The organism is Pseudomonas sp., assembly GCF_030150285.1.
GTDB lineage: Bacteria > Pseudomonadota > Gammaproteobacteria > Pseudomonadales > Pseudomonadaceae > Aquipseudomonas.
Map to the genome: position 1 here is coordinate 57672 of NZ_JASLGE010000053.1, position 57671 is coordinate 115342.

The following is a 57671-nucleotide window of genomic DNA, read 5'->3' on the forward strand; positions in this document are numbered from 1 at the left end:
TGCCCGCCGCGCTTCGGCCTCAAGCTTGGCAAACACCACCTCTTCCTTGCCCTCCAGCAACTCTTTGAGGTCAGGGCGAGTCTTGATCGAACGCAGCGACGCCACGCGTGGCCACAGGTGGTGCTCAGTCAGGTTTTTTTCGTAAAGAGGAAACCACTCATCCCACATGGTGATGACACTGAATTTCTTGCCAAGCATGCAGGCCATATGAAACGACGCAATGCCCGGTGCGATCACGGGAATGTCCAGGCGCGAACGCAGCGCGGCCAGGCCTGAATCGCTGACCGTGTCGATGCACACGGCGCTGTACCCTTCCTCCTGAGCCCGCAGGCCCGCCTGCACAACGGAGAAATCCATCAGTAGCACGTCGTAAGCGCTATCGGCGAGCGATGCGCCCTTGGCAACCGGCACAAACTCGGGGGAAAAACCGGGAAGAATGACACTGGCCGGCAACTGCGCCGCACGGTTGTCGGCACCGGCCTGATCCATGGGAATCGGAATAATGATCTTGATGCGGTGGTTCATGCGTAACCCCCAGAGAAAGTGTTCGTCATCAAAAACGAACGTTGTTGTTTCCTCCTTCATAGCAAGACCGATGCCACAACACGAAAAAAATATAAGACGCTGATTAACATGATGTTTTAACGATAACAAACGGCAGCGATAACGGGCTGGCGTTCAATTTGAAACGAATTTCAGCAACCTGAAACCTCACGATCGGTGTTGTAACCGACCGGTTTCGTACGCCTACAGCGGCTTGCTGATGAGCATTAAAAGCAGCTCGCGCTCGATCTGTTCAATGCTGGGCAGGCTGGTTTGCAGCTCTGCCGGCAGGGACTCCACCCATTGGTATTCGGCCACTACCTTGTTCTTACTTTTGCACAGCAACAGGCCGATGGCGGGACCGTCCTGTGACGAGCGTCGCTTCTAGTGTGTACAGCAGAGGGATCAACGGGATTTTGCCGAATACCTGAGCTGCCAGCCGCCCAGATTGAGGTACTTGTTCGACAATGTTCCTATCACACGAATTTTCCAGCCGCCTGACCCCCAAGTTGATTGGAAAGTGGCAACTGGAAAAAATGGGGGATGAGCAGTAGAAATGAATAGTGGAATCGAAAACCAAAAAGCCCCGTAATTCATTGAATTACAGGGCTTTTCAAATAATGGCGGAGAAGGGGGGATTCGAACCCCCGACACCCTTTTGAGGTGTACTCCCTTAGCAGGGGAGCGCCTTCGGCCACTCGGCCACCTCTCCGCGAAACGCCGCGTATGATAACCAGCCTTGCGTCAGTTGCCCATAAAAATGTGAAACCCGAAATGCACCTTGTCGGTCACGGCAGGAGCGGTGAGTTTGAGGTATGCCGTGAAGAACGACGGCGGTGTCTCAAGCCCAAGGTTTGGCCTTCAGGTGAGTACACTGGCAGGCGGGTGTTGAGGTTTGGCTGGGGGTGCGCTGTCCGTTTGACCCGCACTGTGCGCTTGGGCGTTTAATTCCTGTAAGCGTTGGTTCAGCGCGCGGTGGATATTTTTGTAAGCGTCGCTGCCCAAGATCAATCTGAGGGGCGGTTGTGGGTTATCGGCGCATTGAATAATGGCCGTGGCCATATTTTCAACACTGCCCGGGCTTGGGAACTTACCCATCGCCAGCAACCGCCTATAGTTACCCACTGTGCTGCCCTGATAAGCGGGAATCAGTTGGCGAGGCGTAACGATGTTCTCGTCAAACCGCGTTGAGACTCGCCCTGGGACAACCAAGGTGACTTCAATACCCAAACATTGCACTTCCTTGCGCAGACCTTCGCAAAAGCCCTCAATGCCCCATTTGCTTGCCTGGTACAAGGCAAGGGCCGGAAAGCTCATTTCGCCACATTCGCTCGACAGTTGCATTAAGTGGCCATGGCCTTGCTTGCGCAAAAAGGGTAAGCACGCTTGAAGCAGCAAAATAGAACCCAGCAAATTCGTGCGCAGTTGGGCTTCAATTTGGTTGCGGTCGAGTTCTTCCACCGCCCCAAACAAACCGTAGCCGGCGCTGCTAAGCACGACATCAATGTGATCGCCCCCTGCAAAGGCTTGCTCGATCACGCGGCTAATAGCGTCGGCGTCATCCAGGTCCAAGTGGATGCAGTGCAACTGGGCACCGTACTGCTGTTGCAACGCTTCCAGGCGATCAAGACGCCGTGCGCAGGCGATCACCCGATCGCCACGGGCCAGTGCCTGCGCGCACGTTGCATAACCGATACCACTGCTGGCACCGGTGATTAACCAAGTTTTCATATTCAGGTTCCAGAGTTAGTGGCGCAGGCTGACGTGCACGGGTTGACCACCGTCGCGCAGCATCAGCGTCTTCCAATAAAAGCTCGGCGTTTGATCGTGATTAAGGCTGAACTCGGCTTTGTGCAAGAACACCGCGATAAACGTCGCCAGCTCTATCAGGGCGAACTTTTTGCCACCGCACACCCGAGGGCCGAAGATAAACCCCACATTGGCACCGGAACTGGCGTTGTTACGATAGCGCTCAAGATGCGGTCTCCACGGATCAGGATGGTTCTGGGCATCATGCTGGATACCCACGATTGATATTGAAACATTGGCCCCGGGCTCGATCTTGTGCTCACCCACCTCATCCTGACCATAAGCCAGGCGTGTGACGATGGGCGTGGGTGGGTACAGGCGAAGGGTTTCCGATACAAAGGCTTCGAGCAGTTCAACTTGGCTCAGTTGCTTCCAGCTAATGTCAGGCGATGCCCAAAACGGGGCGAGCGCCTCACGCAACTGCTGTTGTAAATCGGGGTAGCGCGCCAGTAAATAACACGCCCAGCCTACGGCTGCCGCCGTTGTATCGGCACCAATGGTGAAAAACGTCAGCAGCTCATGCTCTAACTGGATGTTATTGGCGGGGTCTTGATCGGCGGCTAACAGGCTGTCCAGCATCGGTGACGGGGGCAATGTGTTGTCACGAAAGCGCCGAAAATCTTCGAAAATTTGCCGACGCAAAGTGGGTAGCAAACTCAGCCGCTGGTGGTTAAGAAGGTTGCCCGCCGTGGGCACAAACACATACTCGGAGACAAAATCCATGATGTTGGCCAGGTGGTCTAAATCGACACCGGTCTCGCTCAGAGGGACGTCGAAGAAGTTTTCTACCAGCACTGACAATACCAAGCGCCGTAATTTTGATTCGCTTAAATGCTCAACACCGCTGGCGCTGTCATCAGCCAACTCACGTACCGTGGTTTGAGCCTGTTGCAAGGCCAGCGTAAAAGTCTGTTCCCGGTCAAACTTGGCCAAATAGCGCTGTGTGAGCTCGCGGCGAATTTCCCACGCGTGGCCGTCTTCACTGAAACGTGAAGGGCCGAGCATATGGCGAAACCAATGCATGTTTTTTTGGTAGTTGGCCGCATTTAAGCGCAACACCTGGTCGGCTTCCTGCAAGCGCTGCACTAACAACATTGGGCTGCCTTTGATATCGACCCACAGGTTTTCACCATTATGTTCACGGGCTAATTCGTACAGCCAGTTGGCGACCTCATGGTAAGCACCCTCAAAGTGAGGGGTGCTCATCGTGAACCGCTTTCAAGAATATTCGCCAGGTCGCGCACGGTACGCATTTCAAGCAGTTCCATGGGGTCGACTTCAGCTTTCAGGAACTCCTCGATTTCGACCACAATCAGCGCGAAATTAATGCTGTCGATCTCATGTGCCGCGTTTATGTCGGCGTCATCATCGATCTTTTCGATGGGCACGAATAAACTGCCGGATAAGATTTTTTTCGCTTCAAACATATAGTCCATGGCATTCCATTCCAATAATTCATAAATTCAGCTGACTGTATATTCGCCACGCAGATAAGCGTCGCGCGCTTTAAGACGCGACAGTTTCCCTGAACTGGTCAGCGGCAAACTACGTGGAGACAGCAGATGCAGTTTTGCATTTATACCGAAATGCTGGCTGAGCGTACTGCTCAACTGGCCAAGTAAGGTTTGGCTGCGCTGTAGGTCGTGGTGCAGACGCGATTGAATCAGTACAACCAAGTGTTCTTCATCATCCTGAACGATGGCAAAGGCTGCTACATCACCAGGCGTTAACGGTTCCACTCGCTCCAGAGCCCATTCAATGTCCTGGGGCCACACATTACGCCCGCGTAGTTGAATCAATTCTTTGCTGCGACCACTGATGACCAACTGGTCCTGGTGCCAGTAACCCAAGTCGCCAGTGTCCATAAAACCGTGTTCATCGAATACTGAACGGTCTAGCTGAGCACCGTGTAGATACCCCTGCATGAGGCTGCTGCTGCGTAGCCAGATATGACCAATTTGACCGTGAGATAGCGCGTGCCCCTGATTGTTCAAGATGCGTATTTCGCTGCCTGGCAACGGTCTCCCGCAGCACATGAGTACCCTGCCAGACGGTTGCCCTGAGGGGTCATGACTGAGTTCAAGCCCTTGGCCCGGCTGGCCGATGCATACCGCCAAACAGTTTTCCGCCAGGCCATAACTCGGTAGCCATGCATGGCGTTGAAAGCCATGTTTCTCCAGACCTTTACTGCATTCCTCAAGCACGCTGGGGCGAATCAACTCCCCCCCAATACCGGCAATGCGCACATTCGAGAGGTCCAGTTCGGCGGCATCTTTAAGCCTGTGCAGTGCCAGCCGGTAAGCGAACGCTGGGGCATACGTGATGCTGCTGCGGTTGTCCGACATCAGTTGCAGCCACAGGCTCGGGCGTTTGGCAAAACTGATCGGGCTTAGGTAATCGACGCTGCATTGAGCACTCAGCGCCGCCAGGAAAAAACCTACCAGGCCCATATCGTGGTACATCGGCAGCCAAGAGAATGCACGATCAGCGCTGTGCAGGTTCATGCCGTCATGAAGAATCGCATCGATGTTGTCACACACCGCCCTTTGGCTAATGAGCACGCCTTTAGGGTCCGACGTTGAGCCGGATGAGAACTGAACATAGGCGCTTTCATCAGGCGATAAAAACAACGACTCAACCTCGAGCGCCAAGTCATTTAGCTGTGATTCACCAAGCACCTGCAGGCCTTCGGTTAATTGGGTATCAACCAGCCACTCGGCTAACGAATCGGGGGCAATTAATAGCTGTGCACCGCAGGCACTGAGCATGTGCCGCAGTTGCTCTGCATAGGCCAACTTACCCCCAGGATGGGTGTTGTAAGGCAATACGCACGGCACCAGACCCGAGTATTGGCAGGCAAAAAACAAACTGAAGAATGCGCCGCTGGTTTCACCTATTAGCGCGACATAACTGCCACGAGGCAGCTTTAAGCTATTGAGGTGGCGTGCACTCAGCGTGGCCTGCGTGCGCAAGGTTGTAAAACTCAGGCATAACTGTAACTGGCCCAGGCTTGAGTAGATATTAAGCCCCGTTTCTCCTTGAGCGGCGTAGTCCAGTGCCGCGGACAAACTGCTGAAGCCGCCGATGCGCGCAGCCAGTTGTCGGTTGCGGGTAGGTGTTGGCCGCAGCGCCTCCATTAGGGGGCCTTGTGCGAGGCGAAAATTAAAACATCCAAGCGCTTACCATCGGGCCCCAGGCATTCACGGCTTAACTTTGCTTCGAATTTAAAGCGCAGATTGCTTCGGAAGTTAAACAGCATGCCCAAGTTACGAGCAAGGACACGCGCGGTGATCTTTTCGACGCCGCGGTACAGGTAAAAGTGGTCCAACAAGGCATCAATGGTTGCCCACAGTACACCTTTGCCTTGATAGTCTTTTTCACCCAGGCCTGTGGTGATGTTACCGGCACGGTGGACATGATTAATATCAAGGGTGTAGAAGCCGATTAACAAGCCATTGCCAGGGTCGAATATACCAATCATAAAACTGTTGACGTTATCGAAGCGGGTAACAAATGCTTTAAGTTGTTCCAGGTTGAGGTTCAGCGAAGCGAGGTTCAATCCCCTGAGCATTTCTGAATTATTCAACCACTCAACAAAACGTGGTGTGACATCCTGCGCCGTCAGGCTGCGCAGCAGGTAGCCATTGGTTTCTATGTGCACCGGTGCACCCTGGGACGCGAGGGGACGTACAGGTTCGGCCACGAGCTGCTCCTTCTTATAATTAACTAAAGGCGTAGTTTCAGCGCCGATGGCTATGAGCGTAGACGCTGTTGCCCAAGTGCATCATTTATTTATTGGCAGGTGGCCAGACACCTCATCATTCGTACTGCATGGGTAGATTAAGCATCACGGTTTAATTCAGCAGGGTGTTTTAACCCTCACTTTATTACGCGTAAAGGTGGACGAAAAAAGTATCATCCACCTCCCCTCTACCCGTTAAAAGTCAAATTGAATACCCACGTTCAGCGCTGTGCCCTTGGCGTCGCCACCAAAGGACTGACGGTAGCGGGCATCGCCAAACACGGTGGTATTTTTGCTCAAGGTCATGCGCCCGCCGACGCCTAGTTCTCCTGCGGTGGAGTCATAGTCGTCACGCACACGCGTGTCGCCGAAGCTGACCTTGGTGGGCTTGATAAGGTCATGCAGCACGTTGGCAATCACATACACCTGGCCTGGCTTTTCCTGCTCCGTCAGGTCATTGAACAAACGTACGCCCACCCGCCCGCGCAGGCTATTAACGTGATAGCTGTCGACCTTGCTGACATCGTCCTCAAAGCTGTTGTAGCGGGTGTACTGGTAGCTCAGTTGCGCTTGTGGTTCGAGCTTCCAGCTCTGGCCAACGCTGGCAACAGGCTTGCCCACCTCGGCAGAGAGGCCCGCACGCCACGCTTTTTGAGTGCCTGTGCCGTTATAGATGTCTTCAAAGCCGTTGCGCAGGTGTGAAACCATCGCAATGGTGTCCAGGTAGCTGCCATCCTCACGGGAGAGTGTGTAGTAACCCCCGAGGCTCACCGCGTTGGTGTCCATAGTGCCGGTATGCTTGCGCCCCAGGTTCTCGCGACCACGAATTTGGTCAGCCAGGTCGGCATTGGCGTTGGTGTAGTCAACACTCACCCCGGCCCGCTGAGTCACGCCCTGCCCATTGTGGCTCACCCACAGGTCATGGCCGAGCTGCATGCCCGTAATACGCTGGTTATAGTTGAAGCGGTCGCCCTCGGTACGATCATCGGTGTTGTACAAGCGGCTCCAGGCCAGCAGTTCGTCATCCTGCAGGTTGTAAGTACCGCCAATGCGCTGGTGCAGGCTGGCGAGCATGGTCATGCCTTGCTCCATGTTGGCACTCTGGCCCGCGACCACGTTAGCCACACCTGGACGGTAGTACGGTTGTGCATCCGGGTCGGCGCAAGGCCCCGTACTGCCGTCCGGGCAAAGGCCGGGTATTCGTGATTCTGAGGACAGGTACCAATTACCGTTGGCCGCGTTTTGTGCATCGCCTTTTATCAGGCGGTACTCAAAGGCTTCCGTTTGCACGGGGCCGGCCAAGGCGAAAGTGCCCGTAGAGGTCCCCCCCACCTGCACCACCTCGATGCCTTTATCCGTTTGAGCCCCTGCACCACCGGCGTTACTGATCTGCAAATAGCTTGTCCCGGTGCTATTGCCGTTAATCACCAGTTTGTCCGTGAGCGAGTTATCGCCACCCAACTGGGTGGTGAGGTGTACTAACCCGCCAGAGCCGATGTATGTGTTGGCACCGGTGACGGTCAATGTGGTGGGACGAAAGACCGAATTTTCCACCCAAGGCGTGTTGAATATCACAAAGCCGGCATTGTTCAGGGTATTCACACGCTGATCAAAGCCATTGAGCAGCAAGGCACCGCCCGCGTCGACGGTGTAACTCGCATTCGGGCTCAAGGTATTTTGGGCCATGGCGCTTAACGCCCCGCCATTGCCGATGGTGGACGTCCCTTGGTAGGTATTGGCACCGCTTAGTTGCTGGATACCACCGCTGACGTTGAAGCCGCCGGCCCCGCTGATCACGCCACTGAACAGGCCGCTGCCCTCGCCATTGCCGCCACCGGCGGTAATGTTCAGGGCATTGCTGCCCAGAGTGACCGCGCCGCTGCCGGCAAGGGTTCTAATGGCACTGTCCGTTTCCAGCTCGCTAATATCCAGCACGCCAGTGGCCGTGACACCGGCTGAGCGGGCCAGGCTGGAGTCGTCTCGCAACGCCAATACGCCTTCGGCTATGTGTGTGTTGCCGGTGAAGGTGTTGGTACCGCTGAGGTTCAGGGTACCGGTGCCGACTTTATTCAAGTTACCGCCGCCGCTGATGTCACCTGCTTGTGTGGCGCTGTCGCTGTTGTCCACACGCAAGCTGAGGTGGGCACCGGCCTGCAACTGCATGTCATTGGTCAGGTTAATGGTGTTGGCGTAACCGAGCGTACCGCCCTCTGGAATAGCCGCATGGTAGCGGCTGCGGATGACCGAAGTACCCAAGGCTTCTGGGACATCAGCAAACAAGGTGCCACCGTAGATATCCGCGAAGCCATTGAGTTGCGCCAGTGCGGTGTCTAAATGAGTAGTACCGGCATAGCTGGCAATATTGAGCGTGCCATTGCCTTGCACACTGTTATCAAAAAATGGGCTGGCGGCAGCTCGATCGGGAATGGTTGAAGGAGGAACGGCATACTCTGGAAGTAAGGAGCTGTAGTTCAGGGTTTCATCGAAATTGAAGTTTATCCAGGTTTCGCCCTCGCCTAGAATGATTTTCTCTGCGAAAAGCTTGCCAGCCGCCGCGCCGCCGATGTTTTTATCAGGGTCACTACCAAAGTTGATGATCCCGATCGAGGACTGAGTGCTGGCTGAATAAATAGAACCCCGTTGATCATAGACGGGTTGGGTGCCTGATTTTACTCTATCAATACCCCCTATATCATTGTCATACACCTGTTCAGTCTTCGTCGCCCCTACAAATAGCTCTCCGCCATTTGAAAGCGTTATAACCCCTTTGCCGTTTGAGCCAAGATTAAGATTACCAATGGTGGAGGACTCACTGTATACAGCGCCCTCCCCCGTCACCATCCAAATAGAACCAGCCCCATCAATAGTGACCTTCCCGGTTCCTTGATCTACTCCGACGGAGGCTACATTGATAGCGCTATTTGAGTGCTCGGAGGAAGAATCATAGCTGGTTAGTTTCCCGCCACCCAGTATGTTAACGGTACCATTGCTTCCGCTGCCGCGACCCACTGAAAGGCCTTGATAGATTGATGCAATATTACGGTCCAAGCCCGTGCCAGCGCCTATATTTAAACTCCCAGTTCCGCCTTCGTCGCCAATGACCAAGCCAAGGTTTTGACCTTGACTAGAATACGTATTGGCCACAAATTTTCCGCCGGCGATAATATTCATCGACCCCATCGAGCCGATACCATGACCTAAAATGGTGGTTAAGCCGCCGCTTGTGGAAAGCGAACCACCTTCGATATTGATGATGCCTTGCCCCTGATCGGCACCCGCATACAGCATGCCGCCCTCAGAGGAAGGGTCATCCAGCCAGAGCCTGAGTGAGGCCTCTTTAAAGTCACTCGACTTGCCATTACCGAGGGCATTTATGGTTCCGGTGCTACCCAACCCTGAACCCAGATTTAAACCATCAGTAAAATGCAAATAATAAGTACTGGACTCAGTATTGGTTGCGTCCAATGTGCCTGTACCGCCATTAACACCTATAGCAATTGCGCCATTTAAATCGCCGGACCACGATTGATTATCAGTGGATAACGTTACCTGGCCTTCGCTGCCCTGGGCAGATCCAATATTGAGAGAGCCCGCGGCTATCGAGTCTTGCAGCACCGCGCCAGGCAACACATTAAAGTAGAGGTTATCACCACTATCAGGTACTGAGCCCGATGCCCAGTTGTTAGCGTCGTAGAAATCTCCGGCGATACCGGATCCATTCCAATTTGAATCCGCCGCATGAACGTTCCCTCCTGCACTCATCAATACCGCAGTGCTGATGCCAAGTGCCAACTTGCAGAGGTTAAAGTACCGCGTTTTACTTCCCATCATTAATGCATTGTGGGAAGCCTTGTTTTCTTTGCTGTAGGGGGCGACGGAGGCTGTACATGTACTACAGATTATTGTTTTTTCTATTTTTCGCTCAACCATGTGCATATATAACTCCTATAGCCCCACGTAGGAACCCATCGCTAATCGAGACTAGCGCTGAAGCAAATTCCGTTCGCTTAACCAGGCTCACCAAAGAACTAATGCTTTATGATTACCTACGTGTTGCGATACTCGTGGTACCTTAGTCAGCCAATTAACTATCAGCCAATCGGGTCTTATACGAACCGATAGACGGTATTTATTTAATAAGCTTTTAAAAAAGCACGCATAAAGAACAGGGTTTTCTGCCGACTTGATCAAGGACTCTTTCGTAAACACATCGCTTTTTTTCAGACCATCAAAGCCATGACAAAAGGGGGAATGCACGCTCGGCGACGATACCTGGCGCTGGCGGCCTAATGGCTAGTCGCGGCGTGTAGAGGCCGGTCAGCGATCGGAAATGCCCCACGGGGGTATTCTTTCGAATTTGGACTCAATCCAGGCCTTAAAGGCGAGCACAGTGGCCTTGGGGAATTTAGAGGACGGCCTGACCAGAAACACCCCGCCTACGGCGTCGAGCCGCCAATGGGGCAACACCCGGACAAGATCACCTGAGGCGATATGCCGGCTCATCAGCCACTCCCCGGCACCCAAAATGCCATGGCCCGCCAAAGCGGCAGACAGTAAGGTTTCACTGTCATTCGAGGTGAGCGAGCCTTGGGTCATCACCACTTCCTGATGAGCCGCCTGATGCAGTCTCCACTCGGGGAAAGAGGCCAGCCCGCTAAAGCGCAGACAATTGTGGCGCTTCAGGTCTGCGGGCGTCAGCGGGGCCCCGCAGCGCGCCAGGTAGCTGGGTGACGCACACAAGATACGGCCATGGTCACTGAGCTTATTGGCGATCAGCCTGCTGTCCTCCAGCTGACCTATTCGCAAAGCGACGTCGTATCCTTGTTCGATGATATCGACCACATGCTCACTGTAGTCAGCAACGATTGAGACACCGGGGTGTTGGCTCAAAAACTCAGGCAGCATAGGGCCAATCCATAGGCGCCCCATGGCTGCGGGTAACGCCAGCCGTAAAACGCCCCGCACTTCAGCAGCACCAGAAATGGCCTGTTGCTGCGCCTCTGCAATCAGCTCCAGAGCAGACCTCAATCGCTGCTCCAGAATGGCACCCACCGGGGTAATTTTGACCTGGCGGGTCGAGCGTTCCATCAGGCGAACACCCAGCCGTTTTTCCATCGCGCCAAGGCGCTTGGAAATCACTGTCGGGTGGCGCTGGAGCAGTTTGCCCGCAGCCACGAACGAGCCCTGCCCGGCAACGGCCAAAAAAGCAGCAATTTCGTCACTGTGCCGGCTGTCTAAAACGTCGAAATTCATGGCTTAAGGATGATCGCTCCAGATGACATGCCTGACTCAAGGGCTTCGTGTGCCAGCGCGGCATCAGCCAGCGGGTACGTCTTCCAAATTCGGGGCGAAATGATTCCCGCCTCAACGGCGGCCAGAACATCAGCCGCACGTTCTTGATACTCCTCGACGGACAACGTATGCGCGGCAATCGAAGGGCGCGTTAAAAACAGCGAACCCTTGGTGTTCAGAACGGACAGTTCGACCGCCGGTGGAACCCCCGATGATGCCCCAAAGGACACCATCAGTCCCCTTGGTCGCAGGCTGTCGAGAGAAGCCTCAAATGAGATTCGCCCTATAGGATCATAGACAACGTCCACTTTGCGGCCTTGGGTTATCTGCGAGACTTGCGAGGCAAGCGTGTGCGGGTTGAAGACCAGCACGTGGTCGCACCCTGCCGATCGTGCACGTTCAATGCTTTCGGCCTTCGAGACAACACCGATAACGAACGCCCCCAAATGCTTCGCCCACTGCACCATGATTTGGCCAAGGCCACCCGCTACGCCATACAGCAACATCGTTGTGCCTGGGCCTACCGGATAGGTGGACTTGAGAAGGTACTGAGCCGTAATTCCCTTGAACATGACGGCAGCGGCCTGTTCAGCCGTGACCCCCTGCCCAAGTTTGACCAGCCGCGGTGCCGGGTAAATACGGTGCGTGGCGTACCCCCCGAGCGGGCCCGTGGCATAGGCCACGCGGTCGCCAGGGCGGACGTTGGTAACGTGCGCGCCAATCGAAACGACAACCCCCGCCCCTTCGAGGCCCAGCCCGGAAGGAAGCGCTACCTTCACAGCACCATTACGCTGCGTGACATCGAGGTAGTTGACCCCGATAGCGTCTTGTTTAAGCAAGACCTCACCCGCTCCAGGCGTTAACGGGCCCAGCGGTTCAAGTGAAAGGACAGCGGGCTCACCCGGTTGGTTGAAACGGATCACTTCGGCCATGTTATTGCTCCAGTTGGTCAAGGTTCCGTCTCAGTATGAAAACTCACTCAGCCACGAACAAGATAGCCTGAATGCAGTACATAGCTGCACCCAATGCTGCAATCAACCTGTAGGCTGCCGGTAAGGGTCGAATAAAGCAGGCCTTGCGCCACGCACACCTCACCCCTCACTTCCCAACGCCAAAAGGCTCCGAGTGGCGTCGTTGGTGCGTTTGGCGTAGTCGAGGATCCAGTCTTTGAACACCCTGTGGGCGCGCGATTGCTCCAGTGCCTTGCCGTACACAAGGTGTTCAACGTGCCCCGTCTTGACCACGTGCGGCACCGGACGCAAAAGGGTGCCGCTGGTGAAGTCGGCCACGGGCGCGACGTACGCCCACATCAGGACCACGCCTTGCCCGGCCAGGGCCGCGCGGCAGGCAAGGTCGTAGTTGGACACTGAGAGGGTGTAGTTGATGCCGCCGGTTTCACACCCCGCGCGGCTGAACCAGTCCGGCCAGCCTTTGACCGTGCGCAGGTGTTTAACCTCAAAGTCGATGAGTTTTTCCCGCGAGAGTGCTTCAAGGCTGTCGATGCTGCGGCCTCTCAGGTACGCCGGGGTACAAACGGGAAAGATCACTTCTTCAAACAGGCCTGTGGACACATAACCGCCCCGCTGCCCCTGGTCATAGAGGATGGTGAAGTCGGTTTCATTGCCATGAAGCGCCGCGTAATCCTCGCCGTCACCCGCAATGACGCGAACGCGGATGTCCGGGTGCAGGTCTTTGAATTCAGCGATGCCGGGCAGCAGCCAGAAGCTGGCGATCGCCATGCTGGCACTGATGGTGACGGTGGGGCTTCGGTCGTTTTCGAGGGTGTCCAGGGTGCGGCGCAGTTCCGCCAGGCTGCGCTCGATGCCGCCCAGCAAGGTTCGGCCGGCCTTGGTCAGGCTGAGGGTTTTGTGGGTACGGGTGAACAGTTGCACGTCCATGCACGCTTCAAGGTGTTTGATTTGACGACTGACCGCACTTTGCGACAGGTTGATCTCCTGCGCCGCCTTGGTAAAACTCAGGTGCCTGGCGGCACATTCGAACGCTTCAAGGTTGTGCAACGGTGGAAGTCGTTTTCGTGTCGTGCTCATGGCCACCCTGGGCAATCACGCCTGGTTAGTACTCTTGCCTCCCGACCCAGCGTTCTTTGGCCAGATAGGATTTCACGCCAATATCCAGGAACGGTCGGGGCGGTAATTTGCGCGGCTCGCCCAGTTCCCGCATATCGGCGATCAGGTCATTCTCCACACCGCAGGCCAAATCGGCCAGCGTCACGCCTGCAATGGTCTGTTTGGCAATGCCGACCCCGTTGCAACCCACCGCTGCGTAGCGGTTAGAGTCAATCTGGCCCCAGCGTGGCGCGCCATTGCGCGTGATACTAAAAAAGCCCATCCAAAAATGTTCCATGGCCACCTCCGCGAGTTGCGGGAAGCGTGCCAGGAACACCGCCTTGTGCTGTTCGCGTACCCGCGCGCGGGTGCTTTCGGTCACCTGCAAGGTCGGTGTGAAGTCGAACTGTTGACGAATCAGGATGCGATGGTCGCGGGTGTAGCGCAAGGTCGCACCGCTGACGGCGTTGGCGGGTGTCACACCCCACTCTTCGACATCGCCCAGGCGCGCGCGCTGCTCGGGCGTCAATGGTCGGGTCAGCGAACCATAAGACGCGACGTTGAACAGTTGCCGCTCGAAACCGGGCAGTTGTAACGCACTGCCATTGCTGGCAATGATCAACTGGCCCGCGCTGACTGCCCCTTGTGCGGTGCGGGCGCGTATCAGCCGGCCGCATTCCAGGTGGGTCACGGCACTGTTTTCGAACAGCGAGACGTTCTCCGGCAGGGAGTCTGCCAGCCCACGGGTCAGCGCCGCCGGGTTGAGCAGAATGCAACCCGGCGTGTAGATGCCGCCCTGGAAGAAGGAGGTGCCCAGGCGTTTAGCCAGCTCGGCCGGGCCCAACCATTCGTAAGGCTCGCCCAGAACCTGTAATTCGTGGGCATGCTGGCGCAGCAATGTCTCGACCAGATGCGGCGCGGCAGCACAGTGATATTTGCCCTTTTCGCTCCAATCGCACGGGATCTGGTGCGCCTTGACGATGCCATCAAGGTGAGCGATGCCCGCTTTCATCAGGCGCTTGTAGTTGCCCGCTTTTTCCAGCTCGGCGGTGGAACTGCCAACGTTATGTGGCACATCAATAGCGAACCCGGAATTGCGCCCGGAGGCGTTGTCCCCGGCCTCGCCCGCTTCGAGCACCACGATCCGTTCATTCGGCCGGTTGTGCGCCAGCCGCCGGGCAGCGGCGAGCCCGGCGTAGCCCGCGCCAATGATCAGCCAGTCGGCGTTTATCGGCTGGCACAGGCTCGCCTGCGCACGCCGCGCCGGAAGAATCGCCGACCAGCCGTTGGTGCGGTCATCGTGAGGTTTGAGTGTGATGTCCATCTGCGCAGCCTCCTGGGCCCGTCACTCGCCGGGCGGGGTAATGACGAAAAAGACGTTGGCCTTCGAACCGAAATATTTCACCGCCGTGTGTTTGGGGATGCGCAGGGTGGTGCCCGGCCCGCCTTCGAAACGCTCGCCGCTGGCCAATTCAAAACCGAACGTGCCCTCCAGCACGAGCAACACTTCGTCGTAGTTGAGCGTCTTGAACGGCGACTCATCACCGTCCCATTTCGCAAACCCGGCCAGTAACGCCCCGTCATCTTGCGGGGTAATGGACCAGCCCATGTCGACCTGCGAATCGCCGGAAAGCGATCGCGGGCTGTAGATCACGTTCGCTGCGTGGACACTCAGTGGCGCGGTCATAGCGATTCCTTTTTCATCAGTCGGGCACAGGCCCAATAGTGGTAAGCAGCCCACAGGCCGGTAAAGGCGCAGCCCAGCAGCACATAACGCAGTGATTCGGCCGGGTTGCTGATACGGGGGGCGACGACATCAGACAGCAGGCCCACCAGTTGGGGGGCGATCGCGAGGTTGGCGATGTTGGCGGTGAACAGCAGGATGGCCGAGCCTTTGGCGCGCATGCCTGCCGGGTAGAGGTTCTGCAGCAGCCCGATGGAGGGGCCGATGTAGATGTAGGTGATCGGGATGAAAAGCCACAGCAGGACATGCACCACGTCCAGCCGGTTGGTCGCGAACACGCCAATGGACAGCAGCGTGCCAAGCAGCGTCGTCCAGAACACGAAGCTCGATTGCGCGTGCATCGGTCGGCTGCGCAATTGCAGCATCACCAGCACCGTGATCACCATCATCGCGGTGCCGGCAATGCCATGGATCGGCCCGAGCAGGGTCCCCGCCTCGCCCACGGTCAGTGAGTAGGTGCGCACCAGGAAAGACGTCATCCACCACAGAATCCCCCAGCCCCAGAACGTGATGACTGTGGCCCCGGCAATCAGGTGGAACAGCGCGCGGTTCTGACGCGTGTAACGCAGTGTCTCCCTGAAGCCGATAGTGTCGCTGTCGATATCATGGCGGGTGCCGGCGTCGTGAACCCGTTTCGGCTCGCGGATGCCCAGCCATACCAACAGCGCAAACGGTAGCCCGCACAGCCCGAAGACCAGCAACGCGGTGCGCCAGCCATAGGCATCGTTCAGGTAGCCCGCGCCCGATGCACCGAGCCAGGCACCCACACTGGCACCAATGCCGTACACCGACAGGGCAAAGGCGCGCAGTTTGGGGCGAAACTTGTCGGCAATAATCGAATGGCTCGGGGGCGTGCCGCCTGCCTCGCCAATGCCGACACCGATACGGGCCAGCAAGAGTTGCCAAAAGCTGCTGCTCAAGCCGCAGAACACGGTCATGGCCGACCAGACCGCCACCGCCGCGCCGATCATGCGTTTACGGTTGGTCCGATCTGCCAGCGCGCCCAGCGGCAGGCCCGCCGCCACATAGAAGATCGCCAACGCCACGCCGGTGAGAAAGCCGACCGACGAATCACTGAGCTGAAACTCGTTTTTGATTGGCTCGATCAACGTCGACAACACAAAGCGGTCAGCGATATTGATCGCGTACACCGCCGTCAGAATGAAAAGCGTGGTCCAGGCACCCGAGCTGGCGGCCACGGACGACGCATCGGGCGACAAAGTGCCGCTGATGCTTTTAGACGGTATAGACATGCTTACCTCCAGCCGCTCGGTGCGTAGGGGGGAACGCTACGAGCTTTTTTATTGTTGTTCAGGGCAAATGGGGTAGTTGTGCAGGTGCTGGCGTCAGCCGGATCGTTTGCGGCAGGCGGGCGCGACCGGGTCGTCAAAACGGCGTATTTTCATGGCTGTCCCTCGGGCATTTTTTTTGTGGGAAGGGCTGGACCCCAGGGTCCGTGTGCAGGCTCAAACTACCCGCGGCGAGCGATTGGCAAAAGCGTATATTCCGTGTGCACTGCATGCGTCAGGCGCATGCACCGGCAGCACGGACGCGGTCGTTTTCGACACCTGCTCAAGCGCGTGACTTGCTGCAATCAGCCGATAAAAGTCGACAAAAAACCCGCATTGCGCGGGTTTTGTGTGGGTTGTGGTTCAGAAAAAAAGGCGGGCATTCGGATCATTGCCGCTTAAAAACGCCCGCTAATCCCCAGCAATGGGCCTTTCTGGACGATGTCGTAAACGAAGCCGTCGTGGCGGTAATTCACGGCCATCGCTCGATACCCGGCCACCGCCGAAAAACCGGGCCAAAACTCCCACCCCGCCAGCGCGGCCAAGTCCCAGTCTTTTCGCGATTGCCCGGCACCCGCCATGCCCCAGGATGATAACCAGAACCGGTCATTCACAGCATAGTGCCCGCGTACACCCGCCATGGCGTCTGCCCACGTGGCGCTGTCCGACCCCGACAAGCCGCCGGCCGGCCCGCCATGAAAGCTGATCGTGGTGCTGCTGTACCAGACACGCATACCGCCAGTGACGTCCAGGCGGCGGTTATCGTCGCCCAACACCGTGTAGCCGCCGCCCAGAAACCCGGAGGCTGTTTTACTCTCGACCTCGAGTTTGTTCGCCAGGGCATTGGCGGGTAGCCGGTTGCGGGTATCGGTTTCGATGTACATCAGGTCGGCGACTACGCTGTACGGCCCCCGGCGAGCCTCGCCCATCAGCATCAGCGACATGTCGACGGTGCGGGCAATATCAGAAAAATCAGACTGAATAAACTGAGTCCCGGTGCTGCGATGGCCCACGTTGCCGCGAATGCCTGCGCCCCACACATAGGGCCCGCCGTTGAAGGTCCAGCCATCGTTATCCGCCGCAAGGGCCACTGTCGGCAAGCTATAGCCGACGGTTATCAGGGCGCTCATCAGCAGCGCCTGACGCGAGCGCGAGGTATCACGGTGCATGGGGGTGTTTCTCCGATCAATGCTGGGTCAACGAGAGGGCAACCGCTTGCGCCGCGCAATCTTCTGAAGGCTTTAGGCCCGCCTTTTCTGCGGCCTGAACCTCTGCCTTCGCCGCCGCCAGGTCCGCCAGAAAGGCCGGGTTACTGTGCAGGCTCGCCACAGTGGCCGCGCCCATCAGGCGGCCGGCGTCGACATCGCTCTGCCAGTGCGCATCGCAGATAACGCGGCTTTGGCCGAATGCCAACCCGCGGGTCATCACTTCGGTCGCCCGCGTCGGCTGCACCTCGGCCAGCAACAGCCCCCAGGCCCAACCAGCCGCTGAGTGGCCGGACGGCCAAGAACCATCGGTACGCAACAACGGCTCCATGTCTTTGCGGCACGTGCCTTCGTCATGCACGACGAAGGGCCGGGTTCGGTTGTAGGCATTCTTCCCGGCATAGGTAGAACCGCCCGCATCCGACAAGGTGCGCTGCATCAAGGTGTACAGATGCGGCGTGGTTTTCTCGGAGATCGGGACACCCAGTGCGCAGGAAAAAGTGTTCGCCGGTGCTGGAAAGGCCAGCTCAGCGTCCGCTGCCGCGAGTTTCTCCCGGGCCGTACCACGCAGCGACAGTGCCGCGCGGCGGGCTTCTTCATCCCGCTCTAGTGCTGCAGAACCGGGCTTTGGTGGCGCGCCAAGCAACGCCAGGCGCAGCGGCAAGTCAGCTGGGGCAAGGTAGCCTGGGGCCAGTTTGAAGTGCGGGTCCGTCACCGTCGTCGCGGCTTCGTCCGCCAGCGCCCACCCTGAGCCGAGCAGGCCGGCCACCACCGCCGCCCACCGCTTATGTACGTTTTCCATCGAGCGTTCCCTTATTGGTCCCTGCGTCTGCTGACGTCGGTATCACCCGGCGATCAAAAACTGTACAGCGCGTTCAGATACGCGCCTGCACCCACTTTCTCACCCGTCAGCGGGCTGTTACGGGCATCGCCGGCCAGGGCGTAAGCCTTGATGCCGCCTTCCAGGGCCAACTGCGGTTGCCACTGCCAGGTAAGGCCCATTTTCAAGGTCACGTCGCGCAGCCCGCCGCCCGGGCGGTACTCATCAAATCGGGTGCGGGCCGCTTGCTGGGACGTAACACCGAAGCGCGCCATCATGTCTTTGTCATTGCTCCAGGTGCCGTACAGCGTCGAGTCCAGGGTCAGTGTCGACGACAGTGAATAGGCCGTCGCCGCACCGGCTTCCAGGTAGGCCGTGCGCCCGACGCTTTCGCCCCCATAATTGCGGCTCTGGCTGGCTTGCAAACCGCGAACAAACAAGCGGCCGGCGGGTAACACCCAGTAGGCTTCGGCACCGACCAGTGCCGTGCTGTCCAGGTTGCCCATGCCTCGCAGGTAGTCATCACGACCGTCCAGCGTGTGGATTCTTTCTTTGCGGCCTTGGTCATAACCGATCAGCAGCGCCACCCCAAAAGGAGACAGCCCCGGTAAATCCCAGCGCAGGCCTTCCGGAAAAGACGCGCTAAACGTGCCCCACGCATCGGTGGGCGCAATGGCCCGCACTTTCAGCGAGGGAAACGCCGCGTACCGCGAAGCGCCTTGGTACAGGGGCCCCACCGCCAGCCCCCCACCCACCGTCACCGATGGCGAGCGGGCGGGTGCGTCTGGGGCTGCATTCGCGGACGATACCAGCACACACGCAAAGGTTGCGCCCACCGCCCACGTCACGCGATTGCGGAATAAGCTTGAAGTGCCAAGCGCTGTCATGACTGCTTTCCTTTAGGTAAAAACGCTTTAGTTCAGAGCCGTTGAAGGTGCGATGCGCGCACCGTGTGCCTGGACAAATACGTTTTCGACCAGGCGCGCCATGGCCTGGGCGGACTCTATAAGAAGGCGTCGGGGGGGCGCTTGCCATTTGGTGCCAAAAGCGCAGTGATCCGGTGCAGAGCACCCGGGCATCAGCGCCCCGAAAGGCCTTTCGCCGCCTGCGCCAACCGCTGTATCGCCTGATGGATCTCATCGCGATTGAGCGAAGCAAAGCCCATGCGCAAGGCATTTTCCGGTTGGTCTTCAGGTGAAAACAGTCGGCCCTTGCGCACGACCAGGTTATGGCCCCAGGCGTTTTCGACCAGTTGATCGACGTTGATGCTGTCGTCAAACCGCACCCACAGCGCCAGGCCCCCTTCCGGCTCCTGCCAGGATGCCCGTTCGCCAAAGGCCTCAGCCAGGCAGTGCTGCAGGGTTTCGCGCCGGCCCAGGTATTCTTTGGACGCACGCCGCAGGTGCTTTTTCAATTCGCCGTTATGGATCAACGCCGCCAGCATTTGCTGCATCACGGCATCACTTTGGCCCAGCATCAGCGTGGCGTTGCGCGTCAGCACGTCGATCACCGGCGCAGGTGCAACCACATAGCTGCAACGGAACGTCGCCCCCAGCGATTTGGACAGCGAACCGATATAGATCACATGCCGTTGCGTGCGGTCGCTGGCCAGGGGCAAGTAGGGCCGGCCGTCGAAGTGATACTCGTGGTCGTAGTCTTCTTCGATCACACAAAAATCATGGCGCTTGGCCAATGCCAATAATTGCTGGCGGCGGCCCGCGCGCAGGCTGACGGTGGTGGGAAACTGGTGATGGGGGGTGACAAACACCATACGCACTTTGTGCAACCGGCACAGCGCGTCGATTTGATCGACCCGGCAGCCTTCGCTGTCCAGGTCGACCGTCACGATGGTCGCGCCCAACTGGCGGAATATTTCCCAGGCCGGCGGGTAACTCAAGCGCTCTACCAGCACCACATCGCCTGGTACCAGCAGCGCGCTGGCGGCCAGGTACAGCGACATCTGTGTTCCTTGGGTGAGGCAAATATGCTCGGCCCCGACAGCCAGGCCGCGATTGTTTCGCAGCATCTCGGCCAGCGCGCTGCGCAGGTGATAACTGCTTTCTTCACTGCCAAAGCGCATGTTATTGGTCGTAAAACTGTGGCGCAGCGCATGGCGGTAGTAGCGGTGCAGCACGGCCTGGGGCAGTAAGCGGTGGTCGCAGCCGCCATTGTCGATAAACAGCGAATCAGGCCGCAGGTGCAGTGCCTTGACCTGCTCACTTGGGGTGAAATACGCCACGCGGGGATGTTCCTGCAGCGCCAGGGCAAAGGCCGGGGGCTCGCTGCGAGACGGGGGCATGGACGGCAGTTGCGTATTGACGAACGTGCCCCGGCGCGGCTCGCTGATCAGCCACCCCTTGGTCACGGCCTCTTCATACGCCAGGATCACGGTCTTGCGGTTAAGGTCGAGCAACTGCGCCATTTCCCGCGTTCCGGGCAACAGCGTCCCGGGGGTGAGGCGGCCGTCCCTGATCGCCGTCACCAGGCCCTCTACGATCTTGCGATAAGAGGCTTGGGCCTCAGGCCCGTCGAGGTTGAGCAACGGGCGCCACTTACGTAACTGGACCATCTAAACTTTCCAAAACTGGAGGTTTTAATGGGCCTAGTCTAGCGCAACAATTGGGCCTCATTCACCCGAGGTTGCTATGAATACACGCCATGTCATTGAACTATCGCCCTCGGGAAAAACCTTTGAGGCCGGTGATGAGTTACTGCTCGACGCCATGCTTGCCAGCGGCCTGCCGGTACCGTTTTCGTGCCGCCGCGGGGCATGCGGGTCCTGCAAAGTCACGGTAATGGCCGGGCACTACCGCAGCAAACACCTGGCCCCGGGCGTGGTGGCCCCGTCTTACCCGCTCGGGCCCCATGAAATGCTGCTGTGCCAAAGCCATGCCTGCGCAGACATGCGCCTGGAAATCCCCGGCTGGTCACTGGAGACCCCGGCCCTGGCCATCAGCACCCGGGTCTTGAGCAAACGCGCACTGAGCCGCGACATCATCGAGCTGGTACTGATGCCGGACTTACAAAAACCGTTGGAGATTCGCCCCGGGCAATACGTCAAATTGCGCTTCGGCGATGATCAAAGCCGCTGTTTCTCCGTGGCCAACCTGCCCGCGCAGGACCACGGCCAACTGGTTTTTCATATTCGCCAAGTGCCAGGCGGGGCGTTTTCCGAGGCGGCGCTGGGTGAACTGCAGACCGGCCATGCGCTGACACTGGAAGGCCCGTTCGGAGCCTGCACCTGGCAGCATGCTGACGAACGCCCAATCGTTCTGTTTGCCACGGGCACCGGCTACGCGGGCGTCAAGCCCATGCTGCTGACCGCCCTGGCCCGCCAGGCCGAAGTCACGTTGTACTGGGGCGGTGCCCACCCAGCCGATTTTTACGACCGCGCGTTTCTGGACCAGGTGAGCGCCGAACATCCCACCGTACGCTGGCACCCGGTGCTGTCGACAGAGGCGTCAGTGCAACAGGTTGCCATGGCTCAGCCCCATCGTTGGGCCGACACGCAGGTGTATGCCTGCGGTAACAGCGCGATGATTCGCCAGACCCGCGAACATTGCCTCGCGGCGGGGGTGCCGCCGCACGGCTTTGTCGCGGAAGCCTTTGTGCCCAGCGGCCAGCCCGCTTGCGAGCCGGCCCTCAAACCGCTGGACCCGGTGTGGGAAAAAGTCGGCCCGCGCTATTCACTCGATGGCATGCTCGCGGCCCGTGAGCAATCGGTCCGCGCCTTGGCGCTGATTAAAAGCCAACTGCGGATCGGCATGACCACCGCCGAAGCCATCGAAATGGCCAACCTACAATTGCAGGCCATGGGCGCGTCTCATACGTGGCACCCGACCTATATCCGTTTTGGTGATGACACGGCTCACACCCCCAGCGAAGGCATCGACCCGCAGCGCCGGTTACGTGCAACCGATATCGCCGTGGTGGATCTTGGTCCGGTGTGGGACGGGTATGAAGGTGACTATGGCGACACGTTCGTGTTCGGCGAGCAGCCGTTATATCAAGCCTGCGTCACCGCCTTGCACGAGGTCTTTGACGAAACCCGCGAAGCCTGGAACCGAGGGCTGAGCGGTCGTGAGCTGTATGATTTTGCCGAACGCAGCGCCGGGGCAAAAGGCTGGATGCTGGAGCGCAACCTGGCCGGGCACCGCATTGCCGACTTTCCCCATGCCTTGTTCGGCCCTGCCACATTGGCCGAACTCGACATCGTGCCCAGCGAGATGGTGTGGGTACTGGAGATTCAACTCCGCCACCCGACCGAAGCCGTGGGCGCGTTCTTCGAAGACATCCTGGTCCAAACACATTGAGCCACAACAGCCTGTGGGAACGAGCTTGCTCGTGATCTTTTGATCTGGTTTTTGAACTAAAGCCCCCCGTACACCCGTCAACCCTGTGTCCGGTCTGTACAAGATCAAAAGATCGCGAGCAATCGAGCGTCGACCGGCTGCTCCTACGGATCACGGATGGCAGCGTTTGTAGGAACGAGCTTGCTCGTGATCTTTTGATCTGGCTTTTGATCTAAAAGCCCCCCATCAATCACGCCGGCCATGCACCGGCTAACCCTGCGAGAGAAACTCGACGTGAAGACCGGAGATATCCGGTAATTGCGCCAGCAAATGATCCCGCAGCTCCACGATCTGCCCGCGTTTCAGGCTGTTTTTTAACCACACCAGGTAATACGCGTCGCCCGAAGCGACGGCCGAGGTGTACGGCAGCGAGACATAGCCCTCACGCACATCATCGGCCACCAGCGCCAAATCCCCGATGGACACGCCATGCCCACGCACGGCGGCCGTGATGCCTTGATCCAGCGTGTCGAACACTTTGCCTGTGTTCAGCGAGACCTGGTCACTGAGGTTCAGGGCGGCCAACCAGCGGCGCCAGTCACGGCGGTCGGCCGAGGGGTGAATCAGGGCGGCCGCCTGAAGCTGCTCCAGGCTCCACGGCGTTTGCCCCGCCACTTGCGGCGAGCAGATGGGAATCAACCATTCATCCAGCAGCTTGCAGTGCTCGACCCCCGCGTCAAAGTGGCCGTCACTCAGCAGGATCGCGCAGTCATAAGGCTCAGCGTGAAAGTCCACGGTGTCGACGTCCATCCACACACTGGACAATTGCACCGGCAGTTGCGCGGCACGTTGATCGGGCATTTCCAGCGTTTGCAGCAGCCAGCGCATGGTCAGCGTTGAAGGGGCTTTAAGCCTCAGTTTGGCACTCTGAGCACGGAACGGCTGGCACGCCTGCTCAATCACCCGAAAACCGACCTTCAGTTGCGCCGACAAACGCTGGCCCTCCTCGCTCAGTGAAATTCGCGGGCCGTTGCGCGTGAACAAGCGGCACCCCAGCGCGTGCTCCAAGGTGCGCACATGCCGGCTGATCGCGCTTTGGGTAATCGACAGTTCTTCGGCGGCGCGCGTGAAGGAGCCGGTGCGCGCTGCCACTTCAAAAGCCCTGAGCGCATAAAGGGGCGGAATTCGTTCAACCACGACAAACCCTTACTCTGATTAATACTCATAGTAAGCCGTGGTTTTATCCGTTTTTCAACGGCCGCCGATCCCTTCAGAATCACGACTTATCGAGGTCTGTGCAGGTGGCCTGGCCCGCACAGCACGTAAACATCCCCTTTCAATAATGAGTCAAACCCATCATGGAACTGCCCTTGCTGCTGGTTTACGCCCTCAGTGTTTTTATGTTGATCATCACCCCGGGGCCGGTGGTGGCGCTGGTCATCAACACCACGCTGACCGCCGGGCCGCAACGCGCCCTGCTGACGGCACTCGGGACCAACTGGGCGGCGCTGGTGCTCATCCTGTTGGCCGCACTGATTCTGGCGGGCACGGTGTCGCTCAACCCGCTGCTGCTTAATGGCGTGAGCCTGGTGGGCTGCCTGTTTATTGGCTACCTGGCGCTGCACGGGCTCAAGGATGCGCTGAGTACGCGCGCCCTCGATCAACCTTTTGGCCCGCCGCCCACCGCACCGACACGCAACGCGCTGCTAACGGGTTTCTGGGTGGGCATTTCAAACCCCAAGGACATCATTTTCTTCGTGTCGTTTTTCCCGCAATTCATTCACGTCACGCCCTCATTCAAAGGCAGCATTACACTGCTGTCCCTCGTCTGGATCGTGATCGACTTATCCATTCTGGCCGCGTACATCGTTCTTATGCGCCGCCCCTTCGCCCTCAAATACCGCAAAGGCATCAGCGTGGCCTCCAGCCTGACCTTGCTCGCCGTGGCGCTGGGCGGGCTGTTTTATTCCGTGCGGGCACTGCTGAACGCCTGATGGGCCTGCGCTTTTCACACGCCCACAAAAAAGGCCGCTGATTGCTCAGCGGCCTTGGGTGGAGCTTACTGCGGGCCTTGCTTATGGATCAGGGCCGCCAGTGCTTCGTATTCCTCTGGCAACAGTTCGGTCAGCGGCGTGCGCACAGGGCCTGCGCTGTGACCGGAGATGGTGGCACCTGCCTTGACGATACTGACCGCATAACCGGCCTTGCGGTTACGGATGTCCAGGTACGGCAGGAAGAATTCATCAATGATTTTGTTGACGGTTTCGTGGTCTTCACGGGAAATCGCGCGGTAGAAGTCCATCGCGGTTTTCGGGATGAAGTTGAACACGGCCGACGAGTAAACCGGCACGCCCAGCGCTCTGTAGGCAGCGGCGTACACTTCAGCGGTCGGCAAGCCGCCCAGGTAGCTGAAACGGTCACCCAGACGGCGGCGGATCGAAACCATCAGTTCGATATCGCCCAGGCCATCTTTGTAGCCGATCAGGTTCGGGCAACGCTCAGCCAGACGCTCCAGCAGCGGTGCAGTCAGGCGGCAGACGTTACGGTTGTAAACAACCACACCGATCTTGACCGAGTTGCACACGGCTTCCACGTGGGCAGCGACACCGTCCTGGCTGGCTTCAGTCAGGTAGTGCGGCAGCAGCAACAGACCTTTGGCACCCAGGCGCTCGGCTTCTTGTGCGTATTCAATGGCCTGGCGAGTGGAACCGCCCACACCGGCCAGGATAGGCACGCTTTTGGCGCACGTATCAACGGCTGTTTTGATCACTTGCGAATATTCGCTGGCCGCCAGGGAGAAGAACTCGCCCGTACCGCCCGCCGCGAACAAGGCGGAGGCACCGTACGGGGCCAGCCATTCCAGTCGCTTGATGTAGCCCTCTTGGTGGAAGTCACCTTGGGCATCGAAATCGGTTAACGGGAAAGACAGCAGACCGGAAGAGAGGATGGACTTCAGTTCTTGTGGATTCATTATTCGAACACCCTGGGGGCTTGTTGTGATGAAAAAGTAGCAGCACTTGGCTGTGTCGTAAGTCATCGTACAACTTAATAAATTAACGTCAATCTCATTTCTTCAAATCCACGACAAAACGGTTCGCGTTTCTCTCTATAAAAACCATAAAAGCCTTTAAATATATATAGTTAGACAAGCAATCCGAGAAGCGAATTATTTTTCCGACAGATATACGTTGTCTGAGCACACGCCTTACAGGCGAGACTGATCACTCCCCTCGCGTTCTCCGTGACGACACGACCTACCGAAATGAAGCCCTTTTCCATAGACCCGCTGACATAACGTGTCACCGACCTACGACACACCCGGACACATCCCCCAAACACCCCCTCTGCGTCCGATACGCATTCATTGGCCGAGTCGCCACCCTATCCGCCCCCCTCATCAGCCAAAGGATCCCAGAGGATGCTGAACCCCAAACAACGCAGCCACTCGCCCCACCCCGGCCTGCTCCACGCCTCGCACTGGCGGCTCACCGTCAGCCTGTTGGCGGGCTTGTCATTACCGGCACAGGCCTACCACGAACAGGGCCGCCTGCTCGATGCGTCGAGCTGGCACAGCCCTGAGTTCAAGCGCGTTTGGGGCTTGGAGGCGATCGGGGCCGACTTTGCCTACGCTCGGGGGCTAAGCGGCAGTGGCGTGCGTTTGGGGGTGGCCGACAGCGGCGTCGATACTCGCCACCCCGAATTTGCCGCCAAGGATGTGCAGGCCCTGCGCCTGGCCGACGAGGGCTGCGCGCGCGAAAGGCTCGCCACGGCCACCGACAACGGGTGCTTCCATACCGATGGCGACAGGGCCAGCGTTCACGTTAACGAAGCCGATGAGCACTATCTGGCGACCCTTAAATCACTCACCGCACAGGGCGCACTGCCCGAAAAATACCTGACTGACTACCTCGCCAGCCTGGGGGCGAGGTATGAAGACCACGGCACCCATGTCGCTGGCACGGTGCTGGCCGCTCGCAATGGCCAGGGCACCCACGGCGTCGCTTATGCAGCGGCCCTGAACACGGTGCGTATTGCCAGCCACTCCCTGGACACCCCTACGCCCTTAACATCAGATGCTCCCCGCGCGGTAGAGCCGGTCGACCCACACACAGCGGCCACCCTTTATGCCCGGTTACGCGAGCAGAACGTGCGGGTCGTCAATCACAGCTGGGGGTTGAACGAAGACCTGAAGACCGTCGATGAACTGGACGAGGTGCTGCATGATCAGCGTTCAGGCGTGGGCGCATTGCTGGCTCAGGGCTCGTTCGACACAGGGGTCTTGCAAGTGTTTGCCGCTGGTAACGCTCCTGACGATGAGGTGAACCTGTCACCTGAGACCGCGCCGTTTGCCGACCCCATCGCCACTTTGCCACGCGCATTCCCGGCACTGGAACCGTACTGGTTGAGCGTGGTGAACCTGGACAACAGCCTGAAGCTTTCCACCGGTTCAGCGCGTTGCGGCTACAGCAAGAACTGGTGCGTGGCCGCACCGGGCAGCGACATTGACGCCCCTACCCTCAGCGGGGAAATCGACTACGGCCTGCTCCATAACGCCCAAGGCGAAGTCGATGGTGTGCAGGTCACGGGAGACCGCCCGGTCTTTGATTATGCCCGCCACAGCGGCACATCCATGGCCGCCCCCCATGTGACCGGCGCACTGGGCCTGTTGATGGAACGCTTCCCTTACCTCGACAACCCTCAGGTACGCGATGTGCTGCTGACCACCGCACGCGACCTGGGCGCACCCGGCGTTGATGACGTGTACGGCTGGGGCCTGGTGGACTTGAAAAAAGCCATCGACGGCCCCGGCCAGTTACGGGTCGACACGCAGGTAGTGATGGACCGCCGGGCGGGCGGCGCGACCGTGTGGCAAGGCGGTGCCTGGGACGATTGGCGCAACGATATCAGCGGGCCGGGACGCCTCGAAAAATCCGCTGACGGCTGGCTGCGGCTCAGCGGTGACAACAGCTTTGGGGGCGCAACCGTCAACGGCGGCATCCTGGAATTTGACGGCTTCAATCGCCTCTCCCGCGACGTGACGGTCGAAGGCGGCCTGTTGCGGCTGAACGGCACCTTGCAGGGCAGTCACCTCGACATCAATGGCGGTATGGCCCACATCACCGGGCAACAGCTCGATGCCGACACTCGCGTGGGTAAAAACGGCTGGCTCAGCGGTGATGGCCAACTGTCCAATACCACCGTGTCCGGCACGCTAATGCCCGGCAGTGAACACCGCCCGATGACCATCACCGGCGATTATCAACAACACCCTGAAGCCACCCTGATCGCACGCCTTGGGCAGGCCCCCGGCTTGCCGGCGCTGCATGTCACCGGGCACGCGACGCTGGCGGGCGGCACGCTGCACCTGACGCCCCAAGCCAATGTGTACCCGCTGGGGCAACGCTTCCAGATCCTGCAAGCCGACGGCGCACTCACGGGCGAGTTCAGCGCGCTGGATGCTCAGCAGTTCTCACCCTTTCTGGCGTTCACCCCCACCCAGGATGCCCACGGCGCGTGGGTCGAGGTGAAGCGCGGCCTGCCGCTGGCCTCAGCCGCTCATACGGCCAATCAGCGCGCCACTGCACGGGCCGCCGACACGCTGGAGATGTCCCGACCTCTGGCGCAGCGCCTGACCTCATTGGCCCCGAACGAAGCGCCCCGGGCGCTGGACCAATTGAGCGGCGAGTTACACGCCAGCACCCAATGGGCGCTGTTTGAAAACAGCCGGCTGATACGTGATGCAGCATTGGGTAGGGCACGGGGCGACCTCAACAACCTGGCCCTTCAGGCCGACGGCGCGCGCCAGACTGTTTGGGTGCAGGCCCTGCATCAAAACGGCCGCCGCGAGGCCGATGCAAACGCTTCGCAGGTCAATCACAACAGCACCGGCGTGTTGATCGGGGCCGACCATGTGTTCGAACAAGGCACCCGCGCCGGTGTGCTGCTCGCCAGCAGCCAGGGCCACATCAAAAGTACGGGCGGTGCCAAGGCGTCGTTCGACACGCAGCAGATCGGCCTGCATATCGGCCACACCTGGAGTGCTTTCAGCCTGTCCGCCGGGGTGGCCTACGCCCGTACCCCGATTCAGACCAAGCGCCGCGTCAGCCTTAAAGGCCTCGATGAAGGCCTGTCCAGCGACTACCTGAGCCATACCCGGCAACTGTTTGTCGAAGGCAACTACGCGCTGCGCCACGGGGCCTGGGATGTTCAGCCCTATGTGCAACTGGCGAGCGTTCGCACCACCCACGACAGTTTCAGTGAACGGGGCGGTCACAGCGCGCTGAAGGGCCAAGGGGCCAGCAACACCGTCAACCTGGTGACCAGCGGCGTGCGGGCCCAGTGGGACCTGAGCAAAACGTCGTTCGGGCCGTCATGGCTGAGCCTGACGGGCGGCGTGGGCTACACCCACGCCAGTGGCGACCTGCGCCCGACCGCTGACCTCGCCTTGGACGGTGCCAGCCGCCAGCGCATCACCGGCGCGGCACTGGACAAACAGGCCTTGCAACTGGACCTGGGGGCTGTCGCACGGCTGTCCCGTGACAGCGCCTTGAGCCTGAGCCTGAACCACCAACACGGCGAGCATACGCAGGAGCACAGCGTGAACGCGCAGTACCGCTTCACCTTCTGACCCACCTGCACCGCCAGCCCCTCCGCGCCGATCTCCCGATTCGCCGCGGGGGGCGCTACATCATTCTGTAAGAACATCTCGCTATACAGGTGCGCTCGGTTATCCCCTAAAAGGTCGTTTGTCATGCCCTCTTCACCCCAACGCCTTGCATTCGCCATCGCGCTTATCAGTGCGTCCAGCGGTTTTACGTCGTTGGCGCAGGCCAAAGACACCGTGCTGAACAACGACAGCACCAGCGCACTGAACCTCAATGCCAGCGACACGCTGACGGTGAAACCCGGTGCCAGCCTCACCACCCCAAAAGTCGCCGTCACCCTCAAGGGCACGACCACGGGCACGGGCGTGGTGATCGATAACGCGGGCCAGTTGGTGTCCACCGGCGGGCGCGCCATCGACAGCTCCGGCAGTGCCGACGGCGAGCGTATCTATCGCATTTACAACCGCGCTGGCGCGACGATCCAGGGCAGCAACGATGCGCTGCGCATCGACACCGACTTCAGCAGCGGCAGCCTGCTGATCGACAACAGCGGCACCCTTCGCTCCACCGACGGCGGCCAGGCCATCGACCTGGATTCCGTGCGCAGCGAGGGCGTCACCACGACGCTGATCAACCGTGAAGGCGGGCTGATTCGCGGCGAGCTCAGCGACGGCATGAAGACCGGCTCCAATGCCAGCATTACCAACCTGGGCGAGATCTCCACGGGGGATGCGAAGTCCGACGACAACAAATTCGACGGCATCGATATTGACTCCGCCACCGGCGTCACCGTGACCAACTACGGCACTATTTCAGGTGGCCGTCACGGCATCACCACCGACCTGGGGGCCACGCTGCACAACTTTGGCGAAGTCACTGGCCGCAACGGCTCGGGCTTTGGCTCGGACGGTAATGGCACCGTGATCAACCACGGCATCATCACCGGCGCTTATTCCGGGCTCAAGGCCAACGGAGATGGCGATGGCGTCGACATCGACCTCATTGCCCATATCGAAAACTATGGCGTGATCCAGGGCACCGGGGCGGGCGGCGTCGACAAGAACGGTTTCGCCAACGGCAGCGAGGGCGTCGCCATGGGCGGCGGCTATCTGCTTAACGCCCAAGGTGCGCGCATCAGCGGTGCCAACAATGCCGTGCTGGTGGATGACGGCAGCGATGGCGCGGGCGTCGCCGCCTCCACCCTGATCAACTACGGCACGATTGAAGGGCTGAACGGCTTTGGCGTGACGTTTGTGGGCGAGTTCGATGACACGGTCTACAACAACGGCCTGATCAGCGCCAGCAACGGGCTGGCGCTGGACATGGGCGGCGGCAACGACACCCTGATACTGGGCAGCGCCAGCCGTTTCGTTGGCGTAGTGGACGGCGGCAGTGGCATTGACCGGGTCGTGATGGATGACGCGGCAGGCGGCAGCTTCGGCAATAGCCGTAACTTTGAAGGGTTGGACGTGAAATCAGGCAACTGGACCCTCACCAGTCAGGGCGACTTTAGCGAGGGGGCCAGGGTGTTCGACGGCGCACGCCTGATCAATCAGGGCGCTATCAGCGGCACCGTCACCGTCGATGCCGGCGGTGTCTACGCGGGCGGTGGCAGCGCGGGCCACATGCAGGTCAACGGCACGCTGCAAACCAGCACATCCCTGGGCAGCGCGACCATCACCCATGACCTGACCCTGAGCAACGGCGCAACCCTGGCGTATGGCGTCAACCCCGACGGCAGCAGCGCACCGGTGCATGTGGGCGGCACCGCCACCCTCAATGGCGCAACCCTGGCGGTGCAGGCCGGTAGCGGCACTTACCCCTGGTTGAGCCGCTACACCGTACTGAATGCCGGGGCGATCAACGGCACCTTTGGCACCGTCACCAGCGACTATGCCTTCCTCACCCCGACGCTGGCGTACAACCCTACCCGCGTCGACCTCACTTATGCGCGCAATGACGTGGCGTTTAGCCAATACGCCAGCAGCACCAATGGCCGCCACGCCGCTCAGGGTTTGGCCACACTGGCGGCCGGTAACGCGCTGTACAACGCCTTGCTGAACACCAGCACGCACACCGCCGGTGCCGCCATCGAACAACTGGCGGGCAGCAGCACTGCCAGCCTGAGCAGCGCCACGTTGATCGCCAGCCAGCACGTGAGCAGCAGCATGTTGACCGCCCTGCACTCGCTGGGGTCAGGAGCTGGCCTAAACATGGCCGTCACGGCCCAGGACACCCCGGCCCTTGCGGCCACTGGCGTGCCCGCCGGGTTACGCAACCTCAATGACCCTAACGCCCAAGGGCGGCTGTGGCTGCAAGGCTTGGGCAGTTACGGACGGCTGGATGGCGAACACGGTAGCAGCGACCTGACCCAGCGTACCCAGGGCGGCTTGCTGGGTGCGGATTGGGCACTGACGCCGGACTGGCGTGTGGGCGTGGTGGGCGGCTACTCAAAAACCGACATCGACACCCACGGCCTGGACGGCACCGTCAACAGCTGGCATGCCGGTGCTTACGCCATGCGCCAAAGCGGCGCGCTGGCGCTAAGGTTGGGGGCGGCTTACAGCGGCCATAAGGGTGACAGTCAACGCACCGTGGCTTTTAACGGCTTCGCCGACCGGCCAAAGGGCGACTACCACGCCAACAGCCAACAGGCATTTGCTGAACTGGGTTACGCCCTGGGCAGCGGTCGCTTGAGCGCAGAGCCTTTTGTCAACCTGGCCTATCAGCGCTATCACCGTGACGGTTACACCGAAAAAGGCGGTGCGGCGGCCCTGAAGGTCAATGCACACACCCAAAACAACGTCAGCAGCACGGCGGGCCTGCGCCTGGCGCACCTCAGCCAGTTGGACAATGGCATGAGCCTCACCCCTCGCCTGAGCGCTGGCTGGAAGCACAGCTATGGCGACGTCAACCCTTCAACCCGACAAGCCTATGTGCTCGGCGGCTCAGCCTTTCAGGTCGAGGGCAGCGCGTTGGCCCGCGACAGCCTGGTGCTGGAAGCCGGCCTGGACATTGGCCTCTCGGCCCGGCAAACACTGGGGGTGGGCTACACCGGTGATATCGGCAATAACAGCCGCAATCACGGCCTGATGGGGCAATGGCAAATGAGTTTCTAACCCCCTGCGCTGCCGGCTCCCCGGGTGCATACCCGGGGTGTCTCGGCGCGGCCACCGGCTGCAATCAAGCGAAGAACTGTCACGCTCAGCGCCGGCGGTGATTACACGTGGGTGTCGTTTTTCGCGTCGCCCGGCTTGGGTTCCTTCGCAGGAAAAATGACACTGGCCGCGATGCCGATGGCCAGCACCACCAGCACCACCATCAGGCTGGTAGTGGGATCGATCTCGTAACCGTGACCAAACAAATGGTCCGTTGCATTCAGCGCCAGCTTGCCGGCGATAAAGAACAGCAAGGCAATCACCGCTTTTTCCAGGTGCACCAAATAGCGTTTCAGCGCCTCCAACACAAAGTACATGGTGCGCAGGCCCAAAATGGCGAACATCATGGCCGAGTACACGATCAACGGTTCACGGCTCACGGCAATCACCGCTGGCACGGAGTCGAAAGCGAACAGAATGTCCGACACTTCCACCACCACCACACACAGAAACAACGGCGTCGCAAACAGCGCGCCCTTGCCCGCCAGGGTCATGCCCTGGTTCTGCGGCTTGGTCAGTTCCTTTTCCAGCTCGGTGCGCGACACAAAAAAGTGATGGCCATGCAACTTGGGCCACACGGGAAACAGCTTCTTCGCAAAGCGGTAAGCAATGTGCCGGGAATAATCCTCTTCTTCGTCTTCTTCCTTGCTGCGCAGCATCATGACCGCCGTCCAGCCCACGATCACCGCGAACAGCACTTCGACCCAGGGCCCCAACGCCAACAGGCCCGTGCCGATGGCAACGAAGATCAAGCGGAACACAATGGCCCCGATAATGCCCCAGTACAGAACGCGGTGACGCAGCGCATCGGGCACTTTGAACCAGGCAAAGATCGCCATAAACACAAACAGGTTATCAACGCTGAGCACCTTCTCCAGCGCATAACCGGTCACGAACAGGCTGGCCACGGTGGGCCCATGTTCAACGTACAAGTAGCCTGCGAAGGCCAGTGAGATCAGCACCCAAAACACCGACCAGAGGGCCGCGTTGGTCAGCGTGATCGGCTTGTCGCTCTTGTGGGTGAACAGGTCGACTGCCAAGGCAAAGACCGCCAGCGCCACAAAAACAGCGATGGTCGTTGGCGGAAAGCCAATTGCCGTATTTTCCATAATGTCCTCGAAGATCAAAAACGTCAGGGCTCAGCCCGACTCATTGCCCAGGGTGCGTTGCACCGCCCATGTCACTTTTGCTCAGAACACGATAGGCCAATGCCCCTGTTGACGCGGTGTGTTTACGCCAGGCCTACAACTCTTCACGCAAGCACACATCGAGCGGGCGCTTGCGCCGCCACAGTGCATGAAATTCCCGCCAGTGCGGCTCTTGCGCGGCCCCCAGCATCTGTTCGTCGCCCCGGGTATCGCCCCAGGCGCGCAACGTGTAGCCGTCCAAAGGCCCGTATTGCGCCTCCAGCCGAATCACTTTTTGTTCGCAGCGGCAGTTGGTGCCCTCAATCTCCCCCGTCAGCACGCCATCCACAGCCACTAGCCGGGTACCGATCAAACCCACCCCCAACTTTTTCGCAAACGGCGACAGCACCAGCTCGGGGGACGCTGAACAGAGCGTCACCGTTGCCTCTTGCGCCAGTTGGTCAGCAACAGTGACCAGGCCCGTCGGCCGCATAAGCTGCGACCATGAAGCCTCACAGAACGCTTCGGCGCGCTCTTTTACCCAGGCTTCCTTAGCCCCGGTCAGGTAGACCGTTATCAGTTTCTCTTTCAAATCGTTACGCGATATCCGGCCCAGCACGTAACACGCTGTGGATGGGATCATTCGCAGCAGCCGCATGAAAAACAAACGATTGCCAAACGCAAAGCGCAAAAACGGCACAAATGAATCGTGATACGTCAGCGTGCCGTCGAAATCGAATGCGGCCAGTGCCGGCTTTTCTGTAACGCGAGCGTTCAAAGTGTCGTTCAACCTACTGATTCAGCCAATCGCAGGCTGCCTCCAAAAGTGTCTGACGCATGCACGCTTTAAGGGTTAACCCCTTGCCCATGCGCCCGTACGATAATGATGTGTGCCCGTGTGTGATGCGTCTCGGGCGTAGGCATGGCGTGAATACCGCCCATGCCGACTCATTGACGATGTGGCGTGCACTGCCGAGATCTTCAAGGCTGGCTGGCAATGTCGAGCCCCTCGCCGCCTCCGTCCGCGATGCAACGCCATGATCCGTCCGGGCAATTGTGCCAGCATTGTGCTGCGCAGTCCGGCCATTGCGTTCGACCAAGTACGGCAAGGCCCCCAACGGTGAGCGCGGGGCAAGCCCCTCACAGGCTAGCTGTTCGGCCGCCAGCGTATTAAAGCTTTCACATTTTGTTAAGAATTACCCTCTTATACTGCGGCACACCCTTCACTTGCCCCCCTGCCCGGTAGCCCAATGCGCCTGACTCGCCCTTTTCTGCTGTTAACACTGCTGACCGGTTTGTTGATGTTCTTCATGCTGGGCAATCACCAATTACAGGGCTCGACCGAATCACGCGTGGCGGGGATCGCCATGCAAATGCACCTGAGCGACGACTGGGTCACGCCCTCCTTGCTCAACGTACCCTTCCTGGAAAAACCGCCGCTGAGCCTGTGGCTGGACGCCGGCGCGATACGCGTGTTCGGGGGTGAAGTGTTTGCCGTGCGCCTGGCGGCGGCCTTTGCCGGCTTTTTTTGCGTGTTGTTGCTGTACGCCATGTTGCGCACGCTCGGCCGCCCAACGGCACTGGCCTGGGTGGCAGCCGCGATGCTGGCAACCATGGGCAGCTTTTGGGCCAACTCACGCATGGTGGGTGAGGATGCGCTGCTGACGCTGGGCATCACCATGGCGTTGCTGGCGTTTTATCACGCCAGCCGCCAGGCCCATTTCGCCCGCGGCACCTGGCTGCTGTTTACCGCCGGGATTGTCATTGCGACCCTGAGCAAGGGCGTGCTGGGGCTGGCCATGCCGGGCGTGGTGATTTTTGTCTTTCTTGTGTGCGAAAGCCTGATGACCCGCCGTGTTGTCGTGCGCAATTGGTTGCGCCCCGCGCTGATGACGCTGCTCGGGCTGATTCCGTTGTTCATCTGGTTGTGCATGCTGTATCAGCGCGGCGGGATGCAAGCGGTCGGTGAGGTGTTATGGACCAACAGCGTCGGGCGCTTCAGCGGATCGTTTGTCGAAGCCGGGCATTACGAACCGTTTTACTACTACCTGCGAAAACTGCCCGAGACCTTCTTGCCCTGGAACCTGCTGACCTTTCTGGGTTTGTGGCACTTTCGCAAGCAGGTGCGCGACAACCCCTACCTGTTGTTTTTCTGCGTGTGGGTGCTGGCGCAATTTGTGCTGTTGAACCTCGCCTCCAGCAAACGCGCGGTGTACCTGATGTCGCTGGCACCTGCCGCCGCGGTGATCAGCGCCGAATACGCGTTTGTCGTGCTGCAGTGGCTGCGTGAAAAGAGCGCGACCTCGCCACTGGCCAGGTGCCTGAGCGTTTATCACCGTCCACTGGCGGCCACGCTGTTGGCCGGTGTGGTGGTGGCTTTTCTGATGGCAGCGCTGGCGGCCCCGCGCGCCGACAAAACCGATTCGTTCCAACCCATGGCGGCCCATGCACAAACCCTTGAGGCTCAAGGTAAACGCATCGCCCTGCTGCAACCCGACGAGCGCCTGGGGGCGATGGTGTTTTACCGGCAGCAGCTACAAACGACGCTGGCGTCCCCCGCCGAGTTGCAAGCATTCCTCAGTGCATCACCCGATAACATCGCCATTGTCGAGTACCCTGACGTGCTGGGCGTGCCCCTGAACATCCTGGACACGGTCAGCGTCGGGCGGCACCACTACTACTTTGTCAGCCTGCCCCCGGTATCGCCCGACCATTGATCTCGAGCAAGGGAGCGTCACTTGGCGTGGCCGATTACCCAGCATTGGCTACGCTCCAAGGCATTTCCAGCCAAGGAGCCTGTCATGGCCATCCGTATTACCAGCAAAACCTTGAGCGATTACGACGCGCAACGGGCCTTCAACACGGCCACGGCGTACCTGCGCACATCGGACCTCGCCCTTTACCTGATCAAGAACCTTGAGCACAGCAAAAAAGTCACGCTCAACGTGGAGGTCTGCGCTGACCCCTCGCCCGCCAATGCCGACACGTGCGACGCGGGCAACCTCGTGTGGAACCTGCACGGTGCCGCGCTGGCAGGTCAGCCTGAAGTGATCGCCAACGCCTCTGCCGAACAACAGGCCTACCTCGCCAGCCAGTGGCGCTTGATGCACCTGTTGGCCCAGGCCTGCGAGCAACTGAATGCTGACCTCAACTTCCGCGATGCCGATGCCACCTGGCCGTGGCTGGATGAGGACACACTCAGTGCCCGCGATATCGAAACGGCCGTGGCCCGTGAACTCAACACACAACCCCTGCCTGACGGGCAAAGCTGGAACCGCGTGCTCAAGGCCTGAAACGACAACGCCCGGCACAAGGGCCGGGCGTTTCGCGGTACACGTTACAGCGGCGGGGCATCACGTGCGGGGCTATTGAAGGCCAGCGGCTGGGCTAAAATACGCCCCCAGTCGGCAGGCTCGATATAGCCCAGCATTTGCGGATGAGCGCCGGCATGGGCGACGCTGACAAACATCGTTGAACCAAAGGCCACCGGTGTATCCGTCGGCACCTGCATGTCCGTTTCCAGTTGATCCATGCATTCGCTATGGGTCACCAGCACCAGGTTGCGACCGGGCACCTTGTGCTCCAGAACATCACGCAACATCGTGCCCCGACAGTTGAACAGCCAGTCTTGGGCTTCTACCGGGCGGACGAACATCGCATCTGCCGTTTGCCGGGCCCGCGTCAGCAGGCTGCTGAACACATCGGCATTGTTCAGCCCCAGTTGCCTGAAATCTGCCCCCAAGCCCTGCGCAACCGCCTCACCCCGCACCGTGACACCATCGGCCGGGCCCAGGCACGGGGTGGTCGAACGGTCACAGCGCTCCACATGGCGCACCAGCGCAACCACATCGCCTTGCGCCCAACGCTGGGCCAGGGCCTCGACGCGCCGGGCATTCTCAGGCTCGGCCAGGTTCGGTGCCGCACCGGGGGCCATCAGGTGCAGCGTCAGTGCTGTGGCCAGCACACCCGCACCGATCACCACACATGCATTTCGATAACGCCCCACCCATGAGCGCAGCATTGCGCGCTTGGCCCCCGCCAAACGTAGACTCAGTATCACAGTGCAACTACTCCCACATGAATGGTGCTGGCCATCACCCTAAAGCGCGAAGATGACAAGAGGTGCATGGCCGACGGGTCAGTGACGAAAACACAGTGCCTGACGGTGCTGGCCGTAGATTAAAAAAACAGACATTGGAGGCAGGTGAAAGGAATGTGAAAAAAATGCGATGAGGCCCCGACAGACCGGGAAGGGTCGGTTTATTTTTTATATAAAAACGTTTCAGCTCTGAGTTTTACCGCCGATAAAGCCCGACACACTGACTCGACTGGGCGAAAAAATATAAACCTCCAGCGAGCCCGGATCTTGCGTGCACCGCTCCTGGAGATTGTTATGAACACCTGGCTGAACAACATCAGCGTTAATTTAAAACTGGCCTTGGGCTTTGGCCTGGTCTTGGCCCTGACGTGCCTGATGGCCATCGGTAGCTGGTTTAGCCTGGACACGCTGATTGATCGCAGTAACTGGATGAGCGATATCACCCGCCTCAACACAGCGCTGACCAATATGCGGGTGGCGCGCCTGCAATACATGCTGACCAACGGCGACGAAACCGCGGCGCAGAATGTGCAAAAGACCCTGCGGGCCTTCATGGACCAACAGGACGCGCTGATCGCTCGCTTCACCAGCCCGCAAAACCTCACGTTACTCACAGAACAGCGTGCCATCAGCAACCAGTACGAAAGCGCTCTGGCCACCATGCGCAAGGCCTACGTGGAATCTGCCAGCGCCCGCGACACCCTGGACCGCAGCGCCAAAACCGCCCTGGCCGCGATTGATGCCCTCGAAACCCGCGTACTGCAACGCGACGCCGGTGACGCCGGTCGCTTTGAGCAATACCAGGCCGAAACCCGCGTGCGCGAGCAGTTCTTGCAGGCCCGAGACGTTGCCCGCGCCTATACCGCGTCACCGTCACCGGCCGCCGAGCGCGCAGCGCAGGCTCAACTGAGTGCGGCCAAGGCCAGCCTTGACGCCCTGACGCGTCACTTCGGCGACACGGCCCCCGACACCTTGCGCACCCTGAGCGAAGCGATTGCCCAATACACCTCGGCGCTAAAAGTATTTGCCAGCACCGACACCACCATTGCCGACGTGCGCAAAGACATGACCGATTACGGCTACGGCATTCTTGAGCGCAGCGACAAGCTCTACGCCCTCCAACTGGAGCGCCGTGATATCGAAAGCGCCCAGGCCAACACACTGCAACTGATCACCACCTTGCTGGTGCTGCTGTTCGGCGCGGGTGCCGCAATCATCATTACCCGCCAGATCACCCGCCCGCTGCGCGAAACGCTGGCCGTCGTAGAGCGTATTGCCGGAGGCGATCTGAGCCAGGACCTGCACGTCACACGCCGCGACGAACTGGGCATGTTGCAGCAGGGCATTGCCCACATGGGGGTGACCTTGCGCGACTTGATCGGCGGCATTCGCGACGGCGTCACCCAAATCGCCAGCGCCGCCGAAGAACTGTCGGCCGTAACCGAACAGACCAGTGCCGGGGTGAACAGCCAAAAGGTCGAGACCGATCAAGTGGCCACGGCCATGCACGAAATGACCGCCACCGTGCAAGAAGTCGCGCGCAATGCCGAACAGGCGTCGCAAGCCGCGGCGGCTGCCGACACACAAGCGCGCCAAGGCGACGATGTGGTGAACCAGGCGATTGATCAAATCGAGCGCCTGGCCGTCGAAGTGGGCCGTTCAACGCAAGCCATGACAATGTTGCAGGCCGAAAGTGACAAGATCGGCAGCGTGATGGACGTAATCAAGGCCGTCGCGGAGCAAACCAACCTGCTGGCCCTGAACGCCGCCATCGAAGCCGCCCGTGCGGGTGAAGCCGGGCGCGGGTTTGCCGTGGTCGCGGATGAAGTACGCGGGTTGGCGCAACGCACACAGAAGTCCACCGAAGAGATTCAAACCCTGGTCGGTGCCCTGCACAGCGGCACACAACACGTGGCCAGCGTAATGAACACCAGCCGCGCCCTGACCGACAGCAGCGTCCTCCTGACCCGCCAGGCGGGGACCGCCTTGCAGGGCATCACCCACACCGTGTCGAACATTCAACTGATGAACCAGCAAATCGCCGCCGCCGCCGAACAACAGAGCAGCGTGGCCGAAGAGATCAGCCGCAGCATCATCAACGTACGCGACGTCTCGGAACAAACCGCAGCGGCCAGCGACGAGACCGCCAAATCCAGTGTCGAACTGGCCCGCCTGGGCACCCAACTGCAAGAAATGGTCAGCCACTTCAAGGTGTGACGGCCGGTTGAAAAGATCGCGAGCAAGCTCGCTCCTACGCGCGCCCCTTGAACCACGCGGGTCTCGCACCGGTTTTACGCAGCGGGACCTGTAGGAACGAGCTTGCTCGTGATCTGTTGATCTGGTTTTTGATCCAAGGGCCCCCTTGAACCACGCGGGTCTCGCGCCGGTTTTGCGCAGCGGGACCTGTAGGAACGAGCTTGCTCGTGATCTGTTGATCTGGTTTTTGATCCTAGGGCCCCCTTAAACCACGCGGGTTTCGCGCCGGGTTATTCGGGGTGAACGCGGGCGCGGCGCAGCAGTTTTTTGCTGCGCTCCGACAGGTGCAGTACGCGCAGGTGCTTGCCAGCCTTGCGGTAGCGTTCACGCACCGTGTCCAGAGCCGCAAGGGCCGAATAATCGACAAGGCTCAGGTGGCTGCAATCGAGCGTCACTTGCGCCGGGTCATTGGCCGGGTCGAACTGTTTGATAAAGGCCGTGGTGGACGCAAAAAACAGCGTGCCGTGCATCCGGTACACCTTACTGCCGTCCGCTTCCAGGTGAGTGTCTGCGTACAGTTGGCGGGCCTGCTGCCAGGCAAAGTTCAGCGCCGCTATGATGATGCCGCAGAACACGGCAAACGCCAGGTCGGTGAATACGGTGACCACCGTGACCGCCACAATCACCAGCACATCGTTGAGCGGCACTTTGTTCAGCACCCGCAGCGAAGCCCAGGCAAACGTCTGCTGCGACACCACAAACATTACCCCCACCAGTGCCGCCAGCGGGATGCGCTCGATATACGGCGACAGAAACAGCACAAACAACAGGATCATGACCCCGGCCGTGACGCCGGACAGCCGCCCGCGCCCACCGGAACTGAGGTTGACCACGGTTTGCCCGATCATCGCGCAACCGCCCATGCCGCCAAACACTCCCGAGACCATGTTGGCCGCCCCCAGCGCCACGCATTCGCGGTCCGGGAAGCCGCGGCTTTCAGTGACTTCATCTGTCAGGTTGAGGGTGAGCAGGGTTTCCAGCAGCCCCACCATGGCCATCAAAAACGCATAAGGCGCAATGATTTGCAGGGTGCTCCACGTCCAGGCAATGTCCGGTAGGCTAAACGTCGGCAGGCCACCCGCGATTTGCGCCATATCCCCCAAGGTGCGGGTGGGCAGGCCCAGCGCATACACCGCCAGCCCCACGCTCAAAATGGCCACCAGCGCCGGCGGCGCGGCGCGGGTCAAGCGCGGCAGTAGATAAACAATCGCCATGGTCAGCGCCACCAGCCCAACCATCACGTACAACGGTGTGCCCGTGAGCCAATGGTCGCCGTCCTTGAAGTGGTCCAGTTGCGCCAGCGCAATCACAATCGCCAAACCGTTCACAAACCCCAACATCACCGGGTGCGGCACCATGCGTACCAGCTTGCCCAGCTTGAGCAAACCAAATGCCAGCATGATCAACCCGCTCAACAGCACGGTGGCCAGCAGGTACTGCACGCCGTGTTGCACCACCAGTGCAACGATCACCACCGCCATGGAGCCGGCCGCGCCAGACACCATGCCCGGCCGACCGCCGAATAGCGCCGTCAGCGTGCAAATAAAGAAGGCCCCATACAAACCCATCAGCGGGTTGAGATGAGCCACCAGCGCAAACGCGATGCACTCGGGCAGCAAAGCAAACGACGTCGTGAGTCCGGCCAGGACATCCGCGCGCAGACGGGAAAATTTCATGGTGTACCTAACATTCAGGGCGGGAACAGCAGAGGGAGACACAGGAAACGGATGGTAACAAACTGACGGCGATAGTTAAAAACCGCCGAGCCTCTGCCCAGCAGCCGTACTTGAGCAGAGGCAGCAGCGTGCTGTCAGGTGACCTATGGGTGCGCGTAGCTCGCCAGCTTGGCCTGAATGAAATCCAGAAAGCACTGAATCCGCAGGGCCAACTGGGAGTTGCGGTAGTACACCGCGTGGATCGGTTGGCGATAGCCGCTGTTGAACTCACTGAGCACCGTCTGCAAGCGCCCCGTAGCGATGTCTTCGTGGGTCATGAAATGCGACAGGCACGCGATGCCCTGCCCTTGTAACGCCAGTTGACGCACGGTCTCACCGCTGGACGCACTGATGGCGGGCTGGATTGGCCAGCGGTCCCCTTGGGCAAAACGCAGCGGCCAGTGGTTCAGGCCGTCGTTTTGGGCAAAACCGATCAACGAATGGTCAGCCAGGTCAGCGACGCTGGCCGGGGTGCCGTGCCGGGCAATGTAGTCGGGGCTTGCCAGAATATTCAGCGGGCTGCACCCCAATGAGCGGGCATGCAGGGTGGAATCCGCCAGGGTGCCTATGCGGATGGCGATGTCGGTGCTTTGCTCCAGCAGGTCGATGATCAGGTCGTTGCTGTTGAGTTCCAGTTGAATCTCGGGGTACCGCTCACGGAACTCACTGATATACGGCACGATGGCGTGCAACATGAACGGCGAGGCGGCGTTGATGCGCAAACGCCCGGACGGGGTACGCCGATGGGAAACCAGACGCTCTTCAAGGTCATCCATTTGCTCAAGAATCCGCTTGGCCTGCTCGAAAAAAAACTTGCCCTCTTCGGTCAGGTCCATGCGCCGCGTGGTGCGGTTAATCAACGTGGTCTCGAGCTTGGCCTCCAGCCGGGACAGCGTGCGGCTGACGGCCGAAGGCGTTTGCCCGGCCTGTTCGGCGGCGGCCGAAATGGAGCCGCACTCGATGACCGAGACAAAAATTTGCAGCTCATCGGATCTGGCTTTCACAGGCACCCCTCATTGGTCACGACTGATAGTAGTCGCTGACGAGGTACGCGGCTGCGATCGCAGCCTCGCGCCTCGACACTGACGACAGACAGATTACAGGCCAAAGACTTCCGTCAGGTGCTGCTCGTAACGGGCGGCGTCGACATCCGGTTGCGGGCGCTTCATCACGTCAACACACAGGAACGTCGGCAAACCGGTCATGCCCAGAAACTGGTTGGCCTTATGGAACGGGAAGTACACCGCGTCCACGCCCTTGCCTTCAAAAAAGTCAGCCGGGTCATCAAACGCTTGCTGCGGTGCGTTCCAGGTCAGCGACAGCATGTACTGCTTGCCCTGAATCAGGCCGCCGCTACCATAGCGCTGCGAAGCGTCGGAGCGGGTGCGACCGTCACTGGCGTAGAGCTTGCCGTGGCCTTCGGTGAACACTTCGTCGACGTACTTCTTGACGATCCACGGCGCGCCCATCCACCAGCCCGGCATTTGATAAATCACCACATCCGCCCACAAGTACTTCTCGACTTCTTCAGCAATGTCATAGCCCTCATCGATGTGAGTGACCTTGACCTCAAAGCCATGGCGATCGAAAAACGCCAAGGCCGTGTCATGCATCGTCAGGTTGTAGCGACCGTCGGAGTGGGCAAATTGTTTGGCACCGTTGAGCAGCAAAATCTTTTTCATCATCAGCCTCATCAGGAATTAACCCTCAGCGCTGTCGAGCCGCGTGGGGTCTTTGTAGTCAGGAACATGCCGATCAGGTTATCGACGCCCGGCCGTTGGAAAAACCCGCGTTGAGGCAAATGACCTTTGTCTTATAGTCACGAATGGCAATTTGATTATTGCATTGACGACCTTAACCACTGATCAATAAATGCACTCCCAATAGCGCCATCCCCACAAAGAACACCCGCTTGAACAGCGTCGCACTGATCCGTTGACGCAGCCATTGCCCCAGCCACATCCCGAGCATGGCGGGCAACAGCGCCAGCACAGAGGCATTGAGTGCCCCGCCGCCCAGGTTGCCGCGCCAGTAGAGCCCGGCCGCAAGGGCCAATGTGGAGACACTGAAGGACAATCCCAAGGCCTGAACCAGTTGGTTTTTATTCAGGCCCAAGGCCTGCAGATACGGCACGGCGGGAATCACAAACACGCCCGTCGCGGACGTAATAACCCCTGTGATCAACCCGCACACCGGGCCCCACACGCGTTCAGCGCAAGGCGCGACACTCAGCGCGGGCAGAAACAACCCGCTCAAGGCATACAGCAGCAGCGCTGCGCCCAAGGCCCGTACCACCCAACCGCCACCGTCAATACTTAGCCATAACATGCCCACGGCCGTGCCCAATAGAATGGCGAGCTGCATGGGCCACAACCGCTTGATCAAGCTACGCAACTCACCGCCGGCGGCCAATTGCCAAGTATTGGTGACGAGAGACGGAATAATCAGCAATGCCGCAGCCTGCGCCGGAGCAATAGCCAGCCCCAGCAAGCCCATGGCAACGGTGGGCAACCCCAAGCCAATCACGCCTTTGACCGTGCCCGCCAGCAAAAAGGTCATCATCACCAGCAGTGACAAGGCCCAGCCCAAATCTTGGTAGTACGCAATGAGTGTATTCATGAGGCCATGCTGGGGGATGGCGGCCGGCTTGAAAAGGCATCATACATTGAGCCAGACTCTTGTTTAGACATAGGCAGAATACCCACGTGTAGGAACGTCGACCGGCCCCTCCTACCGTCGAATAAAGGCGCACCCGAACCATGCATTTCGACCTGATTGATCTGCGCTTGTATGTGAATGTGGTGCAGGCGGGCAATATCACGGCGGGGGCCAGCCTCAGCCATTTGTCGCTGGCCGCCGCCAGCGCCCGGATCCGCGCCATGGAGGCTTCGCTGGGGGTCGAGTGTTTGCAACGCAGCCGCCGAGGTGTCAGCCCGACACCGGCCGGGCAAGCCTTGGCTCAACATGCCCGGCTGTTGCTGCAACAGGTCGAGCGCGTGCACCACGACATGGCCGAGTACGCCCAAGGCTTTAAAGGCCAGGTCCGGTTGCTGTGCAATACGGCGGCGCTCACGGAGTACTTGCCCGAGTTACTGGCCGACTTTGTGCGCAAGCACCCGCACATCAGCCTCGATCAACACGAACTGACCAGCCTGCGCATCACCCATGCGCTGCGTGAGCAGGCCGCCGATATCGGTATCGTGTCAGATGCGGTCGATACCCGAGGCCTGCAAACCCGGCCCTTTCGCGATGACCCGCTGGTGCTGGCAATCCCCCTCGACCACCCGCTGGCACAGCAGCCGTCGGTGACCTTCAGCGACACACTGAGCCACGACTTCGTTGGGCTGTCGGCTAACAGCGCATTGGCCGTGCACCTGGAGCAACAAGCCCTGCATTGCGGCGTTCGCTTACAGGTATGCCTGCGGGCCGACGGTTTTGAGGGGGTGCTGCGCATGGTTGCCCGTGGCGCGGGGCTGGGCATTGTGCCCAAGGCCACGGTCGAGCGCTGGCAAGCCGCGCCCACCTTTAAGGTGGTGAACTTGAACGAACCGTGGGCAGCCCGAAAGTTGCTGCTGTGCGCTTATTCATTCGAACATCTGCCGCCCTACGCCCGCACGCTGCTGGAGGCACTGTCAGTCGACTGAAGCTGTAAGAAATGTCTCATAGTTGCCCGCAACTGTATGTCTGAATGTTTACCCAGAGTAATATTCGGGCCTTTCTGATACTTGGAGCGCGGGCCGCTCTTTATCCACTATCAAACAACCACCAGCAGGACATTCGATGGCTGACGCTAATTCCCCACCGGTCACACTCAAACGTGGCTTGAAAAACCGCCACATTCAGCTGATTGCCTTGGGCGGCGCGATTGGTACAGGGCTGTTCCTGGGCTCGGCCGGCGTACTCAAGTCGGCCGGGCCATCGATGATTCTCGGGTATGCGATTGCCGGTTTTATCGCGTTTCTCATCATGCGCCAGCTCGGTGAAATGATCGTCGAAGAACCGGTGGCAGGCTCGTTCAGCCACTTTGCCCACAAGTACTGGGGCGGTTACGCCGGCTTCCTGGCGGGCTGGAACTACTGGGTGCTGTACGTGCTGGTGGGCATGGCCGAGCTGACAGCCGTCGGCAAATACATCCAGTTCTGGTGGCCCGAGGTGCCCACGTGGGTGAGTGCCGTGGTGTTCTTTGTGCTGGTCAACCTGATCAACACCCTGAATGTGAAAGTATTCGGCGAAATGGAGTTCTGGTTCGCAATCATCAAAGTGGTCGCCATTGTCGGCATGATCATCCTGGGCTGCTACCTGCTGTTCAGCGGTGCCGGTGGCCCGCAAGCCTCTATCCGCAACCTGTGGAGCCACGGCGGGTTCTTCCCCAACGGCGGCATGGGCCTGCTGATGGCGATGGCATTTATCATGTTCTCCTTCGGCGGCCTGGAACTGGTGGGCATCACCGCCGCTGAAGCCAGCGAGCCGAAAAAAGTGATTCCCAAGGCCATCAACCAGGTGGTGTACCGCATCCTGATTTTCTACGTGGGTGCCCTGACCGTGCTGTTGGCCCTGTACCCGTGGGACCAATTGCTGGTCACGCTGGGAGCCGGTGGCGATGCCTACAGCAGCAGCCCGTTTGTGCAGATCTTTGCCTTGATCGGCAGTGATACCGCCGCGCAAATCCTCAACTTCGTGGTACTGACCGCCGCGCTGTCGGTTTACAACAGCGGCGTGTACTGCAACAGCCGCATGCTGTTTGGCCTGGCCGAACAGGGCGATGCCCCCAAAGCGCTGATGAAACTCACCAAAAACGGCGTGCCGTTGCGTGCGCTGGGCGTATCGGCGCTGGTGACGTTGCTGTGCGTGGTGGTCAACTACGTGGCCCCGCACAAGGCGCTGGAGTTGCTGTTTGCGTTGGTGGTTGCCTCGTTGATGATCAACTGGGCGCTGATCAGCCTGACCCACCTCAAGTTCCGCAAAGCCATGCGCGAACAAGGCGTGACACCTTCGTTCAAGGCGTTCTGGTCGCCCCTGAGCAATATCGTGTGCCTGATCTTTATGGCGGTGATCGTGACGGTGATCTGGATGATCCCGGACGTTCGCGCTTCGGTTTACGCCATCCCGGTGTGGCTGTTGATCATTTACGGCTTCTACCAAGTGCGCCTGCGCACGGGCAAAGCGCTGGCTAACCCGCGCTAACCCAGACGCAACACCCGTAAGCCCCGGCCCTGTTCAGCAGTGCCGGGGCTTTTTTACGGGCGCAGGCTGCGCGTTCGGGCCGCTGGGGGTCGGAAACAGGCAACTGCCCAGGGGTAAGGCCGGTTACGGTGGCGATTGTTTGTTCATCCATTACAGGAGTTCACATGTCAGCGCCGATTACCGTCCTTCGTGACACCCACCCACTGCCCCTGCTCGATGCCTGCCAGTGGAAAAAGCTCGAAGGCGACCCGCACACCGTCAACCTCAACGCCTACACCAGTGAGGACGGCAGCAAAATCATGGGCACGTGGATCTGCACGCCCGGCAAGTGGTACGTGGAGTATGTGAAGTGGGAATACTGCGATTTTCGTGAAGGCTACTGCATCATCACGCCGGATGGCCAAGAGCCAATCCACCTGCGCGCCGGGGATATTTTTGTCGTGGAGCCCGGCATGAAAGGCACATGGGAAGTGGTCGAAACCGTGCGCAAGTACTTCGTGTTTGCCTGATTAAGCGGCCAAAACCCGGGAACCCGCCCGACGCGGATTCCCGGAAAACCCCTAGCGGGGTTTGCGATAGCTGTTGATGATGGCCGAGAAGTCTTGCCCCCCTTCCCCACGTTGACTCATGGCCTGATACAACTGCTGCGCCACCGCGCCCAGTACCACCGGCTGATGCGCCTGACGCGCCGCCTCAGTGGCCAGCCCCAGATCCTTGAGCATCAGCTCGGCACCAAAACCGCCGGTGTACCCGCGCGATGCCGGTGCAGTGTCGACAATGCCCGGCCACGGGTTGTACACCTCCGAACTCCAGCAACGCCCGGTAGAGCTGTTGATAACCCCGGCCAACACGTGGGTGTCGATACCCAGCGCCGCGCCAAGGGCCATCGCTTCACTGACCCCGACCATGGAAATGCCGAGCAGCAAGTTGTTGCAGATCTTGGCCACCTGACCGGTGCCCGCCTCGCCGCAATGCACGATATTGCGGCCCATTTGCGAGAGCACCGGGTGCAGGGTGTCGAACAGCGCCTGCGTGGCACCCACCATAAAGGTCAGGGTGCCCGCTTGCGCGCCCCCCGTGCCGCCGGACACCGGCGCATCGGCCAGGTGCACGCCCTGCTTGGCCGCAATGGCCGCAATATCACGTACGGTTTGCGGGTCGATGGTGCTGCAATCCACCGCCGGTACGCCTTCGCTGATACCGGCCAACACGCCGTCTTCACCCAGCCACACGCTGCGCACATGGGCGGCGGCGGGCAACATGGTGATCACCAGTTCACTGCCCTTGGCCGCTTCACGGGGCGAAACGCTGACCTGACCGCCCAGCGCCGCCAATTCGGCCAGAATTTCTTTATTCAGATCAAACAGGTTCAGCGAGTGGCCCGCCTTGATCAGGTTGCGCGCCATGGGTGCGCCCATGTTGCCCAGGCCGATAAATGCAATGTTCATGGTCGTGCCCTCAACGAAGATTGATGGTGGTGTTCACGCCATCATTGACGCTGTCATCGTCGAACCAGCGGCTGGTGACGGTCTTGGTTTGAGTATAGAACTGCACCACTTGCTTGCCGTACGGGCCCAGATCGCCGAGTTTCGAACCCCGGGAGCCGGTGAAGCTGAAGAACGGTACCGGCACCGGAATCGGAATATTGATGCCGACCTGGCCCACGTCGATCTCGCTCTGGAACTTGCGGGCCGCCGCACCACTTTGGGTGAACAGGCCAGTGCCATTGCCGAACGGGTTAGCGTTGACCAGCGCGATAGCCTGGTCGAGGGTGTCGACCGCAATCACCACCAGCACCGGGCCGAAGATTTCCTGAGTGTAGATCTGCATGTCGGTGGTCACGCCCGAGAACAGGGTCGGGCCGATGAAGTTTCCTTGCTCGAACCCCGGCACCTTGACGTCACGGCCATCAAGCTCCAGCACCGCGCCTTCTTTGATACCGCTTTCAATCAGCCCCAATACGCGCTCTTTCGCACGTTTGGAAACCACAGGGCCTACATCAGTACCCGGCTCACTGCCCGCATTAACCTTCAGCTTTTGGGCCAGCGCCTTGAGGTCCGGCAACCATTGCTTGGCTGCCCCCACCAGCACCACCACCGACGTGGCCATGCAACGTTGACCGGCCGCACCAAAACCGGCACCGACCAGCGCATTGAGGGTTTGCTGACGGTTGGCGTCCGGCAGTACCACGGCATGGTTTTTCGCGCCCATCATCGATTGCACGCGTTTGCCGTGACGGCCTGCCAGGTCATACACATGGGTGCCGACCGCTGTTGAGCCGACAAACGACACGGCCTTGATGTCTGCGTGGGTGCACAGTGCATCCACCACGTCCTTGCCGCCGTGTACCACGTTGAGTACGCCGAGCGGCACACCGGCTTCAAGCGCCAGCTCGACCAGCATCAGGGTCGACAGCGGGTCCTGCTCGGACGGTTTGAGTACGAAAGTATTCCCGCAGGCGATAGCCATCGGGAACATCCACAACGGAATCATCGCCGGGAAGTTAAACGGCGTAATGCCCGCGCACACGCCGATCGGTTGACGCAAGGTGTAGGTGTCTACGCCGCCCGCTACGTTTTCAGCGAATTCGCCCATCTGCAATGTGCCGATGGAGCACGCGTGCTCGACCACTTCCAAGCCCCGGAAAATATCGCCTTCTGCGTCAGCAATGGTTTTGCCTTGCTCGGCACTCAGCACGGTGGCGATACGTTTGGAGTGCTCGCGGATCAACGCTTGCAGCTTGAGCATGATGCGCATGCGCGCGCCAATCGGCGTCAGTTTCCAGGTCTGGAAAGCGCGTTGGGCAGCGTCAATGGCCGCGTTGACTTCGTCGGCAGTGGCGAACGGCACCTTGGCCAGCACCTGCTGAGTGGCCGGGTTAACGATGTCGTGCCACTCGGTGGTCTGCGAATCGATCCACTCACCATCAATCAGCAAGCGGGCATTTTGATACGGGGTGTTGGACACGCTCATGGAAGTCTCCGGTATTATTTTTATGATGGCCCGCTCAGCGGCGACAAGGCTGTAAAAGCTAACTTGTCTCGCGATGCAAGCGACGCGGCATGTCTGAAAACCGCAGTGAGATCGTCAGCTCTAAGCGGTTCAAGGTTGGCCGCAGGACTGTTTTTGGAGTATAGGTGTGCGTTCTTCTAATAAGAACGCACATAAAAGCCGGTCTAATATGCAAAAAAACATCACATCGTTAAGCGCCCTGAACTGGGACGACCTGAAGTTTTTTCTCGAAGTGGCCCGCACCCGCAAAGCCAGCAGCGCGGCCAAACGGCTGGCGGTGGACTACACCACCGTATCGCGCCGAATCACATCACTGGAGGCCGCACTCGGCACGTTGCTGTTTGAAAAGTCGCGCACCAATGGCTTCACCCTGACCAGCGAAGGCCAGCGCCTGCTGGGGTATGCCGAATCCATCGAAAGCACGCTGCACATGGCTTGCGAACAAGTATCGGGATCGGGGGTGGCGTTGTCGGGGCATGTGCGCATGGGGTGCACCGAAGGCTTTGGCAGCTTTTTCATCACGCCACAGCTGAGCCACTTTGTGGACACCTACCCGGCCATTTCCGTGGACATCCTGCCGCTGCCGCACTTTATTAGCCTGTCCAAGCGTGAGGCCGACATCGTGATTGCGCTGGAGCGCCCGGAACACGGGCCCTATGTGTGCTGCAAACTGTGCGACTACCGCCTGCAACTGTTTGCCACCCAGGAATACCTGGACAAACACCCGCCCATCAAACGGGCGGCCGACCTGGCCAACCACCCCTTTATCAGCTACGTCGATGACCTGGCGTTCAGTTCAGAGCTGTTGTACCTGGCCAATGTCCTGCCGGGTGCCAGCGCCAACCTGCGCAGCACCAGCGTCATCGCCCAATACGTGGCCGCGCAGCAAGGGCGATCAATGGCCATCTTGCCGTGCTTCCTTGCCGCCCAAGACCCGCGCCTGCTGCCAGTACTGCCGGATGAAATCACCCTGACCCGCCATTTTTGGATGTACTGCCGCGAAGACCTGCGCAAGCTGAAACGGATTACCTTGTTGTGGGATTACATCAGGGAGGTGACGGAGCTGAATGCCCCGCTTTTGCAGGGGGAAACGCGGGACATGAAGTTTGCGCAGTGAAGACGCTGTTCTACCAGCGAGCCAGCTACTTCCATGCAGGGAATCTCTGTAATCATTGTAAGAACAATGTCTCAACGATATCGCTGCCCGTCTGCCAAGCGGGAAACACCTCCCGCTTTGGCGACGTGGAACAGCGCGCCGTGCGGCTACGCGCCCAACCCCAACATGAGCCCGCTCAGGCGTTTGACCTTACGCTCAACCGCACCTTCGAACACGCCGGCGCGAGGCTCGATCAGGCTGAACCAGTGCCGGGCACGGGTGATGCCGGTGTAAATCAGCTCTTTGGTCAGCACCGGGTTCAGCGCCTCAGGCAACACCAGTGCGGTGTGTGAGAACTCTGAGCCCTGGGATTTGTGCACGGTCATGGCGTACACGGTTTCAACATCATTGAGGCGGCTGGGCAGAACAAAGCGTATGCCGCCCTGCCCGTCGTTGCGGGCAAAGGCCACCCGCAAGACGTGTCGCAGCCTGTGGCCGTCACGCTCCGGCAGTTTGAGGGCGATGCCAATATCGCCATTCATCAGCCCCAGCCCATAGTCGTTGCGGGTCATCAATACGGGGCGGCCTTCGTACCATTGCTGGTCGCTGTCGATGAGTTTGCTGGCGAACAGCGCACGCGTGATGCGCTCATTCAAGCCTTCGACACCCCAGGGCCCTTTACGCACCGCGCACAGCACCTGGAACGACTCAAACGCCTTCAGCACCTGGCTGGCCCACGCGGCCCAACACGGGTCTTCGAGCGCGGCATCGCCTTCAGGGCGACGGTCACGCACCACCTCCAGGTAATGCCGATAGCCTTTTGCTTGCGCGCTTCGCCCTTCCAGGGCCAACCGTTCAAACGCGCGGTCCCGCTCACCTTTAAGCGCCAAGGCAAACAGATCGTCATGGTTGCCGGCAGCCAGCAATTGGCGCGCCTCACGTGCCTGCTGTTGGTTGACCAACCGCGAGAGCTGTCCAATGCCACTGCCCTCACCAAAACGCCGTGAATGACGCAACATCACCACTTGCTGCGCCAAGGGGTGCGTGCCATCCAGGTCCTGTTGCAGGTCACTGGCCGCAAGGTTTTCGCCACTGACCTGCTCCAGCCAGGCGCGGGTAGGCGGCGAGTACCAGCCCGCTTCGGCATCGCGGCACAGGTCGCCAAGCACGGCACCCGCCTCGACCGAAGCCAGCTGATCCTTGTCGCCCAGCAGCACCAGCCGCGCATGGTCGGGCAAGGCGTCCAGCACGTTGGCCATCATTTCGAGGTCGATCATGGACGCCTCATCCACCACCAGCACGTCCAGCGGCAAGCGATTGCCCGCATGGTGCCGAAAGTGCCGCGTGCCGGGACGGCTGCCCAACAGCCGGTGAACCGTGGTGACGTCACTGGGGATTTTTTGCCGGACGCTGTCATCCACTTCCAGCGTTTTGACTTGCGCACTGATGGACTCGGTCAAGCGCGCGGCCGCCTTGCCCGTGGGGGCGGCCAGGCGAATACGCAGCGGCGCGCCCGCCTCAACCGCCGGGGCCTGCAACAGGGCCAGCAAGCGCACCACGGTGGTGGTCTTGCCCGTGCCGGGGCCGCCGGTGACGATGCTGAAGGCACCGCGAGTGGCCAGTGCGCAGGCCAGTTTCTGCCAGTCAATCAGGCCATTGCCCGCCGGGCTGCCGAACAGTCCGGTCAAACGCGCGGGCAAATCTGCCGGTGTGGTTTCCGGTGCGGCCAGACGTTGACGTAAGGCGCTGTCGATGCGTCGCTCATACGCCCAATAACGGCGCAAATACAGGCGTCGTTCACTCAGGACCAAGGGCCGACTGGCTGCACCGGGCTGTGCCCCGCCGGCCTGCTCAACCAGCGGGCTGGCCTGCAATGCCTGGCACCACGCCTCACCCTGCAGGGCCTCCAGCAATTGCGAAGGCAGCAACATGGCCCCCGTCTGTACATCGCCCTCGGGCGGCAGAGACAGCGCAAAATCAGGGGCTTTGAGGGTTTCAAACACGTCCAGGCACACATGCCCATGACCTAACTGATGGCTGGTCAACGCGGCCGCCAACAGCACCAACGGATCACCGTGGGGGTCGCGCTCATGCAAAAAGGCGACAAAGGCCTTGTCCAGCGCACGCAACCACCCGCGCTCCACCCAGCGTTCCAGCAACAGCAGCAAGTCCTGGGCTCGGCTCAGGGGCTGCAACTCGGCCAGGCTTTGGGCCGTAAGCGGCGTGGGCAACAACTCGGCAAATGAGCGACTCATAGCAACACTCCCTGTTCCCACACGGGTTCGGCCGGTTTCGGCACAGGCTTGCCCTGGAACATCAAGTCCAGGCTCTCAATCAACACCCGCGGTGGGCGGGTAAAAAATACGCCTTGGCCCTGAGAGCGAGTGCCCCGTAAAAACAGATACAACGCGCCGCCCATATGCCGGTCGTAGTCGTAATCGGCCAACCGAGCCTTCAGTTGCCGGTGCAAGGCCAGCAGGTACAGGACATATTGCAGGTCGTAGCGGTTCTGCAGCATCGAAGCCTCAATCGCCTGTTCGGTGTAGGCCGAATCATCAGGCCCCAACCAGTTGGATTTGTAGTCTGCCACGTAAAAACGACCCTCATGCTCGAAGGTCAAGTCGATAAAGCCTTTGAACATGCCGTTCAACAGGCTCGGCTCGGCAGCCGCACGCGAGGCCCCACCGTGGGTGTACTGACGAATCAGTTGATCCAGTTGCAACACATCGACCTTGTGGCTGGCAAACCAGAACTCCATTTCGATCTGGTACTGGCTCAAGCCACTCAGGACGACCGCTGGCTGACCATTATTCAGGCGCAGCGGTTCATCTTGCAGGTGCAGCAGCCACTCGCTCAGGGTGTCGATCCAGCCCTGCCAGCCGCGCCGATTGCAGCGCCGCGCCACCGCATCATTGATCGACGCGGCATCGGCCTTGAAGCCTTCGCTCCCCGCCCATTCCAGCAGGCCGTGGAGGAAGGTTCCGGGATTTGGGCCACGGGGGAAGCGGTGAATATCGCCGCCGCCAAGTAACACCTCGCGCGGCGCATCGGCATCCAGTCGTTCATCGTCCGAGAGCTTTTGCGCCAGAGCGCTTTCCGGGGCTTCAGCGGGACCGACGCTATCGCCGATACGTAATGCGCTGTAGGACGCGATCCACCAGTTTTCAGCGGCGCGGCGTTTTGGAATCAACGGCGGTAACAAGGTCGCCAGGTTGGGCGGTGGATGAAAGCGTATTTCGCTGATCGGCGGTACGGGCAGGCACGCAATGGCATCGCACCCGTGCTGCACGTCAGCCAGCCAGCGTTGCAAGGCGACCGATTCGGGCAACACCTGGCCGCCGCCGAGCAGGTAACCCAAGGCCGACAGGTGCAGGATCGAGCGGTTGTTATTGCCGCGCTTGAGGTCGGCCACCCCCAGCCAGCAGGCATGTTCGGCACGGGTCAGGGCCACATAAAGCAAACGCAGGTCTTCGGCCAGCCGTTCATCATCGGCCTGGGCAATCAATTCAGCTGTCGGCTTGAGGCTGATCTGGGCGTTGCCGTGGGCATCGTGATAATGCAGGGGCAATCGGCTGCCATCCACCGGTTTGGTCGCGCAAATAAACGGCAGAAAGACCAACGGGTATTGCAGCCCCTTGGATTTGTGGATCGTGACGACCTTGACCAGTTGCTCATCGCTTTCAAGGCGCAGGATCTGCTCTTCCCCGGCCTGACCGGACAGCGCCAGGTGTTCCGCCAAGTGGCGGATCAACGCTTGTTCGCCATCCAGCTCGGCGGCAGCCTGTTGCAATAGCTCGGACAGGTGCAGCACGTTGGTCAACACCCGCTCGCCATCGGTACGGGCAATCAGGGCCTGGGGCAATTCGAAGTCGTGCAACAAGCGCCGCAACATGGCCAGCACGCCTTGCTTGCGCCAGGTCTCGCGGTAGCCACGAAACTGCATGACGCGTTTTTCCCACGCCAGTTCGTCCTGGTTCAGACGCTCTAGTTCTATCAGAGGCAAATCCAAGGTGATGCAGGCCAATGCTGCTCGCAGCGGTCGTTCAACATCCGGCTCGGCGCAGGCTTTGAGCCAGGCCAGCACGTCGTGCGCTTCCTGCGCGGCGTACACCGAATCCTTATCCGACAGGTAAACACTGCGTACACCCCGCGCCGACAGTTCACGCCGCACGGCCTGAGCTTCCTTACCGTCACGCACCAGAATCGCGATATCCGCAGGCAAGACGCCGCGCAGCGCTTCACCGTCTTTGGCAAACCCGCAGCGGCCTTCCTGGCCGCCATTGAGCACCTCGACAATCTGACTGGCGCACACGGCTGCCAACTGCTGGCGATACACGGCACCCGCCACAGGCTGTTCGGACGGTAACTGCCAGACATTAAATGCGGTCACCGCCTGCCCCTCCCACTGCAGCACGTCTTTACGGCCTTGTGATTTCACCGGAAAGAAGGGCACCTGGTTTTCAGGGCCTTCGCGGAATAAAAACGCACCGCGCCCGGTATCACGCCGTTCGGCCCGCTCAAACACGTGGTTCACCGCCGTGACCAGCGCGTGACTGGAGCGAAAGTTGGTGTCCAGTGTGTGCCAGCGACCCTGGGTGGCCTGACGGGCACGTAAATAGGTATAGATATCGGCACCGCGAAAGGCGTAGATGGCCTGCTTCGGGTCACCGATCAAAAACAGGCCGGTATCGGGGCTGTTGTCCTCGATACGGTAGAGCGTTTCAAAGATCCGGTACTGCACCGGGTCGGTGTCCTGGAATTCATCGATCAGGGCCACCGGAAACTGCTCGCGAATCAAGGTTGCCAAGCGCTCGCCACCCTCGGCCTGCAGGGCCGCGTCGAGCCTGAGTAACATGTCGTCAAAGCCCATTTCGGCGCGGCGACGTTTTTCTGCTTCGAAGCGTTCACTGACCCAGTGCGCCGCATGTTGCAGAACCGCCGCGTCCGGTGTCGGCAAGGCGTCGAGGGCAGCCTTGAGCTGCACCATGGCGTCCAGCCCCGGGTGCTGCGGCGGTGTAGCTTTCCAGGCTTCGGCCATGCCATCAGGGGTCAGCCGGGTAAAGCCAGTGCCCAGGTCCAGAGTCTCCTCGGCCTCATCGGCCGCCCAGGCATTGAGTTTTTCAAACCAGGGCTCGAAATAGCGCGCCTGCATTTTGCGACCGTCTACCGCTTTGGTTTCAACACCTTGCAGGCAGATGTCTCGCAGTTCCTGAGCCCATTGCAGCCACGGCGTTTTGAGGGCCACCAAGGCTTCGCGGCGCTCCTGTAAGCAGGTCTTAATCAATTGCTCGGGGGTGGGTTCACCCCCCGCCGTGTTGCGAGCCGTGCCGAAGAGTGCCCGAACACGGGGCAACAAGGTCGCCGGGCCGCTCCAGTTGGCACGCACCCAGCTCAGGGCATCGCCTGACATGGGGTAACAAAACAGACGCCAGTAATCACGCAGCACTTCGCCGAGCAAGTCGCTGTGGTCGGTTTCCAGGGTTTGGGTAAACAGGCTGCCGCTGTCGAACGCATGTTCGCGCAGCATGCGTTGGCACCAACTGTGGATGGTCGAGACGGCCGCTTCGTCCATCCATTGCGCGGCGATGTCGAGTCGCCCGGCGCAGGCAGGCCACTGCTCGGGGCTGAACTGGTCGCGCAATTGCTCGACGAGGGCATCCGGCGCGGCGATCTCGTCACGGAAAAACCGTGCCGCTTCAGCCAGCCGGGTCCGGATGCGGTCACGCAGTTCTTTGGTGGCCGCATCGGTAAAGGTGACCACGAGGATTTGGGGCGGTAACAATTCACGCCCAAAGCCCGTTTCAGGCGTGCCCTGGTTCAAGATCAAACGCAGGTAGAGTGCCGAGATGGTGAAGGTTTTACCCGTGCCGGCGCTGGCCTCGATCAATTGGCTGCCGCGCAGGGGAAAGGCTAACGCCAGGGGTGTTTTGTGCGCACTCATCAACGGGCCGCCTCGCTGCTCAATGAACGCCAAGGCGCTTCAAATAGGGGACGATAGAGGGCGTCACACCACGCTTCAAAATCGCCATCGGCCATCAGGGCCGCGTAATCCGCGAACTGCCGGGCCAAGGCCGCACTTTCACGGCGCTCGCCGTCACTGGTCAGCCCATCACCTTCGTAGGCTTTTTGAGCCGCAGCGGCGGCCTTGGCCGGATCGGTCTGAGCCAGCCATGCGAAAGCCGTCTTCACCGCAACCGGCAGCGGCCGGCCCATGCCGACCTTCCAGGCCATCAGCACATTACCAAGGATATCGTGGGCAAGCTGAGGGTCCAGAGGCGCGAGCAACAGGGTGTCATCGCTGGCCACCAGCGCGGTGGACAGGGGCAAGCCACTGGCACACGCGGCCAGGTGATTGACCCATGGGCGGGTCAGCCGGTGCCATTTACGGGTCTTGATCGAGCCGATACTGTTGGGAATCGTCGTAATGGCGAGTAGGCCTGCGTCGCTGCGCTGATGCAGATGACTGAGCCACCCTTCAAGCACCAGGCCGTGGTCTTCGAACCTGACGGGCAATGCGCTATTGAGCGGGGTCGGCCACAGGGCGAGCAACTGTTGATAGCGGTGCAATACATCAGGTAGCGGTTCCATCAACTCCTGTTGCAGGCACTCACCAAAAC

The 57671-nt window shown here is 59.9% G+C and carries 42 protein-coding genes and 1 tRNA gene (2 of these 43 cut by a window edge); 11 read left to right on the forward strand and 32 right to left on the reverse strand.

Annotated elements, in window-relative coordinates:
• The 18 genes from Q1W15_RS11845 to Q1W15_RS11930 all read right to left on the reverse strand — a co-directional run.
• Positions 1-525, reverse strand: the 5' portion of a protein-coding gene (locus Q1W15_RS11845) for an aspartate/glutamate racemase family protein (protein WP_300728287.1). The gene continues 225 nt to the left of window position 1, outside the view; 525 of the gene's 750 nt are visible here — the first part of the coding sequence; the start codon lies at positions 523-525; its stop codon lies beyond the left edge, outside the window.
• Positions 526-1164: 639 nt separating this feature from the next.
• Positions 1165-1255: transfer RNA gene (locus tag Q1W15_RS11850), tRNA-Ser, on the reverse strand.
• A gap of 149 nt (positions 1256-1404) precedes the next feature.
• Positions 1405-2274, reverse strand: a complete 870-nt coding sequence (locus Q1W15_RS11855) for an SDR family oxidoreductase (RefSeq protein WP_300728290.1) — start codon at positions 2272-2274, stop codon at positions 1405-1407.
• Positions 2275-2289: 15 nt separating this feature from the next.
• Positions 2290-3558 (reverse strand): cytochrome P450, encoded by a 1269-nt coding sequence (locus Q1W15_RS11860; RefSeq protein ID WP_300728293.1) that lies wholly within the window; start codon positions 3556-3558, stop codon positions 2290-2292.
• The gene (locus Q1W15_RS11865; protein WP_300728296.1) at positions 3555-3788 is read right to left on the reverse strand and encodes an acyl carrier protein; all 234 of its coding nucleotides are present in this window, start codon (positions 3786-3788) and stop codon (positions 3555-3557) included. The genes Q1W15_RS11860 and Q1W15_RS11865 overlap by 4 nt, the downstream gene beginning before the upstream one ends.
• Positions 3789-3815: 27 nt before the next feature.
• Complete coding sequence (locus Q1W15_RS11870) at positions 3816-5489, reverse strand: AMP-binding protein (RefSeq protein ID WP_300728299.1); 1674 nt, start codon at positions 5487-5489, stop codon at positions 3816-3818.
• Entirely contained in the window at positions 5489-6055 is a 567-nt protein-coding gene (locus tag Q1W15_RS11875) for a GNAT family protein (protein WP_300728302.1), read from the reverse strand. Before Q1W15_RS11875 ends, Q1W15_RS11870 begins: the two co-directional genes overlap by 1 nt.
• 234 nt (positions 6056-6289) lie before the next feature.
• On the reverse strand, positions 6290-10030 hold the full coding sequence (locus Q1W15_RS11880) for an autotransporter outer membrane beta-barrel domain-containing protein (RefSeq protein ID WP_300728305.1): 3741 nt from the start codon (positions 10028-10030) through the stop codon (positions 6290-6292).
• A 381-nt stretch (positions 10031-10411) separates the two neighbouring features.
• On the reverse strand, positions 10412-11347 hold the full coding sequence (locus Q1W15_RS11885; RefSeq protein ID WP_300728308.1) for a LysR family transcriptional regulator: 936 nt from the start codon (positions 11345-11347) through the stop codon (positions 10412-10414).
• A complete protein-coding gene (locus Q1W15_RS11890) occupies positions 11344-12318 on the reverse strand; it encodes a quinone oxidoreductase (protein WP_300728316.1) in 975 nt (324 codons plus the stop codon). Before Q1W15_RS11890 ends, Q1W15_RS11885 begins: the two co-directional genes overlap by 4 nt.
• 159 nt (positions 12319-12477) lie before the next feature.
• The gene (locus Q1W15_RS11895; RefSeq protein WP_300728331.1) at positions 12478-13434 is read right to left on the reverse strand and encodes a LysR substrate-binding domain-containing protein; all 957 of its coding nucleotides are present in this window, start codon (positions 13432-13434) and stop codon (positions 12478-12480) included.
• A gap of 25 nt (positions 13435-13459) precedes the next feature.
• The gene (locus Q1W15_RS11900) at positions 13460-14776 is read right to left on the reverse strand and encodes an FAD-binding oxidoreductase (RefSeq protein ID WP_300728346.1); all 1317 of its coding nucleotides are present in this window, start codon (positions 14774-14776) and stop codon (positions 13460-13462) included.
• A gap of 21 nt (positions 14777-14797) precedes the next feature.
• Complete coding sequence (locus Q1W15_RS11905) at positions 14798-15139, reverse strand: hypothetical protein (RefSeq protein WP_300728353.1); 342 nt, start codon at positions 15137-15139, stop codon at positions 14798-14800.
• Positions 15136-16449: an MFS transporter gene (locus tag Q1W15_RS11910; protein WP_300728356.1), complete on the reverse strand. Its 1314-nt coding sequence runs from the start codon at positions 16447-16449 to the stop codon at positions 15136-15138. The genes Q1W15_RS11905 and Q1W15_RS11910 overlap by 4 nt, the downstream gene beginning before the upstream one ends.
• A 434-nt stretch (positions 16450-16883) precedes the next feature.
• Positions 16884-17654: a hypothetical protein gene (locus Q1W15_RS11915; protein WP_300728358.1), complete on the reverse strand. Its 771-nt coding sequence runs from the start codon at positions 17652-17654 to the stop codon at positions 16884-16886.
• 16 nt (positions 17655-17670) lie between these two features.
• The gene (locus Q1W15_RS11920; protein ID WP_300728361.1) at positions 17671-18492 is read right to left on the reverse strand and encodes a phosphatase PAP2 family protein; all 822 of its coding nucleotides are present in this window, start codon (positions 18490-18492) and stop codon (positions 17671-17673) included.
• Between the two features lie 53 nt (positions 18493-18545).
• Positions 18546-19397 carry a MipA/OmpV family protein gene (locus Q1W15_RS11925; protein ID WP_300728364.1) on the reverse strand — a complete coding sequence of 284 codons (852 nt, stop codon included), beginning with the start codon at positions 19395-19397 and terminating at the stop codon, positions 18546-18548.
• Between the two features lie 191 nt (positions 19398-19588).
• Positions 19589-21079, reverse strand: a complete 1491-nt coding sequence (locus Q1W15_RS11930) for a PLP-dependent aminotransferase family protein (protein ID WP_300728367.1) — start codon at positions 21077-21079, stop codon at positions 19589-19591.
• Between the two features lie 76 nt (positions 21080-21155).
• Between Q1W15_RS11930 and Q1W15_RS11935 the strand changes: the two genes are divergently transcribed.
• Positions 21156-22823: an NAD(P)H dependent flavin oxidoreductase family protein gene (locus Q1W15_RS11935; RefSeq protein WP_300728370.1), complete on the forward strand. Its 1668-nt coding sequence runs from the start codon at positions 21156-21158 to the stop codon at positions 22821-22823.
• 249 nt (positions 22824-23072) lie between these two features.
• Here the strand turns inward: Q1W15_RS11935 and Q1W15_RS11940 are convergent, their stop codons facing one another.
• Positions 23073-23999: a LysR family transcriptional regulator gene (locus Q1W15_RS11940; RefSeq protein ID WP_300728372.1), complete on the reverse strand. Its 927-nt coding sequence runs from the start codon at positions 23997-23999 to the stop codon at positions 23073-23075.
• Positions 24000-24160: 161 nt separating this feature from the next.
• Between Q1W15_RS11940 and Q1W15_RS11945 the strand changes: the two genes are divergently transcribed.
• The gene (locus tag Q1W15_RS11945) at positions 24161-24796 is read left to right on the forward strand and encodes a LysE family translocator (protein ID WP_300728375.1); all 636 of its coding nucleotides are present in this window, start codon (positions 24161-24163) and stop codon (positions 24794-24796) included.
• A 65-nt stretch (positions 24797-24861) separates the two neighbouring features.
• On the opposite strand, the gene kdgD is transcribed toward Q1W15_RS11945, so the two are convergent.
• Complete coding sequence (kdgD, locus tag Q1W15_RS11950) at positions 24862-25773, reverse strand: 5-dehydro-4-deoxyglucarate dehydratase (protein ID WP_300728378.1); 912 nt, start codon at positions 25771-25773, stop codon at positions 24862-24864.
• Positions 25774-26220: 447 nt separating this feature from the next.
• Here kdgD and Q1W15_RS11955 point away from each other — a divergent pair, with 447 nt between their 5' ends.
• Together Q1W15_RS11955 and Q1W15_RS11960 are read left to right on the forward strand one after the other, a co-directional pair.
• Positions 26221-29430, forward strand: a complete 3210-nt coding sequence (locus Q1W15_RS11955) for a S8 family serine peptidase (protein WP_300728381.1) — start codon at positions 26221-26223, stop codon at positions 29428-29430.
• A 123-nt stretch (positions 29431-29553) separates the two neighbouring features.
• On the forward strand, positions 29554-32526 hold the full coding sequence (locus Q1W15_RS11960) for an autotransporter domain-containing protein (RefSeq protein ID WP_300728384.1): 2973 nt from the start codon (positions 29554-29556) through the stop codon (positions 32524-32526).
• 101 nt (positions 32527-32627) lie between these two features.
• On the opposite strand, the gene Q1W15_RS11965 is transcribed toward Q1W15_RS11960, so the two are convergent.
• Both Q1W15_RS11965 and Q1W15_RS11970 read right to left on the reverse strand, forming a co-directional pair.
• Positions 32628-33674: a TerC/Alx family metal homeostasis membrane protein gene (locus tag Q1W15_RS11965; RefSeq protein ID WP_300728387.1), complete on the reverse strand. Its 1047-nt coding sequence runs from the start codon at positions 33672-33674 to the stop codon at positions 32628-32630.
• A gap of 133 nt (positions 33675-33807) precedes the next feature.
• A complete protein-coding gene (locus Q1W15_RS11970; protein ID WP_300728390.1) occupies positions 33808-34482 on the reverse strand; it encodes an HAD family hydrolase in 675 nt (224 codons plus the stop codon).
• A 460-nt stretch (positions 34483-34942) separates the two neighbouring features.
• Here Q1W15_RS11970 and Q1W15_RS11975 point away from each other — a divergent pair, with 460 nt between their 5' ends.
• Together Q1W15_RS11975 and Q1W15_RS11980 are read left to right on the forward strand one after the other, a co-directional pair.
• Complete coding sequence (locus Q1W15_RS11975; RefSeq protein WP_300728393.1) at positions 34943-36409, forward strand: phospholipid carrier-dependent glycosyltransferase; 1467 nt, start codon at positions 34943-34945, stop codon at positions 36407-36409.
• An 84-nt stretch (positions 36410-36493) separates the two neighbouring features.
• Positions 36494-36985 carry a hypothetical protein gene (locus Q1W15_RS11980; protein WP_300728396.1) on the forward strand — a complete coding sequence of 164 codons (492 nt, stop codon included), beginning with the start codon at positions 36494-36496 and terminating at the stop codon, positions 36983-36985.
• Between the two features lie 44 nt (positions 36986-37029).
• Here Q1W15_RS11980 and Q1W15_RS11985 read toward each other — a convergent pair whose 3' ends face one another.
• Positions 37030-37713 (reverse strand): histidine phosphatase family protein, encoded by a 684-nt coding sequence (locus Q1W15_RS11985; RefSeq protein ID WP_300728449.1) that lies wholly within the window; start codon positions 37711-37713, stop codon positions 37030-37032.
• 372 nt (positions 37714-38085) lie between these two features.
• Here Q1W15_RS11985 and Q1W15_RS11990 point away from each other — a divergent pair, with 372 nt between their 5' ends.
• The gene (locus Q1W15_RS11990) at positions 38086-40008 is read left to right on the forward strand and encodes a methyl-accepting chemotaxis protein (protein ID WP_300728398.1); all 1923 of its coding nucleotides are present in this window, start codon (positions 38086-38088) and stop codon (positions 40006-40008) included.
• Between the two features lie 269 nt (positions 40009-40277).
• Here the strand turns inward: Q1W15_RS11990 and Q1W15_RS11995 are convergent, their stop codons facing one another.
• The 4 genes from Q1W15_RS11995 to Q1W15_RS12010 form a co-directional block, all read right to left on the reverse strand.
• Positions 40278-41723: a SulP family inorganic anion transporter gene (locus Q1W15_RS11995; RefSeq protein ID WP_300728401.1), complete on the reverse strand. Its 1446-nt coding sequence runs from the start codon at positions 41721-41723 to the stop codon at positions 40278-40280.
• Between the two features lie 143 nt (positions 41724-41866).
• Positions 41867-42766 (reverse strand): LysR family transcriptional regulator, encoded by a 900-nt coding sequence (locus Q1W15_RS12000; RefSeq protein ID WP_300728404.1) that lies wholly within the window; start codon positions 42764-42766, stop codon positions 41867-41869.
• 93 nt (positions 42767-42859) lie between these two features.
• Positions 42860-43444 (reverse strand): NAD(P)H-dependent oxidoreductase, encoded by a 585-nt coding sequence (locus tag Q1W15_RS12005; protein ID WP_300728407.1) that lies wholly within the window; start codon positions 43442-43444, stop codon positions 42860-42862.
• A 172-nt stretch (positions 43445-43616) separates the two neighbouring features.
• Positions 43617-44381, reverse strand: a complete 765-nt coding sequence (locus tag Q1W15_RS12010) for a sulfite exporter TauE/SafE family protein (RefSeq protein ID WP_300728410.1) — start codon at positions 44379-44381, stop codon at positions 43617-43619.
• Between the two features lie 140 nt (positions 44382-44521).
• Between Q1W15_RS12010 and Q1W15_RS12015 the strand changes: the two genes are divergently transcribed.
• The 3 genes from Q1W15_RS12015 (at position 44522) to Q1W15_RS12025 (ending at position 47455) form a co-directional block, all read left to right on the forward strand.
• A complete protein-coding gene (locus tag Q1W15_RS12015) occupies positions 44522-45406 on the forward strand; it encodes a LysR substrate-binding domain-containing protein (RefSeq protein WP_300728413.1) in 885 nt (294 codons plus the stop codon).
• A gap of 136 nt (positions 45407-45542) precedes the next feature.
• Entirely contained in the window at positions 45543-46946 is a 1404-nt protein-coding gene (locus Q1W15_RS12020; protein ID WP_300728416.1) for an amino acid permease, read from the forward strand.
• A gap of 164 nt (positions 46947-47110) precedes the next feature.
• Positions 47111-47455, forward strand: coding sequence for a cupin domain-containing protein (locus Q1W15_RS12025; RefSeq protein WP_300728419.1), 345 nt, complete (start codon positions 47111-47113; stop codon positions 47453-47455).
• A gap of 51 nt (positions 47456-47506) precedes the next feature.
• Here the strand turns inward: Q1W15_RS12025 and mmsB are convergent, their stop codons facing one another.
• Together mmsB and Q1W15_RS12035 are read right to left on the reverse strand one after the other, a co-directional pair.
• A complete protein-coding gene (gene mmsB / locus Q1W15_RS12030; protein ID WP_300728421.1) occupies positions 47507-48394 on the reverse strand; it encodes a 3-hydroxyisobutyrate dehydrogenase in 888 nt (295 codons plus the stop codon).
• Positions 48395-48404: 10 nt separating this feature from the next.
• Positions 48405-49919: a CoA-acylating methylmalonate-semialdehyde dehydrogenase gene (locus Q1W15_RS12035; RefSeq protein WP_300728424.1), complete on the reverse strand. Its 1515-nt coding sequence runs from the start codon at positions 49917-49919 to the stop codon at positions 48405-48407.
• A gap of 208 nt (positions 49920-50127) precedes the next feature.
• On the opposite strand from Q1W15_RS12035, the gene Q1W15_RS12040 reads away from it, so the two are divergent.
• Positions 50128-51075, forward strand: a complete 948-nt coding sequence (locus Q1W15_RS12040) for a LysR family transcriptional regulator (RefSeq protein ID WP_300728427.1) — start codon at positions 50128-50130, stop codon at positions 51073-51075.
• A 146-nt stretch (positions 51076-51221) separates the two neighbouring features.
• Here Q1W15_RS12040 and recD read toward each other — a convergent pair whose 3' ends face one another.
• The 3 genes in view from recD to recC are tightly spaced (each overlapping or abutting the next) and all read right to left on the reverse strand, a layout consistent with a single transcriptional unit that may run on beyond the window.
• Entirely contained in the window at positions 51222-53309 is a 2088-nt protein-coding gene (gene recD, locus Q1W15_RS12045; RefSeq protein WP_300728430.1) for an exodeoxyribonuclease V subunit alpha, read from the reverse strand.
• The gene (gene recB / locus Q1W15_RS12050) at positions 53306-56995 is read right to left on the reverse strand and encodes an exodeoxyribonuclease V subunit beta (RefSeq protein WP_300728433.1); all 3690 of its coding nucleotides are present in this window, start codon (positions 56993-56995) and stop codon (positions 53306-53308) included. Before recB ends, recD begins: the two co-directional genes overlap by 4 nt.
• Positions 56995-57671: the 3' portion of an exodeoxyribonuclease V subunit gamma gene (gene recC / locus Q1W15_RS12055; protein WP_300728435.1), read on the reverse strand. It continues 2773 nt past the right edge of the window; the window shows 677 of its 3450 coding nt (coding positions 2774-3450); its start codon lies off the right edge, out of view; it ends in the stop codon at positions 56995-56997. The genes recB and recC overlap by 1 nt, the downstream gene beginning before the upstream one ends.

What these genes read in the sequence shown, in the direction of transcription:
- Q1W15_RS11855 (WP_300728290.1), bottom strand. Translation starts at nt 2,274, where the DNA reads ATGAAAACTTGGTTAATCACCGGTGCCAGCAGTGGTATCGGTTATGCA.
- Q1W15_RS11860 (WP_300728293.1), bottom strand. Translation starts at nt 3,558, where the DNA reads ATGAGCACCCCTCACTTTGAGGGTGCTTACCATGAGGTCGCCAACTGG.
- Q1W15_RS11865 (WP_300728296.1), bottom strand. Translation starts at nt 3,788, where the DNA reads ATGGACTATATGTTTGAAGCGAAAAAAATCTTATCCGGCAGTTTATTC.
- Q1W15_RS11870 (WP_300728299.1), bottom strand. Translation starts at nt 5,489, where the DNA reads ATGGAGGCGCTGCGGCCAACACCTACCCGCAACCGACAACTGGCTGCG.
- Q1W15_RS11880 (WP_300728305.1), bottom strand. Translation starts at nt 10,030, where the DNA reads ATGCACATGGTTGAGCGAAAAATAGAAAAAACAATAATCTGTAGTACA.
- Q1W15_RS11885 (WP_300728308.1), bottom strand. Translation starts at nt 11,347, where the DNA reads ATGAATTTCGACGTTTTAGACAGCCGGCACAGTGACGAAATTGCTGCT.
- Q1W15_RS11890 (WP_300728316.1), bottom strand. Translation starts at nt 12,318, where the DNA reads ATGGCCGAAGTGATCCGTTTCAACCAACCGGGTGAGCCCGCTGTCCTT.
- Q1W15_RS11895 (WP_300728331.1), bottom strand. Translation starts at nt 13,434, where the DNA reads ATGAGCACGACACGAAAACGACTTCCACCGTTGCACAACCTTGAAGCG.
- Q1W15_RS11900 (WP_300728346.1), bottom strand. Translation starts at nt 14,776, where the DNA reads ATGGACATCACACTCAAACCTCACGATGACCGCACCAACGGCTGGTCG.
- Q1W15_RS11905 (WP_300728353.1), bottom strand. Translation starts at nt 15,139, where the DNA reads ATGACCGCGCCACTGAGTGTCCACGCAGCGAACGTGATCTACAGCCCG.
- Q1W15_RS11910 (WP_300728356.1), bottom strand. Translation starts at nt 16,449, where the DNA reads ATGTCTATACCGTCTAAAAGCATCAGCGGCACTTTGTCGCCCGATGCG.
- Q1W15_RS11915 (WP_300728358.1), bottom strand. Translation starts at nt 17,654, where the DNA reads ATGCACCGTGATACCTCGCGCTCGCGTCAGGCGCTGCTGATGAGCGCC.
- Q1W15_RS11920 (WP_300728361.1), bottom strand. Translation starts at nt 18,492, where the DNA reads ATGGAAAACGTACATAAGCGGTGGGCGGCGGTGGTGGCCGGCCTGCTC.
- Q1W15_RS11925 (WP_300728364.1), bottom strand. Translation starts at nt 19,397, where the DNA reads ATGACAGCGCTTGGCACTTCAAGCTTATTCCGCAATCGCGTGACGTGG.
- Q1W15_RS11930 (WP_300728367.1), bottom strand. Translation starts at nt 21,079, where the DNA reads ATGGTCCAGTTACGTAAGTGGCGCCCGTTGCTCAACCTCGACGGGCCT.
- Q1W15_RS11935 (WP_300728370.1), top strand. Translation starts at nt 21,156, where the DNA reads ATGAATACACGCCATGTCATTGAACTATCGCCCTCGGGAAAAACCTTT.
- Q1W15_RS11945 (WP_300728375.1), top strand. Translation starts at nt 24,161, where the DNA reads ATGGAACTGCCCTTGCTGCTGGTTTACGCCCTCAGTGTTTTTATGTTG.
- kdgD (WP_300728378.1), bottom strand. Translation starts at nt 25,773, where the DNA reads ATGAATCCACAAGAACTGAAGTCCATCCTCTCTTCCGGTCTGCTGTCT.
- Q1W15_RS11955 (WP_300728381.1), top strand. Translation starts at nt 26,221, where the DNA reads ATGCTGAACCCCAAACAACGCAGCCACTCGCCCCACCCCGGCCTGCTC.
- Q1W15_RS11960 (WP_300728384.1), top strand. Translation starts at nt 29,554, where the DNA reads ATGCCCTCTTCACCCCAACGCCTTGCATTCGCCATCGCGCTTATCAGT.
- Q1W15_RS11965 (WP_300728387.1), bottom strand. Translation starts at nt 33,674, where the DNA reads ATGGAAAATACGGCAATTGGCTTTCCGCCAACGACCATCGCTGTTTTT.
- Q1W15_RS11975 (WP_300728393.1), top strand. Translation starts at nt 34,943, where the DNA reads ATGCGCCTGACTCGCCCTTTTCTGCTGTTAACACTGCTGACCGGTTTG.
- Q1W15_RS11980 (WP_300728396.1), top strand. Translation starts at nt 36,494, where the DNA reads ATGGCCATCCGTATTACCAGCAAAACCTTGAGCGATTACGACGCGCAA.
- Q1W15_RS11985 (WP_300728449.1), bottom strand. Translation starts at nt 37,713, where the DNA reads ATGCTGCGCTCATGGGTGGGGCGTTATCGAAATGCATGTGTGGTGATC.
- Q1W15_RS11990 (WP_300728398.1), top strand. Translation starts at nt 38,086, where the DNA reads ATGAACACCTGGCTGAACAACATCAGCGTTAATTTAAAACTGGCCTTG.
- Q1W15_RS11995 (WP_300728401.1), bottom strand. Translation starts at nt 41,723, where the DNA reads ATGAAATTTTCCCGTCTGCGCGCGGATGTCCTGGCCGGACTCACGACG.
- Q1W15_RS12005 (WP_300728407.1), bottom strand. Translation starts at nt 43,444, where the DNA reads ATGAAAAAGATTTTGCTGCTCAACGGTGCCAAACAATTTGCCCACTCC.
- Q1W15_RS12010 (WP_300728410.1), bottom strand. Translation starts at nt 44,381, where the DNA reads ATGAATACACTCATTGCGTACTACCAAGATTTGGGCTGGGCCTTGTCA.
- Q1W15_RS12015 (WP_300728413.1), top strand. Translation starts at nt 44,522, where the DNA reads ATGCATTTCGACCTGATTGATCTGCGCTTGTATGTGAATGTGGTGCAG.
- Q1W15_RS12020 (WP_300728416.1), top strand. Translation starts at nt 45,543, where the DNA reads ATGGCTGACGCTAATTCCCCACCGGTCACACTCAAACGTGGCTTGAAA.
- Q1W15_RS12025 (WP_300728419.1), top strand. Translation starts at nt 47,111, where the DNA reads ATGTCAGCGCCGATTACCGTCCTTCGTGACACCCACCCACTGCCCCTG.
- mmsB (WP_300728421.1), bottom strand. Translation starts at nt 48,394, where the DNA reads ATGAACATTGCATTTATCGGCCTGGGCAACATGGGCGCACCCATGGCG.
- Q1W15_RS12035 (WP_300728424.1), bottom strand. Translation starts at nt 49,919, where the DNA reads ATGAGCGTGTCCAACACCCCGTATCAAAATGCCCGCTTGCTGATTGAT.
- Q1W15_RS12040 (WP_300728427.1), top strand. Translation starts at nt 50,128, where the DNA reads ATGCAAAAAAACATCACATCGTTAAGCGCCCTGAACTGGGACGACCTG.
- recD (WP_300728430.1), bottom strand. Translation starts at nt 53,309, where the DNA reads ATGAGTCGCTCATTTGCCGAGTTGTTGCCCACGCCGCTTACGGCCCAA.
- recB (WP_300728433.1), bottom strand. Translation starts at nt 56,995, where the DNA reads ATGAGTGCGCACAAAACACCCCTGGCGTTAGCCTTTCCCCTGCGCGGC.